The sequence below is a fragment of the Verrucomicrobiia bacterium genome, from assembly GCA_019634635.1.
Lineage (GTDB): Bacteria > Verrucomicrobiota > Verrucomicrobiia > Limisphaerales > UBA9464 > UBA9464.
The window spans coordinates 57,672-108,805 of sequence record JAHCBB010000015.1 but is presented as its reverse complement, the minus strand read 5'-3'; the positions used below and the strand labels follow the sequence as shown (position 1 = coordinate 108,805).

Here is a 51,134-nt window from a genome sequence, read left to right as displayed (position 1 = left end):
CCTTTTTCTTCTCCAGTTGCGAAAGTCGGGTTAGACCCGCAGCTCATCAGACCACCCATCGGTCCCCCAACCCGGTGGGGCGAACCTCCCGCCGAGCCGTGCGCCCATGCAGTCCCCACCACGTCACCCCGCAGTCCCACGTACGGTTCGGCAGGAGCCTCACCCCACCGGGTCAAGGCCTCACCCCACCAGGTGAGATCCGCGGCCCATCAGACCACCCATCGGTCCCCCAGCCCGGTGGGGCTCCGCGGAGCCGTGCGCCTGTGGAGTCCCCACAGGCCCGGCCGGCAGTTGCGCGTGCGCTTCAGGGCGCGTGAGCCCGGGGGGTGCGCCGGTGGGGTGAGGCGCCGCCCAACGGTACATCCGGCGACGCGCGGAGCCACGCCGGAATGGGAGCACGCCCGCCCGGGCTTCCCTCGGTCACCGGGTCGCGGGGACCAGGGTCACCACCACGTTGGTGGGGTTCCCATGGGTCAGCACGGGAAAGGCGGTGTCGGTGATCAGAACAAGTTCGCCGCCGCAGAGAATGCGGGCGGCGACGACGTACCGGTGGGCCGGGTTGATGGCCTTGGACGTGTAGTGCAGCTCGAAGGGAATCGGAGCGGTTTCCCGGGGGCTGATGTATTCGAGCGCCAGGTTGACTGCGGGCGCATCGGCAAGGGTCACGTCATCAAGCCGCAACTCGATGGTGCATCCCGGCGTCACCACCAGGTGATCGTATTGGAGCGTGCCGGTCACTTTCGGACGCGGTGCGGGAGGTTTTGAATGACAGCCCGCAGCGGCGAAGAGGACAACGCTGAGGGCCAGGCCGGAGGCGGCTGCAAGGGTGGGCGTGCGCATCGAGTCAAATCGGATGTGGGAAACGTGTGGGTTCGAAATCCGGACGGACACGTATCGGCCTACGGCGCGAGGACGATTTGAATCCGTTCGTAGATCTGTTTGGACAAAGTTTCATCGCCCAACGTGCTGACCCGGATTTTCAGCTCGGTCTTGGTCGGCGACAATGCCCGCATCTTGACCGAGACCTTCGTCAGGTCGGGGGCTCTCCCGTCAATCAATGAGGCGATCTGCGACGCCTGAAGGTCCAGTTCCGTGATGTCCAATGAATGCAGGGCCGCGCGGCTCGCGCGCAGGACGCGGTCCATCGGGGCGTCCTCGACCGCGCGAAGGCTCCCCCGGGAATAAGTCATCCCGGCGGGCGAATCGGCGGTCGGCGGCGTCGTGCATCCCGGGACCAACGCCAGGCCGGTCAATGCCGCCAGCAGCAGCGGTGCGACACCCCGGCCCCGGTGGATCAGGGGACGGAGTCTGGACTGCCGGGTTGGATTGGCGACTGCCAGCGGCCGTTTCATGACAGCCCCGTCTTATCGTGTCCCACTGGCCGCGCCAAGCATCCATGCAGCCGCCGGGCTCGACACCCACGGTCCTCCGTCACGGCGTTCGTGCCGGCGAACCTCTTGTGGGCGCCGGGAGCCATGGGGCACCCAGGGCGTCTCCGATGGCGGCCATCCGGCGGGAATGGATGGCTTCGCTCAGCACGGGGGTGGCCCCTTCGACGGGTAGCGGCTCGGTCAATTCCACCCAGGAGCGGCAGCCGCCGTATGCCGGCAGAAGCGTCAGGTCATGGCGACGGGGAAGTCGGAATATGCGAAGCGCGATCATGCTAATTGAAGCCTCACCGCCCCAATCGAACCGGCTGGCAATGACCTCCGGGGTCCAGACATGCTGACCGGACAGCGCCAGGGCCTCGTCCAGCGATCGCAATTGCCGCCAACCGGTCACCACGGCGAAAAACTCGATGAGAACCCGGTCCGGCGGCGGGACCGCGGCGGAACCCGCCGGTGGCGGCAGGAGGTCCCGGGCTTCGGGGACGACCTGCCCGGCCTCTTGGTGGAACCGCGTGGGAAAGAGGAGGAACTCGCGATGATCCACAACAAAGCCGTCCGGCCCCTCGGCGATGCCGCCCTTGCGGAGAATGAGCGACTGGCGGCCGCGTCCAAGTGCCTCGACGACGACCGCCCACTCTTTGAACGCGATCCGCACCACCCCAGCGTGCAGGGGATCGGGGCGTCCGGGCAAGCCGCGGGGCGTCGCGGGGCGTTGAGGGTGGCCCGGGATCGGGGTTCGCCCCGGAGCGAACCAGATCCCGACGCGCCGAACGGTCCTGTCAAACGGTCCTTGGCACCCCGGTACCGGCATGCGCAGGCTCGCCGCCTGGTGAACCTCCTCAATCCGGTCTCCGACGCATGCGGCCGTGCCCCGGGGTCGGCAGCCTGGAGCGCCGTGGGTCTGGCAGGACGGGACGGAGGGGCTTTGGCGTGAATGCAGCACCGCCGGGCGGGACCTTCAGGGCGCCGGGGACGCCTTGGTGGAGGAGCGGCTGGGAACTCCTGAAGTCTCAGTATTCCGGGTCTTCCGGACGCAGCCGCTTCGCCCGGGCCGCGTCGTGGAATGTGGTGGGGGGCGTGGCCTCGCGCGGGCTGATGCTGGTGGCGTCCCTGCTGGTGGCCCGGACTCTTGGCGACACCATGTTTGGTCAGCTGGGGATGATCCAGAACACCTTCCTCATGGTCGGGGTCTTCGCCAGCCTGGGGTTGGGCATGACCGCCACCCGGTTTCTCGCCCTCTACCGCCAGACGGCACCGGATCGGGCGGGGCGTGTGGCAACGCTGGCGCCGCTCGGCGCCGGATTGCTCGCGACGGCCGGAGCGATTGGCATCGTGGCCTGCGCGCCCTGGCTGGCGCGCGTCTCGCTCAACGAGCCCGCGCTGGGGTTCGCACTGCGCCTGGCGGCACCGATGCTCGTCCTTGGGGCGTTGCAGGATGCCAACCAGGGCATCCTGGCCGGGCTGGAGGCCTTTCGGGTCCTGGCGCGAGTTACCGCGATCACCAGCGTGGCGCAGGCACTGGGCATGGTGGTGGGCGCTTACTCCGGCGGACTTCCCGGCAGCCTGGTGGGCATGATCTGCGGCATGGCGGTCGGTCTGGTCGTATCCTCGCTCGCCGTGCGCGCAGCGCTGGTTCGTGCCGGACTCAAGACGGGCCTCTCCGGATGGCTCGATGAGGTGCCGGCACTGTGGCGGTTTGCGCTTCCGGCCGTGCTGGCGGGGGGCGTCGTCCTGCCCGCGAACTGGCTGGTGGGCGCCCTGTTGATGCATCAGCCCGGAGGCGGTGCCGAGATGGGCCAGTACAACGCAGCCCACCAGGTTCGCATCATGATCCTGTACATTCCGGGAATGGTCGCGACGGCCGGCCTGCCGGTGCTCACCCACCTGTGGAAACACGCGCGCGGTGGAGAGTACTTTCGGATCATCCGGATCAAGCTGGTCCTGGGATTCATCACGGCGTCCCTCGTGGCCGTGCCCGCCATTCTGGCCGCACCATGGATCATGACGGCGTTCGGCGAAGGGTTTCCGGAGGGGGCGCCGGTGTTGCGGGTTCTCGCGTGTGCCGCGGTGATCACGGCGACCCTCAACATGATCGGCCAGTCCCTGGTGAGCGAGGGACGCATGTGGACCGGTCTGTTGCTGAACGTCATCTGGGCGACCGTGCTGATCGGGCTCTCCATCGCCTGGATTCCGACACACGGCGCCCTCGGGCTTGCCTGGGCCAATTTTGCAGCCTTCGCGGTCCACCTCGTGACCGTCAGCCTTTATGTGCTGCGTCAGTCTCGGGACGGGGGACGTGACCGACTGGAGCCATCGGAGGTGACTCCGGTCTGAAGCCGGCCTGCTCCGAATTCTACTCCGGCTCCTCGCACCATCGCGCCTGCAGGCGGTGCGGGATGCCGAGGTGATCGAGCACCCGCGCCACCACGGTGTCCGCGACGGCACCGACCGAGCCGGGGCGGCTGTAAAATGACGGATTGGCCGGCAGCAACACCGCGCCGGCCAGCAGCAGCAGTTCGAAATTCTTCACGTGAACCAGGGAGAGCGGGGTCTCCCGCGGGACCAGCAGCAGCTTCCGCCGTTCCTTGAGCATCACATCCGCACAGCGGAGCAGGGCGTCGGAGCTGACCCCGTGGGCGATGCGCCCGAGCGTCCCCATGCTGCAGGGGATCACCACCATGGCCTCCGGGGGATTGGAACCGCTGGCGAAGGGGAGGTTCATCGAGCGGTGACTGTGGGTGGCGACGCCGTCGGGAAGTCGGAGGCCACCCTCCAGTTCCGCGGCGATCACCTGCGGTGCATACTGGCTGAGCAGCACATGGATTTCGTGCTGCGCCGGGTCGAGGCTGTCGAGCAGGCGCTGGGCGTACAGGGAACCGCTGGCCCCGGTCACGGCGATGAGCAGACGCATGCCCGCAGTATCCCTGAAACCGCCCCACCGGCAACGCGGGGGGGCGGACGCCTCGTTCGGGCGTGGCCTCGGCGCGCGCGAAGCGCCCTGGAGTACGGTGGCCCTCCACCGTTTTGGGAGCGCGCCGACGCGCATCTGGGCGGCGGCACGTGGGGTTGCCGGACGGTGACGTGGGACGTCGCGGTCGCGGAACTGAACGGGTTCGATGAGATGCCAACCGTGACAGGTCGCCGTCCCAAGAACCGGCGAATCGCCAAGTCAATTGGCGCTGGTTGGAACGGTGGCTTCATCGAACCCATCCGTCCCGAACTCCACGCCAGTTTCGGACGCTGCTTCGAGCGCCTCTGTCGTGAGGCTCTGCCGATGATCTACGCGCTGAACGTCATCAGCCCGGATCGAGGAGCGGAATGGGACGTCCCGGCGTGGCGGGGTTCGGGCAAGCCTCACCGCTGCGCCTTCCCAGCCCGGGCCTGGCGAGGAAGGCAAAACCACCGCCTTTCTGCCGGTGAGGGATATTGGCGCGAACTCACGGCTGCGGCCATGGCCCGCGCAGTGCGGCGGCGCGGGCGACAACGGCGCTGGTGAAGGCGTCCACCAGCGGCGCGGTGCGGGCGGGGCGGAGGACGCCGAGCGTCAGCCGGGGAAAGTCCTCCAGCAGCAGGGCGCGCACGCCGAGCGCCGGCGCCGCACCCGGCGCGGCCACCGAGAGGCCGAGGCCGTAGCCGTTGGCGACATACGTCTCGATGAGCGTCAGCGAGGGCACTTCCATGTCGGCGGCCCACGCGATGCCGCGCTCCGCCAGGCGCTGCTGGAAGCGGCGCGGGATCGGTTCCTCCGCCGGCAACGCCAGCAGCGGTTCGGCAATGCGGTCCTGGCTCAGCACTTCCTCGGCCGTCTGCCAGCGGCTGGCGCGCGGCACGAGCAGGACGAGCGGGATGGCGATCAGGGGTTCCGTGTGCAGGCCCTCGGCGGCCGTGGCGTCGCAGAGGGTCACGGCCACGTCGAGTTCGCCGGCGCGGAGGGCGCGCTCAAGCTCGGCGAGGTAGCCCTGCCGGAGGTCCACGCGCAGGCCGGGATGCGTCCGCCGCAGATCGGCGAGAATGGCGGGCAAGTGGTCGCGCAGGACGATCTCGGAGGCGCCGATGCGCAGGGGGCGGGCCACGCGGCCGCGGAGACGGTCGTCCAGCTCCGGCAGCCGGCCGAAGAACGGCTCGACGAAGGCGAACAGCTCGGCCCCGGTCGGGGTGAGCGCGAAGGGCCGGCGCTGGAAGAGCACCGCGCCCACGTCCTCCTCGAGCTGCCGGAGCTGGCTGCTGATGGCGGGCGGCTGGATGCCGTAAGGCATCTGGCGGGCGGCCTCGCTGATGCCGCGGTGTCGCGCGACGTGGTAAAACAGCTCGAGGTGGTGGAGGTTCATGTTCGATCCGGTGAAACGCGCCTTCAGTTTTATCAACTAACACCCCGGCGGCGAGCCTGCCCACGATGCGTGCCACTGGCCCCGGACACCAACTTCCCGGGGCGGCGAAAGGCACCATGACAACCCTACTGATTCTGATCCTCGCCCTGTTTGTGGCTCTTCCCATCGTGGCGCTGCTCCGCGCCGGGGCGGCGAGCCGTGCGGTCAACGAGCTGGCCGCGCGGGTCCGCGACCTGGAGTATCGGCTCGCGCAGTCCGCCCCGGTCGCCGCGTCCGCCCGCGCGCCTTCGGCCGCGGCGGAATGGCTGCTCCGTGGCCATGAGGTGCGGGTGCCGGCCGCGAAGCCAGTCCCGGTTTCGCCGCCGCCGCCGCCGCCGCCGGAGGAGCCGCGTTGGGTGCCGACGGAGGCCTTCGCCGCCATCGCGAAGGACGAGCCGCCACCGGCGTCGGAGGCCGGGGCGGGCCGGACGTGGGAGAGCCTGTTCGGGGCGCGGTTGTTTGCGTGGGTGGGCGGTTTCGCGCTGTTTCTGGCGGCGGCCTACGGGCTGAAATACTCGATGGACCACAACCTCCTGCCGCCGGCGGTGCGGGTGCTGCTGGGGCTGCTCACCGGTGCGGGCCTGGTGGCGGGCGGACTCTTCACGGACCGCCGCGGCTACCGCGTGACGGCGCAGGCGCTGGTCGGGGCGGGCATCGTGGTGGCCTACGCCGCGGGCTACGTGGGCCACGCGCTGTACCGGCTGGCACCGTTCACGTCGGGCGCGACGCTCGGACTGCTGGCCGGCGTGACGGCGGCGGCCATCGGGCTGGCGCTGCGGCTGCAGTCGCCGGGCGTCGCGGCGCTGGGCTCGCTGGCGGGCTTCATCACACCGTTCCTGCTGCCGCAGGGGCTGGAGTCGCCGGTGGCGCGGTTCACGTATATCGGGCTGCTGAACGCGGGCCTGCTCGCCGTGGTGCTGCGGCGCGGGTGGGGCTGGCTGGCGCCGCTCGCCGGCCTCGGCACGGCGGTCACGCTGGGGGCCGGTCTGCACACGCTGGGCGATGCACAGCGCGCGGGCGTGGCGCTGGCGCTGCTGGCCCTGTTCGGCGGGGCGGCCTGGTGGCACGCCCGCCGCGGGGAAACGGCGGATGCATCCACGGCCGGCCTCAAAGCAACCCGGGCGCTGCCGGACCTGGCGGCGGGGACCGGTCTGGTCCTCGGGTTCGCGGTGGTCTGGCTGTTGGGGTGGGGGGTCGGCGCTTCGCTGGCGTTTCGGCCGCAGAACGCCACTGCGGTCGTCGGCCTCCTGCTGCTGGCCGGCGCGTTGCACGGCACGGCGCAGCATGGGCTGGCCCGGCGCGTGGGATTGCCGCCTTGGGTGGCGTTGCTGCCGGCCATCGGCCTCGCCGTGCTGCTGGGCCTCTGGGTGAGCTTTGGACCGCCGGCGCTGCACCCCGCCTGGCTGCCGGCGGCGGTCGTGCTGCTGGCGCTGACCGGCCGCAGCGCCTTCCAGCCCGGCGAGGACACGGTGCCGGCCAGCCCGAACGAGCCGGCACCGCGGCTGGTCGCGCTCGGGGGCACGGTCATCGCCGCGGCCCTGCCATTGCTCCTCGCCCTGCTGAACTCCCAGTTCACCGGACCGGGCTGGGTCTTCTTCGGCCTGGCCCTGCTGGCCGCGTGGCTGCTGGCGGGTGCGAGCCGGCTTGACCTGCCGGTGCTGGCGCCGGCTGCGGTGCTGGTGGCGGGCGTGATTGCGAATGTCTGGGCCTTGTTCGCGACCGATCCGGCCGCGTACACGGAGCTGCTGCCGGGCAGCCGGCTGCTGGTGGAGGAGTTCCGCCGGCCGATGCCGATGCCGTGGTCGGGGCCGGCGATGCTGGCGTGGCTGGTCGGTTTCGCGGTGGTTCTGACGGGGATGCCGCCGCGGCTGCGGCGGGCCGACGACGAACACCCGGCCTGGTGGATCGCCGCCGCCCTGGCGGGGCCGCTGCTGCTGCTTCCGCTGCTGGGCGTGGTGCACCACGTCTGGCCTGCCGTGCCGGCGGCGCTGGTGCCCCTGGCGTTGGCCGTACCGACCGGCCTCGTCGCCTGGTGGGCGGCGCGCCGCCTGGCGCGGGGGAATCCGCACCGCCTCACGGCGCTGGCCTGGCTGTGGGGCGCGGCACTCCTGCTGGTCACGGTGGCGCTGCCGCTGCAACTCGATCACCAGTGGCTGACCATCGGCTTCGCGCTCGAGGGCGCCGCGCTGCTGGCGCTCTTCCGCCGCGTGCCGCACGCGGGGCTGGTGCGAGCCGGGACGGCCGTGCTGATCGGCACCTTTGCCCGGCTGATCCTTAACCCGGATGTGGTCACCTGGGGCCTGCCGGACGGTCTCCCGGTGTTCAACGGCCTGCTGTATCCCTTCGCCGTGGTGATCGCGGCGTTGTACGCGGGCGCCCGGCTCTCCGATGACACGGCGCTGCCGCACGGGCGCAGGCTGCTGCTGGCGATGGGCACGACGGCGCTGTTCGTGTTGGTGAACCTCCAGATCGCGCACTTCTTCACACCACCCGGCCACGCGACGCTGGACCTTTCGTACACCGGCAACCTCCCCCGGGACATGACCTACACGCTTGCGTGGTCGGCGTTTGCGCTCGGCCTGGTGATTGCGGGGTTGTTGCGCGATTGGCGGCCTGCGCGGCTGGCGGGCGCGGCGCTCTTCGGCGCGGCGCTGCTCAAGCTGTTCCTCCATGACCTCGCACGGCTCGACAACCTGTATCGCATCGGCGCGCTGTTCGGCGTGGCGGTGGCCGCGCTGGCCGCCTCAACGCTGTACCAGCGGTTTTTCCGTGGTCGGGGGTGATTTTCTGGCAGGAGCTTGGCGGCTATGTGAATTCGGGGGGCGATGGGTTCAACCCACGTGTGCCAGAACCAAGGATCAAAGGGACAGGTCCATGGACACAAAGAGATCGTTGACGACTTCCCGGCTCCCCAGAATGGCGCCATCGGTCAAGTAGCGCAGGCGAAGCCGGAGGATTTCCGGGGCGGAAACCCGTCCGCGGGCCGCCAGGACCTTCAGGACCGTCTCCCGCTCAAACCCGCGGCGCAGGGGTTGCCCTTCCGCGTCGGTGCCCTCCCGCTCTTCGCCCTGCGTGAACAGCCACTGGCGGTACTCGGCGAGGACAGCCTCCGGGGTGGAGTGAAGGGCTGTGGCCAACCCCTCGCAGCTTCCGCCGTTCCTTGAGCATCACATCCGCACAGCGGAGCAGGGCGTCGGAGCTGACCCCGTGGGCGATGCGCCCGAGCGTCCCCATGCTGCAGGGGATCACCACCATGGCCTCCGGGGGATTGGAACCGCTGGCGAAGGGGAGGTTCATCGAGCGGTGACTGTGGGTGGCGACACCGTCGGGAAGTCGGAGGCCACCCTCCAGTTCCGCGGCGATCACCTGCGGTGCATACTGGCTGAGCAGCACATGGATTTCGTGCTGCGCCGGGTCGAGGCTGTCGAGCAGGCGCTGGGCGTACAGGGAACCGCTGGCCCCGGTCACGGCGATGAGCAGACGCATGCCCGCAGTATCCCTGAAACCGCCCCACCGGCAACGCGGGGGGGGCGGACGCCTCGTTCGGGCGTGGCCTCGGCGCGCGCGAAGCGCCCTGGAGTACGGTGGCCCTCCACCGTTTTGGGAGCGCGCCGGCACGCATCTGGGCGGCGGCACGTGGGGTTGCCGGACGGTGACGTGGGACGTCGCGGTCGCGGAACTGAACGGGTTCGATGAGATGCCAACCGTGACAGGTCGCCGTCCCAAGAACCGGCGAATCGCGATGAATCCGACTCAGGGCTTGACCTGAGCATCGGCACGCGACAAATGAGGGGTGATGGTCCCCACGGCAGGCCTTCCCAGGCAAACAACATCCCCGGACTACGGAAGTCCGACCTCCCGTTGCATGCTTGCGAGAAAAGAAACGCCCGCCGCTGCGAAACCGATCCCGGCGACCCGCCTGAAGCCCTTTTTCGTCCTACCCCCGGAACCCACCCTGTCCCCATGGCCTTCCATCCCACCCCAACGCTGAAACCCATCCCCAATCCCCCAGATCCATCCCCATCCGTTCGTGCGGTGTTTGCCGTCCTGATGATGCTCATGCTTTGCCTGCCGGCACCCCCCGCTCAGGCCGCGGGCGCCCCAGGCACGCTGCGATGGCAGGTTCCCCTCAGGGGCCCCGTGGCCACCCCGGCCATCGGACCCGATGGCACGATCTACGCAGGCGGGGCGGAGGAACTGGTGGCCATCGCCCCGGAGACGGGGGCTGTGAAGTGGAGGGTGCCGGCTTCCCCAACGATCTCCATCGTGCTCGGACCGGATGGGGAGATCTTTCACTTGAACCAGACCGCCGTTTCGAGCATCGGCCCGGCGAGTGGTGACACATTGTGGTCAGTGCCGACTGCAACACCGGAACGAAACTCCAGGATCGCACTGACATCCAATGGTAACCTGTTAATCGTCTATTTGGGTATCCAGAAGAGAGTGTACTCGGATTGCGACTGGGGAGTCTGCTCCAGCGTTCTGCAGTCCCTAGAATTTACAGATATAGACTCAACGAATGGAAGGCAATTATCCGCATTTGAATTGTTTACCGGAACCATTATCACCGCCAACTGGTGGGCCGAGCCAAGCGGGGTCTGGGGCGCATACGAGCTTGTGATTGATGCAAATTGGAGACCTACGATTGGCTATAATTGGTATAACTTTAATGGCAGTTTCTCGTTTTTTGGTTGGCCTGATTCCAATATATATGATGATTCAGTACGATTGCTGGGGGCCGTGTCCGCCTTGGGGAACTACGGCGCTCTTTATGGAGCCAGAGTGGAAGATCCGTGGAATGGTTCCGGTCATTACTTTTTCCAATTAGGACCGCAGTTGATTGAATCAGATGTAGACATGTCAAGGCATCCTGACGGGGAGGTTCCTGTTGTTGGTCAGGGCGTCGTTTACTACGCTGGGAAAGGGTCGATTTACTCAATTGACTCCCACGACTTGCGAAAACATTGGAACTCCTCCCTTGATGCTCAGGGAAAAAAACTTGCGCTTGGGGACGATCACATCTTGTATGTCTCGGGCAATTCCCACCATCTGAATTTTGGTGAATTGGGCAGAATTTCAGCACTTTCCGCAGCAACGGGCTTCAAGCGATGGGAATACCGGCATACAGCTTCCGTGACTTCGGCTCCCATGATTTCTGGAAGCGGAATTCTCCTCGTGGGTGCAGACGATGGTCTATTGGGACTTAACGTGTCTTCACGCGGGCCGGCATCCTCACCCTGGCCGCTGGAACGTCAAAATGTCAGAAACACGGCGAACCAAGGCGATGGAAACTTTCCTCCTTCGTGCAAGGTCACCTCACCAGAACCAATTCATTATCTCGGAGAAGATCTTTACCTGCAGGGGAATCCGTACGGTCCCGCCAGCAAATCGTACCAGTGGTACCTGAATGGCAACGCTCTGGCAGGCCAGACAAACGAAACCCTGTTCGCATCACAGATTGGTCCTTCCTTGAGGGGCGACTATCGTTTCGAAGTTGTAAGTGAATTCGGGCGCGCTTCTGACTCGACCAGAGTTCGGATTGTTGAGAGGAAAACCCCACTCGTTTCCGTCGGAGGGTGGGATGTCTTCGAAGACGGGGAGTTCAGACCGGGCAGCCTGGTGCGGTTTGAATCCGGATTTCCCGGGGGACGGGTCTTTTTCACGCTCGATGGATCAACACCCCGATTGGATTCACCCGAGTTTCTGGAGCCGTTTCCGCTGACATCCAATCTCGTCGTCCGGGCGCTTGGGGTGAGTGCCGATCGGTCGGAAAGCGGAATCTTGGGCCCGCTCGCCATCCGGGCCGGGGACTTTCCGATCCCGGATCTATTCGGGATCGTGACCGAGGTTGATTCGGGCGGCTCTGTTCTCCTGAGGCCTGACCGGCGCGAATTCATCGCGGGGGCGGAAGTCTCCGCAGCCGCGATTCCGAACTCCGGGTGGAGGTTCCTCCACTGGGAAGGTGACTTGGTGGGGACGGAGGAGACGGGCGTGGTCACGATGGATTCCAACAAGCGCGTCCGCGCTGTATTTGAGAAGATTCCAACGCCCCATTCAATCCGGACATCTTCCGTGGGAGCTGGGGGCGTTTACGTCGCACCGCGGGAGCAGGGTTATCAGGATGGGGAAATGGTCATCGCCCGTGCCGTGCCGGCTCCCAGATGGCGTTTCGCGGGATGGGCTGGAGACCTCGGCGGAACCGCTCCGTCGGCAGCACTGCTCATGGACAGTTCAAAAAGCGTGATTGCGACCTTCGAATCGATTCCAGAGCACTCGGTCACGGTGGCCTCCGGGGGAGGAGTGGTCAGTGGAGATGGAGTGTACCTGGAGGGCGAGACGGCCACCCTCACTGCAACCGCCCTGCCAGGGTGGACGTTCCTGGGGTGGAGTGGGGACCACTCCGGATCCGAACCTACCATCGTGATTTCGGTGACCCGGCCAGTGTCGCTCGTCGCCCGGTTTGGCACCCGCGTCATGGTAAACAGCATGGGTTCGGGCGAGGTGGTCCTGGAGCCGCCCGGGGAGTTCCATGCGCACGGCTCGCGCGTGAAGGTGATCCCCAAACCGCAACCGGGAAATTATCTCGGGCTCTGGGACCCGCAGTGGAGCAGCCAGTCGAAATTGGGCTGGGTGCTGACCGTGACCGACCCGAACCCATCCATCACCGGAATCTTCGTACCGTTGGAGTCCGATCGTGATTCCCTTTTGGTGGACACTGTTGGTGGTGGATCGGTCGAGGCCAACCCGCCACGCATGGCCTTTGAAATCACCGAAAGCGTCCAATTGGATGCCCGACCATGGCCGGGATGGACTTTTGCCGGATGGAGCGGCGACGTGGAAGGCGCATCAACACCGGCGACGTTGGCCATGACAGGGCCGCGGCGGGTCACGGCCACGTTCACACTGACGGCCCCGGGTCCCACGCTGGCACCGATTGCGGATCAAACGATTCCGGAGCTGAGTCAACTGGCGATTGTGCTGGAGCCCGGACATCCGGAGGCGCCGGTCGGGGGCTTGGGGCTGATGCTGGTGGAGGCTCCACCCGGGATGTCCGTGGGAGCCGGTCGGGTTCTTCGGTGGACCCCAAGTGAGGCCCAGGGACCTGGCATCTACCAGGTGCGTATCCGGGTGGTGGACCCAGCCGATTTGACCGCGGAAGAGGCCTTTCAGGTAACGGTGACCGAGGTCAACTCACCTCCCGGGATCTCGATCCTCAGATCTGAGGATTGGAGCGGTGACGACATCTATCTGGGGGCAAATCAGACGTTGTCAGCTCAGGCCCATTATTCGGATCCCGACCTGCCGCGGCAGAGCCTCGTCCTTGATGTTGTGGAAGGGCCTCCGGGATTGACGGTGTCGCCCTCGGGGTTGGTCGAGTGGGTCCCGTCCTCGGGCCACCCACGGCTGACCAACGAAGTGGTGATTCGCGTGACAGACGACGGTGAACCACCCCTGTCGGCGACGACAGCGTTCCGGGTGATCCTACTGAATAGCGGCGCCCCGCCGTCCATTGACGGCTGGACGCCGCTGGCGGCGTTCGAGCGCTTCGAGATGGTCCACGGGACCTTCACCTGGGAGGAGGCGCGGGCGGATGCGGCATCGCGCGGGGGGCATCTGGCGACGTTTGCGAGCGCTGCCGAGTGGGCCGCCGGACGGTCGGTCTGGCAAAGCTACGGCCGTGCGACGTGGATTGGCGGCTACCAACGGGAGGACGGGGCCGAGCCGCGGGGCGGCTGGGAGTGGATTACCGGGGAACCGTGGGCCTTTGAAGCGTGGGCGCCTTCCGAACCGAACAATTACCTCGGGTTCGCCGAGAACCACCTGGACATCCTTGCAGCGGGAGGCTGGAACGATGCGCCCGGCACCACCGGCCAGGCCTACCTGTTGGAGCATCCGGACCGGGGACCGGTTTCGCCGTTCGACCGTTTCGAAGTGAATGAGGGTTCGACGCTGGGGGTTGCGATCCGGGTGTCAGATCCGGATCTGCCCCAGCAGACGCTCACCCTGGAGCTGTTGTCAGCTCCGGAAGGCATGGTGCTCACACCGACGCGGGCGTTGATCTGGACGCCCACCGAGGCGCAGGGGCCGTCCACCAACGTGGTGGTGCTGCAGGTGCGGGACGACGGGGAGCCGCCGGGGGCGGCGACGGTGTCCTTTGAGGTGGTGGTGCGCGAGGTGAACCGGGCACCGGCGGTGGCGTCGCGATGGGTGATGGATTTCGGGACGGATCCCGCCGCGATGGCAACGGTTGCCGGGACCAACAACGCCGCGTGGGTGGTCGCCGGAGGCAACCCGGGCGGGTTCCTGGGGCTGACGTACTCGCGGACCAACGAGTACACCGCAGTGGTGCTGCCGCCGGTGCCCGAGGCCGGTGCGGTGATCGCCGGGTTCCGCATGTCCTGCGACCTGCGCACGGGCAATGGCACGCGGGAACAGGTCGCCGACGGGTTCAGCTTCAGCTTCGCGCGGGAGGGGGACCCGGTGCTGGTGGATCCGTGGGACCAGACGGGCTACGCCGGGGAGTGCTGTGCGGAGACGGGCACGCGAACGGGGGTCGCGGTGTCCTTCGACACGTGGGCGGGGAACACCTTCCCGGGAGCCGAAGGGGATCGCACCGACGTGGAGGGACTGATCGTGCGTGTGGACAACGTCACGGTGGCCAAGGTCGCCCTGCCGACCCGCAACGGGGAGCCGGGCGACGCGACGAGTCTGCAAACCGGTCCGCGCGACGCGGCGTACTGGGCGGGCGGTGGCAATCCGCTGTGGCCGGCGGCGTGGGCGACGTTGTCGTGGCAGCCGTTTGTGGTGGAGCTGAGGCCGGAGGGCCGGCTCTCGGTATGGTGGAAGGGCGTGGCGGTGCTGGAGGGGGTGGAGACGGGGTTTGTTCCGGGTCCGGGCCGGTTTGTGCTGGCAGGGCGGACGGCCAACTCGGTGGGCAATGTGCATGTGGACAACCTGCGGTTGAACGTGATCTCCCGGCATGAGGTGGCGGAGGGAGAGACCCTCGAGCTGGTGTTGAACGCGACCGATCCGGATCTGCCGCCGCAGGTGCTGGAGCATGAGGTGCTGGCCGGGCCGGCCGGCCTGACGGTGAGTGCCGGGGGCGTGCTGAGCTGGACGCCCTCGGAGGCGCAGGGGCCGTCCACCAACGTGGTGGAGGTACGGGTGGGCGACGACGGCTTGCCGCCATTGTCGGTGGTCGTCGGATACCAGATTGTGGTGCGGGAGGTGAACCAGCCGCCGGTGATTGCACCGGGGACGTCGGTGGAAGTGGACGAGGGATCGGTGGTCCGCCTGACGTTGGAGGCGAGCGATCCGGATCTGCCGCCGCAGGCGCTGGTGTTCTCGCTGGTGAGCGGACCGGAAGGGATGACGGTGACGCCGGCCGGAGAACTCCATTGGGCAACGAGTGAGGCGGATGGGCCGTCCACGGTCATCGCTCATGTGCGGGTCACGGACGACGGCGAGCCGCCGTTGTCGGCGGCCAACCGTATTGTGATCACCGTGCTCGAGGTGAATGAGCCGCCGGTGATCGCACCGGTGGCGGACCGGGTGGTGGATGAAGGCACCCTGTTGAGCCTGCAACTGGAGGCGAGCGATCCGGATCTGCCAGCGCAGACGTTGCGGTTCCTGCTGTCCAGCGGACCGGCGGGAATGACGGTGAGTCCGACCGGAGAGCTGGCCTGGACACCCGGCGAGGCCGACGGACCGGGGGAATTCGAGGTCGAGGTGGCGGTGCGGGATGGCGGGACCCCTCCGCTGACAGCGTTCCACCGTTTCCGGATCACGGTGCGGGAGGTGAACCAGCCGCCGGTGATTGCACCGGGGACTTCGGTGGAAGTGGATGAGGGATCGGTGGTCCGCCTGACATTGGAGGCAACCGATCCGGATCTGCCGCCGCAGGCGCTGGTGTTCTCGCTGGTGAGCGGACCGGAAGGGATGACGGTGACGCCAGCTGGAGAGCTGCTCTGGGCAACGAGTGAGGCGGATGGGCCGTCCACCGTGACGGCCCTTGTGCGGGTGACGGACAACGGGGAGCCACCACTGTCGGCAACCAATCGCAATGTCATCACCGTGCTCGAGGTGAATGAACCGCCGGTGATCGCGCCGGTGGCGGACCAGGTGGTGGATGAAGGCACCCTGTTGAGCCTGCAACTGGAGGCGAGCGATCCGGATCTGCCAGCGCAGACGTTGCGGTTCTTGCTGTCCAGCGGACCGGCGGGAATGACGGTGAGTCCGACCGGAGAGCTGGCCTGGACGCCCGGCGAGGCCGACGGACCGGGGGAATTCGAGGTCGAGGTGGCGGTGCGGGATGGCGGGACCCCTCCGCTGACAGCGTTCCACCGTTTCCGGATCACGGTGCGGGAGGTCAACGAGCCCCCGGTGCTGGATCCGGTCGCGGACCAGGTGGCGTCCGCGGGGGTGTTGTTTGAACTGCAGTTGACCGGGAGCGACCCGGATCAACCGGAGCAGCCATTGACCTTTGCCCTGGTGTCGGGACCTGCCGGGATGACGGTGGGTGCCGACGGGTTGCTGAGCTGGACGCCCCCGCCCGCGGCGGCGTCCTCGACGAACGAGGTGACCGTGGCGCTGCTGGACGGGGCCTTGAGCGTCCGCGGGGCGTTTCGGATCGTGGTGGTGGAGAACATCCAGCTGCAGATCGAACCACCCCGTGCGGACGGGCGGATGGTCCTGAAGATCCGGGCGCCGCTGTTGAAGCCGATCGTGGTGGAGCAGGCGACCGTGCTGGGGGACTGGACGGAGTTCCAGCGCCTGCTGGGGCTGGGGATGGAGAGTCCGATCGAGCTGTTGCTCAGTCCGGGGGCGGGCTCGGAGCCCAGCTTCTGGCACGTCCGCGGCGAGTAGGGGCGCCGAGAGGCCTGGCGCTTCCCGCGTTCCCCGTTGCTTTTGCACGAACGCAGCGGAACTGAAGTGGGGGGAAGGGACGCGCTTCTGCACGTCCGTGACGTTCTCCGATGCGCGCGCGGAGTGGTTGCGGGGATCGTGGGGAGGCTCTGGCGCCGGGCGCTGCCCGCGTTCCCCGTTGCATTTGCACGAACGCAGCGGAACTGATTTGGGTCGCGGTGAAACACGCCCCTACCAATGTGCCGGGGGCCCAGCGCTACCCGTTGGAGGAGGGGGCCATAGAGTGACAGGTTCATTGCGTGACGTTCTCCGATGCGCGCGTGGAGTGGTTGCGGGGATCGTGGGGAGGCACCAGGGCGGCGGTACTTCCCGCGTTCCCCGTCGCTCGCCCACGGGCACGGCGGATCTGATCAGGGTCGCGGATGGAACGCGCCCCTACCAATGTGCCGGGGGGCCAGCGCTACCCGTTGGAGGAGGCGGCCATAGAGTGACAGGTTCATTGCGTGACGTTCTCCGATGCGCGCGTGGAGTGGTTGCGGGGATCGTGGGGAGGCTCTGGCGTCTGGCGCTGCCCGCGTTCCCCGTTGCTCATGCCCGAACGCAGCGGAATTGAAGTGGGTCGCGGTGAAACACGCCCCTACCAAGTGGAGGGACTCGCTGGTGGATAGAGTGACAGGTTCATTGCATTCACAGTGGCAACTGGCACGGCTGAGGGCGAAAACAGGCAAATCACTCCTGATTCTCGATGAAATCCAGAAGGTCCGCGGCTGGAGTGAAGTCGTGAAGCGCCTTTGGGACGAGGAACGGGCGAAGCGGGTCCGGTGCGGTCCCTGTTGCTGGGGTCCTCGGCGTTGCTCCTGCAACAGGGGCTCACGGAGAGCCTGAGCGGTCGCTTCTTCCTGCACCGCTCGGGTCCGAACGCCGACCTGAGGCTCCGGTCGTCACGCTGGACTTCGATCCCCGCGAGGCGCCGTCACCGGATGCGTGGGACGGGCGCCACCTTGGGGCGCGTTCCTGCCGATTTGAAACCGGGCCGCGAAGGGGTTGCCTTCGTTCGCGGCATCGGGTTGAGTCATCAGCGTCTCCCTGAGGAGAGGAGTTGACCCCATGAAGCCGCGACCTTTGCCCCCACGCCGTCGTCGTGACGGGTTCACCCTGATCGAACTGCTGGTGGTGATCGCCATCATCGCCATCCTGGCCAGCATGCTCCTGCCGGCGATTGCCAGGGCGAAGGAGAAGGCGAAGAGCACCGCATGCATCAACAGTCTCCGGCAGTTGGGTCTGGCGCAGCAGGTGTATGGCGCGGACTCCGGCGGGCGGTTCACCCCGACGTTCGCGGTGCGGGGATCCAACGTGGAGCGTCGGGCCTGGTTCAACTTCCTCCAGCCGTACACGCAGACCACCAACCTCATCCTGTGCCCAAGCCGGACCAAGAAGTTCCGCGAAGTGGTCGCCCTGTACCCGAGCGACCAGCAGGAGCGTGCCGTTTCCAACTACGCGATGAACTTCGGCGTTGGTGGCTGCGACTGGCCCGGGGTCTGGGATGCGGCCCGCTATCCGCAGCAGAAGGACTCGGCCATCCGGAATCCGTCGGGAACGGTCCACATCACCGACGGCGCCAGCCAGCCGATGGCGACCCGGGATCCGCTGCGGTGCGTGACGGTACGGTCCCCCGAAAAGGCCGGCGCCTGGGTGTTGCACGATCCCATGAACAGCAGCCCCTGCGATGGCTGCGTGACCGCGCCCTCGACGCAAGATCCCAACTGGGGCGGCCCCCACCTGCGCCACTCGTCGAGGAGCAACGTCCTGTTTGCCGACGCCCATGTGGAGACCATCCTGGCGTCCAAATGGTACTACGGCGGCTCGCCCTGGCTTCGGGCCGAGCTGGGCGGGCCTTGAGGGTTTCGGGTGCAGGCAGCGGGGCTTCGCTCAGGTTGGCCGCTCCTTGCGGGGGTGACTTCGGGGAAATTCCAAACGGAAATTTGCTTGTGTCACCCGGGGACTTCGTGGTCTCTCGGGGGCGTTCCTTGAAGCGCCGGCTTCGTTGGTTGCCGGCATCGTTTTCAACACAGCCGGAAGTGCGGGAACCCCGTGAGACTCGGGGACGGTAGCGCCACGGTATCGGGTTACGAACCTCCACGCGGGCGGCGGCGCCTGCGGGAAGCCACTGGACAGGGGTCCGGGAAGGCGGAGGCCAGGATTGAGACCCGGAGTCCGGATATTGCGCCGGCTGTGCTCGTCGGTTCCGCGGACCCACCGCGGGACACTTCGCCGCCCAGCGAAGGATGAGGCCAGCCCGGCGCGGCCTGTCTGCCACGCCGGAGCCCCAGAGTGTCTGGACGCCTTCATTCTCGGTTTCGCGGGAGCGGAGGCGTTTTTGCTTTTTGGAGGAGCCCGGCGCTGCGCCCGGCTCCCCCGGCAGACCCTTCGTCCCGCACTGGTCTCTTGACTTCAATCTGCCGCGCACCCGGGAACGGTGCGTGGTGTCTGAGCCATTGAGACCTGTTCATGAATCCCTTGTTTCGCCTCCCGGCCCTCGCGGCCGCGGCCACGTTGCTCACCCTCTCCACGGGGCGCGCCCAATTCGCCTCGTCCGTGATCGAGTATCTCCCCGGGGCCGGTGGGTCGCCCGGATACGACAATCCGGCGTCCGCCCTCGGCGAGCCCAGCCGGGTCACGCCCGGGGATTTTGGAGGTCCCGTGGACCCGTTTGCCCCGGCGTATCTGCCCTCCCAGTTGCTGAGCCTGGGCGCTGGCGGATCGCTGACGATGCGCTTTGATGCGCCGGTGCGGAACGATCCGCTGAATCCCTTCGGTCTCGATTTCCTGATCTTCGGCAACAGCGGCTTCATGGTGACCAATGAGTTCGACGCCGAGTTCAATTACATTGGCGTCCCGGCGACCGACGGCTCCTTGTTTGGCACCGACGGTCTCGCCGAGGTCTCGGTGAGCGTGGATGGATTGGAGTTCTTCACCCTGAATCCGGAGTTGACCCCGGCATTGGACGCCCTGTTTCCCACCGACGGCTCCGGGGATTTTTCGCAACCGGTGGATCCCTCCCTGTCGTATGCCCAGTTTGCCGGGCTGACGCTCGAGGGCCTCCGGGGGCTGTACGCGGGGAGCGGGGGCGGCGCTGGCTTCAACCTCGACTGGGCGCGCGACACCTCGGGGGCGCCGGTGACCTTGGACGAGATTCGGTTTGTCCGCGTCACGGTGACCTCGGGCCGCGTTGAGATTGATGGCTTGAGCGCCGTGGTCGCCGTTCCGGAACCCTCGACCCTCGCGCTGGGCGGGCTTGGATTCGGGGCGTTGTGGATGGGGATGCACCGCCGGCGTCGGCGTTCCGGGAACCCATGAAGGCGTCACCGCCCAATCGGGATCCGGTCCCGGACCCGGCACGCTGCCCCTTGTGCGGCGGGCCAAACCAGTGCCGTCAGACCGACACGGAACCCTGCAAGGGACCGTGCTGGTGCGAATCGGTCTCATTTCCGGAGGCCCTGCTGGCCCGGGTGCCCGTCGCGGCGGAACGTCCGGCCTGCATCTGCCGTTGCTGCGCCACGGGAACGGGCCGAAGTCACGGGGAGCTCGACGCGGAAGGGGACAGCTATGTGGACCCGCTCACCGGCCTGCAGGTCTTCACCGAATCCTGGCTTCGGCGTCGCGGGTACTGCTGCGAATCCGGGTGCCGTCACTGCCCGTGGCGGGCGGCGGGCGTCGGGGCATCCGGCGGGCCGGCCGTGTCAGCTGCGTTGGCATTGCTGACGGCCTGGATTTGCTGCGGTGTCCACTCTGGAAAGGCGTCGGCACTGGTGGAGCCTTTTGACACGGATCCGGCATCGCGGGGTTGGGTCGTCCATGGCGACTCCGGATTGTTCTCCTGGGACACCGCCGGAGAGCGGCTGGCGGTCACCTGGGATTCCAGTGCGCCCCACAGTTTTTTTGCCCGTCCTTTGGGGATGACCCTTGGGGTCCGGGACGCCTTTGCGTTCGGTGCGGACCTGGTGGTCACCGAGGCGGTCGGGGGCGTGCGTCCGCCGCGCACCGGTGCCATGCAGGTCGCCTTTGGGCTGCTGAATCTCGATCGGGCGCTCCAGAGCCCGTATGCCCGTGCGGCGGGGCGGGCGTTTGACTTGGCCGAGTTCAACTGGTTTCCGGAAGGGGAGTTCCCGGGATTCGGTGTGGTGGATCCCACCGTGTCCCCGGCGCTGTTTGATTCCATGGGACGTGTGGCCACCGCCTTCACGTTTCCCGTGGACCTGATTCCCGGCGTTCATTACCGGATTCGCTGCTCCTTTGATCCCGGTACGCGTACCCTCAGCACGCTTTTGACGACGGATTCCGGGGAGGTCCCGGTGCGGGCCGTGGTGCTTCCGGCATCTTTTGGCGATCTCCTGTTGAACGCTGCGGCGGTGATCAATTGGAACGAGGCGGGCAGCCCGTTTGACTCCCTGCTCGCGCATGGGTTTGTGGACAACGTGTACGTCGAACTGCCGGCGCCGCCCCTGGATCGCATCACCTGGGTCGCGCCCGGGGCCGTATCGTTCACGGGAACGGCCGGCTGGTACTTCCGGCTGGAGGCTGCCGTCCGGTTGGGCGCGACGTGGGAGGTCATTGCGGGAATTGAAGGAGTGGACGAACCCCTCGTACTGGCGGACCCCCGGGACGCAGCATTCGACGGGCAATACTATCGCGTCACTGCCTCACGGGAACCCTGAAGCTCGCGTCATGGACACCTCCCGGATCCACCATCGTGCGACGGCCCGAGGCGGCCGCACGGTCGCGGCGTTCACGCTGGTGGAATTGCTGGTGGTGGTTGCGGTGGTGGCCGTGCTGGCCGGACTGCTCTTGCCCGCGGTCGGTCGGGCCCGATCCGCCGCCCACGCCGCGCGGTGCGCGTCAAATCTCCGCCAGTATGCGCTTGCGGCGCGGATGTACTGGGACGACCACGGCGGCCGGGCCTTCAGCGAACGGACGGTGCGAACGAACGGAGGCTGGCGATATTGGTTCGGCTGGCTGGAGGACGGCGCGGAGGGGGAACGCGCCTTTGTGGCGTCCGACGGGGCCCTTTGGCCCTACCTGGCCTCGCGGACCCTCGGGACATGTCCTGGCCTCGTCCGCAGCGCCTCCCGATTCAAGGCGAAGGCCCGGGGTGCCGCCGCGGGGTACGCCTACAATCTGCTGCTCGGCCCGCGGGGTGGCCCAGCGGTCCTCATGACGGCCGTGTCCGGCCCCTCCACGCTTGCGGTCTTCTGCGATGGCGGCCAGGTCAACGACTTCCAGGCGCCTGCGTCCGCCGAGCATCCGATGCTGGAGGAATTCTATTATTTCGACACCAACGCGCTCAGCGCCACGGTTCACTTCCGCCATGGCGGTCGGGCGCAGGTGGCCTTTGCCGACGGGCACGTGGCCTCCCGGCCACCGGCGCAAGGATCGCAGGATCACCGGCTGCCCGGAGAGCTTCTTGGCCGTCTGGACGCGGCCCTTGTGGTCCCGGCGCCGTGACAGGCCCATCCGTTGACCGGTCACGGCGCCTAATGCGACCTCAGGCGAGGTCGAACCGGTCGAGGTTCATCACCTTGTTCCACGCGGCGACAAAGGCGTGCACGAACGGCTCCCCGGCGTCGCGACATGCGTAAACTTCGGCCAGGGCCCGGAGTTGGGAGTTGGAGCCAAAGACGAGGTCCACCCGGGTCCCGGTCCACCGGGGTTCACCCGTTTTACGGGCGCGGCCCTCGAACAGCGCGGCATCTGCGGAGACCGGATTCCACTCGGTGCCCATGTCAAGGAGGTTGACGAAGTAGTCGTTGGTCAGTGCTCCCGGACGCTTGGTGAACACCCCGTGCTGGGACCCCCGGTAGTTGACACCGAGGACCCTGAGACCGCCGACCAAAACCGTCATCTCGGGCGCCGTCAGTGTCAGCAATTGCGCCTTGTCTATCAGCAGTGCCTCGGCGGGGACACTGTACCTGCCCTTGAGGTAATTGCGGAAGCCGTCCGCGATCGGTTCCAGCACGGCGAAGGACTCCACATCGGTTTGCTCCTGCGAGGCATCCATGCGGCCCGGAGTGAAGGGCACCGCGACTTCGTGGCCGGCATCCTTTGCCGCCCGTTCGATGCCGGCACATCCGGCCAATACGATGAGGTCCGCAAGCGAAACCTTCCTGCCACCGGATTGCGCACCATTGAACGCGCTCTGGATGCCTTCCAGGGTTGAGAGCACCCTGGACAGCTGGGACGGCTGGTTGACGTCCCAGAATCGCTGCGGGGCCAGGCGGATGCGCGCGCCGTTCGCACCGCCCCGCTTGTCGGAGCCCCGGAACGTGGATGCCGAGGCCCACGCCGTCGAAACCAGATCCGCGACGGAAAGTCCGGAAGCCAGAATTTTGCCCTTCAGAAGGGCGATGTCGTGCGCCTCGATCAACGGGTGATTGACCGCGGGGATGGGGTCCTGCCAGAGCAGTTCCTCCTTGGGGACCTCGGGGCCGAGGTACCGGGCCAAAGGGCCCATGTCCCGATGGGTCAGCTTGAACCACGCCCGCGCAAACGCATCGGCGAATTGATCCGGATGGTTCAGGAAGCGCCGGGCGATCTTTTCGTAGGCCGGGTCGAATCGAAGCGACAGGTCCGTGGTGAGCATGGACGGCGGGATGCGCCTGGACGGGTCGTGCGCGTGCGGCACCGTGGTCGCGCCGGCACCGTTCTTCGGCGTCCATTGATGCGCACCGGCCGGGCTTTTCGTGAGTTCCCATTCGTAGCCGAACAGGTTTTCGAGGTAGTTCTGGCTCCACTTCGTGGGCGTGGTCGTCCAGGTGACTTCCAGACCACTGGTGATGGCGTCAGCACCCTTGCCGGTGCCAAAGCTGTTCTTCCAGCCCAGGCCCTGTTCCTCAAGGCCGGCCGCCTCCGGCTCGGGACCCACATGGGATGCCGGACCGGCGCCATGGGTCTTTCCGAACGTGTGGCCACCGGCAATCAGCGCGACAGTCTCCTCGTCGTTCATTGCCATGCGGGCAAAGGTCTCGCGGATGTCGCGCGCTGCGGCGATCGGATCCGGATTGCCGTTCGGGCCCTCAGGATTGACATAAATCAGGCCCATCTGGACGGCTGCGAGTGGGTTCTCAAGATCCCGGTCGCCGGAGTAACGCTTGTCGCCCAGCCAGGTCGCCTCGGGGCCCCAATAGACGTCCTGATCCGGCTCCCAGACATCTTCACGACCTCCACCGAACCCGAAGGTCTTGAAGCCCATCGTTTCCAGGGCCACGTTGCCTGCGAGGATCATCAAGTCGGCCCAGGAGAGTTTTCGGCCGTACTTCTGCTTGACCGGCCAGAGCAGGCGGCGCGCCTTGTCCAGGCTGACGTTGTCCGGCCAGCTGTTGAGCGGCGCGAACCGCTGCTGGCCCCGTCCGCCCCCGCCCCGGCCGTCGCCGATGCGATAGGTGCCGGCGCTGTGCCAGGCCATCCGGATGAACAGGGGGCCGTAGTGACCGAAATCGGCCGGCCACCAGTCCTGCGAATCCGTCATCAGCACCGCGAGATCCTGTTTCACCGCGGCCAGATCCAGGGACTTGAACTCCCTGGCGTAGTTGAACTCCCCGCTCATCGGATTCGACTTGGAGGAGTGCTGGTGCAGGAGCTCCAGCTTCAACTGGTTCGGCCACCAGTCGCGGTTGGAGGTGCCGCCGCCGGCGGCGTGTTGGAACGGGCACTTGCTGGCTTCACTCATGATCGCAGGATGGAATTACAGAACGGGATTCCGGTCGAGGACAATGAGCCGCAACCGGCCGTGGGAAGGTCGGCCCTCCCTGGTTCCTCCGGGGACCCACCCTGTGCCCCCATGACCCGGAGCGCGCCGCCGGCATTGCGGGGACCCCCGGTGACGGGGCTGCCAACCGGGCGGTGGCAGGCCGGATGCGCTCCAACGGGGCGGGATCGTCAGTTCGCCGGTTCGCGTCCGCCAGCCCACAGGGCGGCCTGCTGGAGCAACTGGCGGTAGGCGGGATGGCTGTGTGCCTGGCCGTCGTGCCCCAGCGTGATGCAGGCAATGCGGCCCTCACGATGCTGGCTCAGCCAGACGACCGGGAATTCGCGTCCGTCGTGCGGCGAACGGCCGGTGGCGAGCACAAGCGGCGGCACACCCTCGGGATTGCGTACGTGGTGGTACAGTTCGTCGTGAATCTGGAAGGAGCCGGGCAGACCGGCCGTGAGCGGTGATTTGGGGTCGGTATGGACCGTCACCTCGAACTCCCCGAAACGGTCGTGGCTCCGGGAGCCTCCGCCCACCAGATCCCGATTGTACTCGGGCCAGTCGGACCAGCTGTACCACAACGCCGCATGGACGAGCAGCAGGCCGCGTCCTGAGGCGGCTTGCCGGAACACCGCCTCCCGGGAGGCCGCGCCAAGGATGGGCTGGTTGTTGCTGAGGTAGAGGACATCCAAGTACGGGGCGGCCGCTGCGATGTCGTCCGGATCCTCCGTGTAGGCGACGACCGCCCCCGGCAGCTCCCGGAGGGTCGCGGCGTCGGCCAGATGGAAGAACCTCTGGAAGTCATGACTGCTGCCGCCGCCCACGATGAGGATGCGCAGGGCATCCGCCGGGGCCGCTGCGAGGGTCGCGACCGCCGGGGAATGTGTTGCTGGCGCGGCGGCCTGTGGCGTCTCCCGTGGACCGTTGTCCGCCGTGATCGCGAAGATCGTGGGCGCCACCCCATTGTCGAAGCTCTCCAATGTCAGGGACTCGATCACGTTGGTGCCCTGCACCTCCCGGGTGTGCCATCGGACCTGACCCCGCCGGGTCCAGTCCGGCAGCCCCCGGGACTTCGGCACATCCACCCGGGCGATGTAGTCCGCAAACTCCTGGCCGTTTCGGAAAACCCATTCCTCCCGGCCGCCCCCCTGGAAATTGAGGGTGACCTTCAGCACCGGCAACTGGGCGTCGCCCACGGCGGGGTATCCCCAGCCGGCGACACCGCCGAGGAAGTGCAGGCGCGAGGCGGGCACGCCCACCTTGACCTCGACCTTTTGTGGCAGGTTTTTCCGCGACCAGGAGTTCGGGGCCCCGCCGCGGAGGACCACCACGTTGGCGACCGCCTTCTGCGGGCTGACCACGTCGAACGGCACGTCGTCCGCGCGCTTCAGCCCGTGGCTGCGGAACACCACGGTTTCGTCCGTGGCCTCGGGGTTGTTGTAGAGCCCGCGCCCGGTGTTGGCCGTGAAGGCGGGGGACAGGTCGAGCATGCGATATCGGTTCTCGTCGGCGCAAAGGTACGCCAGGAGGTCGCGCAGGCCTTCCGGCCCGAGTTGTTCGAAGCCCTCCGGCATCAGGGAGCGTCCGGTGCTGGCCCGCGACTGGATGTCGGCCTTCCGCAGGGTGTAGTCGCCGGTCGCGTTGCGCAGCACCACCTCCTGGGCGTTCTCCCGCTCGATGATGCCGTCGTAACTCTGGTCGTCGGCGGTCAGGATGAGCGTCGAGACAAAGTTCGGCTCCACCAGGCGGTTGGGGTCCACGATGTGGATCAACAGGTCCGCAGGGCCGTGCGCACCCATGCCGGTGAGGCTGGGGGCGAGGTTGCGCCCCTCGTCCTTGAAAACGTGGCATCCGGCGCAGTTTTCGGTGTAGAGCCGCGCGCCGTTCGCGACGTCGCCGGGCAGGAGCACTCCAGGAGTCAACCGCGCCAGGAGGGCCTCCTTCTCGCGGGCCTCCGGACCCTTCAGTTCGTCTATGATCGTGTTCGCCCGGGCGGCCACGGCGGCGTCGGGATGGGTCCGCAGCCGGTGCTGACGGACCGGTCCCAGCTGAAGGAGGTCCACCTGTCGCGCCGCCACCGCGTCCAGGAACGCGCCGGCGGTGTCCCCGCGCTTGACGATCTGGCCGAACGCCGGCTCCACCGCCTCGGGTGGCAATCGGGGAAAGGCGGCCACGAGCGCGCCGGCGGTGTCCGGCTGTGAGCCGAGCGCCTCGATCACCCGCAGTTGCAGCGGCACGCTCGAGCGGCTGCCGAGCAGCGCCGCCACCGCCGGCACGATGGACGGATCCAGCGTGCGGACGCCGACCAGGTTGACGGCCACCTGGCCCCGGACGTCATCACCGAGCCGGGTCTCGGCCAGTTGGGATTCGGCACGCGCCACGGCGGGCTTCACGGCATCGGCGAGGCCTCCCGCAGCGTCCCAACGCACCACGAGCGGCAGCACCGAGCCGGCGGTCTGTTCCGAGGCCAGCAGGGTGCGGAGTGCCACCTCCAGATCCGCGGTGGGCGGTGCCGCGATGGCGGACTTGAGGTGGGCTGTGAAGTTGTCGAGGGCCGCCTGACGCAGGGCTCCGGCGGCCGGGGGAGACGCCGCCACCCACTGGACGAACCTGGCGGCGGACGCCCCGTCGGCCTGTTGGGCGGCGATCCGGGCGATGTGGGGCACATAGCGGGCCACCGCCCCGGGATTCCGGGCCTCCATCGCGGCCTGCAGGAACAGCAGCGGATCGGCGGCCACCGCACCCACGGCCGCGGATTCCAGCCACGGATCCTGAAAAGACGGCCAGGCCGCGACGATCGCATCCGCGGTTTCCCTGGAGGGCGGGAGACTGCCCAGCGCGATCAGGGCGTTGATCCGTGCCCGGCCATCCGGGTCCTGGATGAGGATGCGGAGCGCCTGCAGGACCTCCGAAGCCACCTCGGGCCGTTCCGCCGCGATCCGGGCCGCATTCTTGCGGACGGCCCCCTGGGTATCCCTCAGGGCTGCGAGCAGCAGGGCATCGGACAGCGCGCCCAGATTATTGAGCGTGTAGAGCGCCTGGATGCGGCCATAGCGGCTGGGGCTGGACTGCATCATGTCAATCAGCGCCGGGGTGGTGTTTGACGGCTGGGTCTCGTTCAGCAGCCGGTTGGCGGTCATGCGCACCCAGCCATTGGGATGCGCCAGCATGGGCACGAGCCCGGCGGGGTCGCGGGCATCGAGCTGGAACGGAGGCAGCGGGGCGGCATCGCGATGCTGGATGCGCCACAGGCGGGTGAAATGATGGTCGCGGTCGGGGCGGGTCGCCGCATTGCGGGCGCCGTGCGCGGGACCGCGGGTGTCGTTGTGCACGGCGATCTGGTTGTAGAAGTCCACGACATACAGGGCGCCATCGGGACCCACGCGGGCGTGAATCGGGCGGAACCAGTAATCCGTGCTGGCGAGGAAGTGGGTCTGTTTCCGGCCCTCTTCGCGGCGTCCCTGGTAGGTGGATCCCCTGGGCTCCAGGAACTCGTGGTGCAGGAGTTGGCGGGTCGCTTCGCCCATGAAAAACGAATAGCGGTCCTCCGGTGCCCACTTGGCCGGCCACGCGCCGCCGTCGTAGATCACCGAGCCGGCCGCCGCCGTCCAGGCCCCGACCCAGTCAATCTGCACGTACGGCTGCCGCTTCTCCTCAAAGGCGGGGAAGATCTTGTTCTCCTCAATGATGTTCAGGTACGCCTTCAGCCCGCCAATCTGGCCGCGCGCGAGCGCTTTCTCCGGGATCACCACGTGGCAGATTGGTTCGCCGCAGGTGGCGGTGGTGAACACGATTTCGCCGTCCGGAGCCACCTCGCAGCCCCAGGTGTTGCAGCCCCCGGCGGCGATCTGCTCGAGCATGGAGCCGTCCGGACGGAACCGGTAGATGCCCGCAGCGATGTCCCCGAAATCCCGGGTGCCATCGCCGGATTTCACCCGGCCGCGCGTGTAGCCCACCGCGCCGTAGATCCACCCATCGGGACCCCATCGGAAATTGTTGATCACCGCATGGGTGTCGAAGGTGCCCCAACCCGTGTAGAGGGTCTCCATCTTGTCCGCGGTGCCGTCGCCATTGGTGTCCCGGATCCAGAGGATGTCCGGCGCCTGGGCCACGATCACGCCGTCCCGGTAGAATACCAGCGATGTGGGCAGTTCCAGTCCGTCGGCGAAGACGGTCTTGTGATCCATGACCCCGTCGCCGGTGGTGTCGGTCAGGATCGAAATCCGGTCGCGCGGCTTGCGCGGCTCCTTGCCGCCCACCGGGAAGCGCTCGGGATTCCGTGCGCGATCCCAGTAGGCCTTGAAGTCGTTTTTGTTGACGTCGCGTCCGCCGGGGTACTCGGGCGTCTCGACCACCCACAGACGGCCCTGGGGATCCCAGTCCAGCGACATGATCTTCTCGGCGACGGTCTCATCCGCGGCCAGGGTGATGTTGAACTCCGGGTGCAGTTGCAGGGTCTTGACCGCCTCGGCGGCGGGGCGGGGTCCGCCCTCGGGATACCGCAGCGAGGCCAGTTCCTCCGGGGTGCAGAACTCGTCCACGCGGTCCCGCCGGCCGGCCCAGGCAAGTCCCCGCAGGAGGATCGCGCGGTAGTGCGGGGTGTTGAACACCTCGTATTGGTGTCCCGGGAGGCTGACAAAGGCCCGGTACGGGGCGCGACCCCCCGGCCAGGTCTTCTCGTACGTCCAGATCTGCGGCCAGATGTTGAAGACGTCCACGAAGCTGACGGCGAGCACATTCACGTCAGGGGACATGTCGAGCTGGTTGTACACCTCGTCGTTCCAGTCGAAGTTCGAGACGCCCCGGGTGATCGGATTTTCAGGATCCACGAAGTAGAGTCCGACCTCGCCCTCATGCCAGGTCGTCTTCGGATCGCCGTCCCAGCGCCACGACCCGCCCTGGACCTGTTTGGCCCACTCGTGCTGGTCGCCCGCCACGACCCCGTCGTGCAGGACCACCAGGCCGCCGCCACGCTGAAGGAACTGCTCGAACCGTGCCCGCTCCCCACCGGTGATCTTCATGCCGTCCGCGGCGTAAATGACGACCACGTCCGCACGGTCCAGTTGCTCGACGGTCGGGAACTCCATCGAGCCCTCGACCGAAATCCCGCGCTCGCCCAGAAGGCGGGTCCAGTCCCCGAGAAACCTCGGGTGGTCGTGCTGGCCCGGGCCGTGGGTTTTGGCCCCGGCGCGGATGAAGACCTTGAGGGGTTCCGCCGCGCGGAGCAGCGGCATCGCAAGCAGCGAGATCGCCACCGCGCCGAGAATCTGCAGGAGTCTGTTCATACCTTGAAGGTGATTGGAGGATTCTACGGGGACCCGGGGTCCCGTCCATGAGTTTGCGGATGCGGGCGTGAAATCCGCCGGGGGCTCGTTCCGAGTGGCATCCCTTCCGGCTTACGCCGGACGCTGGCGCGTGCCGCACTGTTCGGCCATGCCGCGCGGACACGACCGGATGCGTGCGATGCACCTGACGGGAACCGGGTCGGTGGCCCGCGACTGCGCCGCCTTACAAACCTGTAATGCTCCGGAAAGGCCCCGTTCATCGGGCGGACGTCACTCTCCCCGCAACGAATGCCGGCGGGTTGTCGGCAACACACCCAACTCAAAAATGACATTTATGACTGCTGCAAAAAATCCGTATCGGAAGTTGATACTGGTGATCCTGGCGGGGGGGCTCGTCGGCATGGCCACCGCCGTCTGGGCCGGACCCAGGGGCGCCCGGTCGGGAGCCTCCGAGCCGCCCACGCTGAACCTGGTTGTGGACAACACCCCGGTGCCTCACGACGGCCATTCGCGCGGCACGTACGCGCCGGTCGTCAAGCAGGTGGTGCCCAGCGTGGTCCGAGTGAACGTCAAGCAGAAGGCGCGCTTCGCGTCCTCCCCGGTGCCGGCAATTCCTCCGGAATTGCGGCGGTTCTTCGGTCCCGGATTCCCCGGCGCTCCGGGGGACGGCGAGGAGATGCCACGGATGCCCAGATCCCAGGGGGTGGGCTCCGGTGTCATCGTCACGGCGGACGGCTACATCCTCACCAACAACCACGTCATCGAGGGTGCGGAGGAGGTGAAGGTGAACCTGCAGGACGGCCGGGAGTTTGTCGCCCGGGTGGTTGGCGGGGATCCCAAGACCGACGTGGCGGTGTTGAAAGTGGACGGGGGGGATCTGCCGGCACTGGTCCTGGGGGACAGTGATGCGCTCGAGGTGGGGGATGTGGTGCTGGCGATCGGCAACCCATTCGGCATCGGTCAAACGGTCACGTCGGGAATCGTCAGTGCGACCGGCCGGGCGACGATGGGGCTGGATTACGAGGACTTCATCCAGACGGATGCCGCGATCAACCCCGGGAACTCCGGCGGTGCGCTTGTGGATGCCTCCGGCCGCCTTGTCGGCATCAACACGGCCATTCTGAGCCGCTCTGGGGGCAACCAGGGCATCGGCTTTGCGATTCCCGTGAGCCTGGCCCGGGACATCATGGAGTCCCTGGTCAAGGACGGGCGGGTCACGCGCGGCTACTTCGGCGTGATGATCCAGGACGTGAATCCGGCCCTGGCTCGAAAGTTCGGCCTCGATGATGCGAAGGGTGCGTTGGTGGGTGAGGTCACCCCGGACAGCCCGGCGGCGAAAGCGGGGCTGAAGAGCGGGGATGTCGTGACGTCCCTGGGAGGCCGGGACGTCCGGGACAGCCGGCAGCTCAAGCTGGCGGTGTCGCGGATCCGGCCCGGTGAGACGGCCCAGGTCCAGGTGCTTCGCGATGGCAAGATGAAGACCATGAAAGTGCGCGTGGGCGAGCTCCCCGGCGAAGCGTCCGTGGCTAAAGCGAGCCCGGCCGCGGACGAAGGGACGCTCAACGGCGTGGGGGTGACGGACCTCGATGCCCGGACGCGTCGTCAGTACAACATCCCCGCCGGAGTTGGCGGCGCGGTGATCACTGAGGTGGCACCGGATTCCGCGGCGGCCGAGGCGGGGCTCCAGCCCGGGGATGTCGTGCTCGAGATCAATCGCACCGAAGTGAAGGACGCGGGGGATGCCGTGCGCCTCACCGAGGATCCGGAGGACCGCACGACGCTGCTCAAGGTGTGGAGCCGCGGCGGCACCCGGTATGTCGTGGTGGATGAATCCAATCCGGCTGCGGACCCGAAATCCTGATGCGGGTGTATCAGGAGTTGTGTGGCCGCCCGGGGGGTGACTCCCGGGCGGCCTTTTGCCCAAACGCGGGCTCGTCCGCCGCCGGCGTCCATGACAGCCTTCCGGCCGTGCGCCTGCTCGTGCTGGAAGACGATCCCAAGATCGCGTCCTTCGTGGTGAAGGGGCTTCAGCAAAACGGTTTCGCGGTGGATCACGCCACGGACGGTGAACAGGCGCAGTTTCTGGCCGAGACGACCAATTACGACGCCGCGGTTGTGGACATCATGGTGCCGAAACTGGACGGGTTGAGCGTGGTGCAGCGGCTTCGGGCGCGTGGCGGGCGGGTGCCGGTGGTGTTCCTGAGCGCCAGGGCGAGCGTCGAGGACCGGATCCGGGGGCTGCAGGCCGGGGGGGACGATTACCTGACCAAGCCGTTTGCGTTCTCCGAATTGCTGGCGCGGGTCCAGGCCCTGATCCGCCGGGCGAGCCGTACCGTGGAACCGACCCGGCTGACCGTTGGGGACCTGTCCCTCGACCTGATGAACCGGGAGCTGACCCGCGACGGGCAGCGCATCGAGCTGCAGCCCCGCGAGTTTTCACTGCTGGAATACCTGATGCGGCATCCGGGACGCACCGTGACCAAGACCATGATTCTGGAGCACGTCTGGGACTACAGCTTCGATCCCCAGACCAACGTGGTGGACGTGCTGGTGCACCGGTTGCGGTCCAAGGTGGATCCGGACCGCCGCCGGCTGCACACGCTGCGGGGAGTGGGCTATGTCCTTCGGCCGCCTGCTTGACCCCCTGCGGCGTTCGCTGGCGGTCCGGCTGAGCCTCTGGTTTGCCCTGGTGTTCGGGGTGTGCGTGGCCGGTCTGTTTTTCGGATCGTACCGCGTGCTGGCCGGGGATCTCGAGCGCCGCTCCTACGAGGAACTGCGGTTGCGTTTCGACCGCTATGCGCGGCTGTTCAACATCTGGGGGCTCGACGCACTGCGCGCCGCGGTCGGCCGGGATTCCAGCCAGCCGGGCGTGACGTCGTTTTTTGTCCGACTGAGCCGGGACGGTCAGCAGGTGCAGTTTGCCCGGGTGCCTCCGGAATGGGTCGAGATCCAGTCCCGCGTGGTGCCCAGCGTCCGGGGCCAGGGGCCGACCGAGGAACGGGTGCGGGTGGTCCGCGTGCCCAGGGACGCCACACGCGACTTCCAGATCGTGCAGGGCGAACTGCCCGGAGGGGTGGTGCTGGAGGTGGGCTGGACGACCGACAACCGGTCCATTCTCCTGAGATCGCTGCGGCTCACCGTTCTCGGCATCGGCGGCGCATCCGTGCTGCTGGGTTTTGTGGGCGGCTCGATCTTCGCCTGGCGCGCGACGCGTCCCGTTCGCGAGGTGACCGAGACCACGCGCCGGATCATCCGGGGCGGCAGCCTGAGCTCCCGGGTGCCGGTGCCGTCCGGGGACAGCGAGCTCGCCGAACTGGCGCGCGGATTCAACACGCTGCTCGAACAGAACGAGAAGCTGATCCGGGCCATGCGCGAGTCGCTCGACAACGTGGCCCATGACCTGCGCACGCCCCTGACCCGCCTGCGGGGAACCGCGGAGCTGGCACTGCAGGCCCCCGGAGCCTCCGGGCCCGAGCGCGAAGCGCTGGCCGATTGCGTAGAGGAGTCTGAGCGGGTGCTGCGCATCCTCAACACGCTGATGGACGTCGCCGAAGCCGAGACGGGAATGATGAAGCTCCACCTGGAGTCCGTGGATCTTGGCCGGCTCCTGCGCGAGGTGGTGGAGTTGTATGCGTTCGTGGCCGAGGACCGGTCCATCCGCGTGACGGTTGAGGGGCTCGGACACTGCGAGGCTTCGGTGGATCCCAGCCGGTTCCGCCAGGTTTTTGCCAACCTGCTCGACAACGCCCTGAAATACACGCCACCAGGCGGGGCGGTCGTCCTGTCCCTGGACGAGGCGGAAGGCGCCGCCGTCGTCCGGTTTCGCGACACCGGCATGGGCATCCCGCCGGCCGAGCAGCCGAAGATCTGGAACCGCCTGTACCGTGGGGATCGGAGCCGCTCCCAACGGGGACTGGGCCTGGGCCTGAGCCTGGTGCGCGCCATTGTCGAGGCGCATGGCGGCACGGTCCGGGTGGACAGCACGGAGGGGGAGGGCAGCGAGTTCACCGTGCGCCTGCCACGGCCCGCTCGGAACGGATCCGCCTCTTGAATTTGGGGGGTCGCAGGGTCCGCGACGAAAAGCAGACCCCAACGACCCGGGCCACCCCGGATGTCTCACCGACGTTCGTCCCGCGACGCCGCGCAAGTCCGCCGGGCCACACGGCCGACGCGGTGACGAGCCGGGCATGTGGGGGCCATGCCTTCCGGAGGGAAACCCGGGGCCGGCGCGCCAGACGGGCCTGCGGCCAGCCCCAGCGGAAAGGCGGCGGCAAATCAGGGCGGGCCAGGCCGGGCAGGGAAGCGACAGGGGCCCATCAATCCGGTGAGACCTGCCACCCCGGTCCCGGATCGTAAGCCGTCATCCGCGACGCCTTTCGCGCGGTGTTCGATCCGAGGTCGCGCTGATAGACGCGCCCCTGCTGGTTCACCAGGAAGGACATGACCCCGGACTCGCCGTAATCGGCGGGCCAAGCCACCAGGGCGAAGCCGCCGATCATGTTGCCGTTGATCACGTAGTTGTACTTGCCGCCGGGCGCGTGCCTCCCCTGGCGGGTGAGGAGCTTGAAGTAGTAGCCGTGGAAGGGTTCCCGGGCGTCGCCCGCCTCCGGGTCGTCGAGTGCATACCCTTCCGTCTGCGCGCGTGCGACCAGAGGTCCCAGCGGACTCAGCTCACCGTCGAGATCCGGTGGCCAGAACAAACCGTCCTTCGTCCCGGGCGAACTGCCGAGGCGTTGGGCATACTCAAGCACCCGGTCCCCGTCGCGGTCGCGGCTGGCGTACTCCCGTTGGGCCTCCACATAGACACGCATGACATTCAAAACGGCGAGTTCGTTGCGGCCGATGCGGCGGTTCAGGAGTTCCTCCTGCCCGGCCTCAAGATCGAAGCGCCACCGCCCGTGCTGCTGCACAAGCGGAACCGGGAAGGGCCAGGCATGGGTTCCGACCTCGAGGACCCTGCGGGTCGCTGTCTCCTCGAGCAGCCGGTGGTGGGCCGCAAACGCCTCGGCAAAGTTGCCCAACTCGTTGGTCGCCTGCACGCGGTCGGTCGCCACCAATTCGTCGGTGGCCATGCCAAAGAGCGCGCGAAGCCCCGTCCAGTCATGATTCCGCGCCGCGTCCGCCAAGGCAGCGACCGCTGCGTCGGGCGTGGGGAAGGTTCGCGGAACCTCGTCCGCGGCCGCCGCGGCCGTCCGGGTCACCAACAGCACGACCCAGACTCCGATGGCAATGAGATGCTTCATGTCTCCAAGCACTGCGTCTTGTCGTGATCAAAGGGTTCACCGCCGGCCGCCACCACCGCCCCGGAAGCCGCCGCCACCACCGCCACGGAAACCGCCACCACCACCCCGGCTGACCGCGCCACGGTTGCTGTAATCATGGGCGTTGAAACCGCTGTCCAGACCACCAAACGCCGTGCTCCGCGGCGCGGGCGCCGGCGCCGGGCGACTGAACGAGGGCCCCGGCGCGGGCCGGGCCGGGGCCGGGTTTGGACGCGGCGCCGCTGGGCCGCCGGGCGCGGGTCTTGGACTGGCCATTCCGGTCGCCGGGCGGGCGCTGCCGGCACCCGTCGCCGGTGACGGCCTCGCGCCCGCCGTCGGTTGGGTCACGCCCCGAGCGGCCCGGGACTGCCAGCCGCGCGCCTCCAGGGTCCCCGCCGAGGGAGCGACGGTCCCGCTGGCGCGCAGGCGGGTCTGGTCCGGTTGCCATTTCTGCCGGGTGGGTCGCGCCGCGGAAGTACCGGCCCGGTCGCCGGTCCGCGAGTTCGGGCGTTCGCCCCGGTCAATATTGATGTCCTGATCAACGTTGATGTCCACATCGCCGTGGTAACCGCCCCCCCCCACACGACCATGCCCCCGCCGCCCACGTAGATGCCGCCGCCGTGCCAGTCGCAGTTGTTGGCGATGATGGCCCCCACGGCCAGTCCCACCCCGAAGGTCACCAGCGGTGCATAGGGGTCATAGACATACGTCGGGGGCGGGTAATACACGGTGGGCGGATACGTCGGCACATGGATCACCTGCGGATTCGCCGGCTGCACCTGGACGACCTGGTTGGTCACTGTGACCACCTGGGTGACGTTGGTCTGGAGCACCACCACGTTGGTCACCGTGACCACCTGCTGCTCCGTGGTGCGCAGGGTGCCCGCCGTTTGCGCCCTGGCGCGCAAGGATTGGATCGTGTCCATCAGCTCCTTCGGCTGATCGAGAAACCACTGCCCAAGAGCCACGGTCCACGCCAACTCCGCGTCCATCTTGGCGACCACCTCGGGAAACCTCGCCACCGCCTTGACGTTCTCGTCCCACGGCTGCTGGTCCACCCTCGGGATGTTGTTGGTGTCCCTCACAAATCGCGCCGCCTGCACGATCTCGACGGGGTAAACCGACGCTGGAAGGATGATGGCGATGAGCGGGTCCGGGTGGAGCGCGATGGGCTGGACCAGCTTCTCGAGCTCCGCAGGACTCCGTTTGCCCGGCTCCGACGGGGGGGGAGCGGGCACCGGGGCTGCGGTGGTCGCCGGTGCCGGTTGCCCGGCAGGGGGAAGCCCACCCGCGGTGGATTGCGGTGAGCCGGGTCCAACCTGGGCCGCGGCTCCGCAGCTCAACATCCAGCCCACGATCAGTGCCGCTTCGAACCGCCAACCAAGATGCCTCTTCGCTTGCATGCGATGATCTGCTGACCCGTCATCCTGGCGGTGTGGTCGCGATTCCCACGTTCACGACGTTCCAACGACCATCAGGTTGCCAGCACACCGCACGGCCGCTGAGGCCGCAACGGCCCTCCACCGTCACCATGACCAAATCAAAGCGCCGATGGCGTCCAACGTCAATGTGCGCTTCGACCGCTCAGCCGTTCTCATTCCGGGGGGATTGGCAGGATCTGTGGGGGGCGTTTTTTGAACCTGTCACCTTGATTGTCACCTTGATCCGGACTGGGTGCCACGGACCGTTGAATGCGATTGCCCCTCGGCCACCAAGGCGTGGAGGTGTGGGGAAGGCGGGGCGACCGCAAGGCAGCCCCAAGGCGAAGCGCAGGAATGGGTGCAGGGGTGCATCTCCATTTCCTGGATGAGGCGGAAAAGTCTCCCGGTCCAGGGACTCCCGTTTCAAGAGGGCCACGACCTAAACCGGGTGGGGACGGTCCGCGGAGCCGTACGCGGGCGGGGTCTCCATAGGCCTGGTTGGCGGTTGCGCACACGCCGGCGGCTCGCCCCACCGAAATTCTGAAATCCGCCCTTGGTGCAGCCACTTCACCGATAAAGTGACAATAAAGTGACAGGTTCAAAGATTCAGAAGTGGGCCAGTTTGTGGAGGATTTCGGCGAGCTTCTACCTTCACCCTGCACAGGTCGCCGAGAAGCCGCTCATCGCCCACGTCGCGGGAGATGCAGAGGGGTACGAGCCCGCCTGCCCCTCCTCCGCCTCCGTCTTCAGTCGTGCCATCCGCCTGGCAAGATTTGCATCCACACGGCACCCGCCTCCCAAAGATTTAACCTGTCACTTTATCATTCTGCCGCGTCCGCCCGCCAGCCGCCGGACGGTTACCGATCAGCCACATTCGACATTGTTCAGGGTCGGGACTGTTCATAGCCTCCGGCGTGACCTTGCCTGATTCCTGTCCTCCGGGTGTCGAAGGAGGGCGCGAATTTCGCACCACGCTTTGGAGCGTTGTGCTCGCGGCGCGGGACGGCTGCCCGTCTCAGGCGGCCGATGCGTTGGAGCACCTGTGCCGGAACTACTGGTTTCCGCTCTACACCTTTCTGCGGCGCAGCGGTCACCCACCGTCTGAAGCCCAGGATTTGACCCAAGGATTCCTCGCCAGCCTAATTGAGCAGCGCGATTTGGCCGCCGTGAATCCGCGCCGGGGCAAATTCCGCTCGTTCCTGCTGGGCACATTCAAGCACTACCTCTCCGACGAACGGAAGAAGGCCCATGCTCAGAAGCGTGGCGGCGATCAGCCGGTGATTTCCATTGATGAATGGACGGCTGAGTCCCGCTACCGGATTGAGCCGGTGGACGACCGGACACCGGAGACGCACTTCGAGCGACAATGGGGCCTGCAGGTGTTGGACCGGGTGATGGACCGCCTGCGGGCACGGCAGGTGGAGCGCGGGCGGACTGAGGTGTTTGTCGCATTACAGCCCTGCCTGGACGGTTCAAGCCAGGCCCCCTACGCGGAGATCGGCCGACGGCTCGGTCTCAGTGAGGGGGCGGTCAAGGTGGCGGTCCACCGGCTGCGGCAGGAGTTCGGGGAACTGTTGCGGGACGAGATTGCACCAACGGTGGCCGATGAAACGGAGATCGACGCCGAAATCCGCGAATTGATTCGGGTGACGTCATGAGGGGCAAAGCCGTAACCTGTGATGCCAAACTTCCCCCTGAACCTCCAGCCTGGAAGCGTGAGGCGAGGCATCCTTGCCAAGCCGCCGAGCGGGAGCGGGCGTCCCTTCTGGCCTGCGGTTCAGCGAGGACGCTTCGCCCCACCTTTCCCAAGGGTTCGATCTCGTGAAGGTATGGGTCAAACTGAGCTTCGACCGGCGGCGTCCAGGCATGAACTCAGACTTCGCGTTCATGGATTTGTAACCGGAGGACCGGCCAACGACTGAAATGCCCATTTTTGACTTGTGTCCGGAATGCGGAGCGAAGATCGCCCAAGGGACGCCTGCGGGCATGTGCCCGCGCTGCCTGTTCCGCCTCGGTCTTGCCCGGAAGCAGTCCCGACCGGCTTCACCCAGAGTCTTGGAGCCGTCCTCCGGCATGGCAGACCCAACGGAAGACAGATCGCCTCGTCGGCTGGGAGCATACGAACTGCTGGAAGAAATCGCCCGCGGCGGCATGGGCGTGGTCTATCGCGCGCGGCAGGTGAGCCTGGACCGGATCGTGGCGGTCAAGGTGGTTTTGGCGGGCCGGTTTGCCGGCCGTGAGCAAACGCTCCGGTTCCGGGCCGAGGCCGAGGCGGCGGCTCGGCTCCAGCATCCCAACATCGTGGCCATCCATGAGACCGGCGAGCAGGAGGGGCAGCCCTACTTTTCGATGGACTACGTGCCGGGGGGCAACCTGGCCGCATTGGTCCGGGAGAAACCGTTGCCCGCGAAGGCGGCGGCCCGGCTGGTGCGGACGCTGGCCGAAGCCGTCCACTACGCGCACGAGCAGGGGATCCTGCACCGCGATCTCAAGCCGTCGAACATCCTGCTGGACGACGCCGGCCAGCCCCGCATCACCGACTTCGGCCTCGCCCGGCGCGTGGAGAAGGATTCGTTCCTGACGGTCACCGGCCAGGTGCTGGGCTCGCCGAACTTCATGCCGCCGGAGCAGGCGGGGGCAAAGCTCAAATCGGGACGTCACAGCGACGTGTATGCGCTCGGGGGCATCCTCTTCCATCTGCTCACTGGCCGGCCGCCGTTCCTGGCTGAGACGGTGCCAGAGACCCTGCAGCAGGTGCTGCAGCACGAGCCCGTTTCCCCGCGCCTGTTGAATCCGAGCGTGCCGGAGGATTTGGCAACGCTGTGCCTCAAGTGCCTGGAGAAGGAACCGGGCAGGCGCTACGCGACGGCAACGGAACTGGCGAAAGAACTGGCACGATTTCTCCAGGGTGAGCCGGTGCAGGCCCGGCCCGTGGGGCGCGCGGTGCGGGTCTGGCGGTGGGGCCGCCGAAGGCCGGCACTGGCTTCGCTCGCCGTGCTCCTTGGGCTGGCGGTGGTGCTGGGGGTGTCCGGCATCCTCTGGCAGTGGCAGCGGGCCGAGCGGGAACGCCGGGTCGCCCAGGCCAGTGAACAAACCGCTCTGGAGCGGACCTACGCGGCTGAAATGCTCCAGGCGCAGCGGGCAGTGGACGAAGGCAATCTCAGGCTGGCGGAGTCGCTGCTGGACAAGCATCACCCCGGGCCGGGAAAGCCGGATCTGCGCGGCTGGGAATGGCGTTACCTGTGGCAGCAGACGCGCAGCGAGGAACTGCGGCTGCTGCAGCAATTCCCCGAAGCCGCCTACGGTGTGACCTTGTCCCCGGATGGCCACCAACTGGCGGTGGCCGTGGAACGGCGCGATGGTGGAGTGTGGGTATGCAACCTTCATTCGGGCGAACTCACGAGGGTGACCGACGGCAACGCCACCGGCTCGGTTCAATTCTCGCCCGACGGAACCAGGCTGGCCTTCGGCGCCACCGAGGGGCAGGTCGTGGTTTTGAACTGGCCCGCCCGCAAGGAACTGGCCCGGTTTCCGGTCGCGCAGAGTGTGCGCTCCGGGTTTGGCCTGGCCTTTTCCCCGGATGGAAAACTTCTGGCCACCGGTGACGAGGAGGGGCGCGTCCGTCTCTGGGAGTTGGAATCCCGGCGCGAGCTTTGGAATCGGTCTGGCCCACCCTGGGGCGTCACTTCGCTCGCGTTCACTCCCGACGGGCACACGCTGGCTTCCGGATTTCAGGCCAGCGACATCCAGGTGCGGGAGGTGGCTTCCGGACGTCTGTTGAAACATCTGACCAACCACACCGGTGCGGTGCAATCCCTCGCCTTTTCCCCGGACGGCCGGACGTTGGTGTCCGGCTCCTGGGACCGCTCCATGAACGTGTGGGAACTACCTTCCGGACGGCTGCTCACGCACCTGACCGCGCATACCGCCTGGGTGGGCGCGGTCGTGTTTTCCCGGGACGGCAGTCTCCTCGCTTCGGGCAGCGCTGATTACTCCATTAAGCTTTGGAATCCGGTGACGTGGCAGGAGATCCATACATTAAAGGGCAACCGCGACGAAGTTTTTGGCCTCACTTTTTCCCCCGACGGACGGCGGCTTTACAGTGCGTCCAAGGATGGAAGTTTGCGCGAGTGGAGCGCGGTTCCGTGGGAATCCCGGCGCGATTCGCTGGTCTGGCCGCATCAGCGGTTTGTATTGGCCGATCGGTTCCTGGCCGTCTGGCAGACCAACCGTTACGAAGTCTGGGATGCCATGCAGTTGCGTCCAGTGGACGAGCATTCTCTCAACACCACACCCGGGGATCCGATTCGGAGCCTCGGCGTGTCACCCCTGGGGGACTGGGTGGCGCTGGCCACTGAGGCCGGGGAACTGCTTCTGAGAACTGTCCCAGGCACCAGTTCCGAAGTTCGTCTGAAATCCAACTCTTCCGGTTATCAAAGGCTTGGCTTTTCGCCCAGCGGCCGGCGCCTGGCAGCGGTCACCGGTGATGGCGACCTGGAGGTTTGGGATGTCGCCAACCGTGTCCGGTTGCACCGGCTCCGTCCCGGTAATGGCCATCCGAGGCACCATCGCTTTGCCCCGGACGAACGCTCGTTGGCAGTGGCCGTGGGCGAAGGACCGTGGGGGGACGGCACCGTGGAGGTCTGGAGTCTTCCCGACGAGAGAAGGGTGGCAGCGTGGAGGGCCGGCAAGGGGGATGTGATGGAGCTTGTGTTTCTGTCTGGCGGCCGGACCCTTGTGACGGCGACCGGCGACGCCCAGTTGCAGGCGTGGGAGTATCCGCCGACTCGGAAGGATCCCCGTCCCCTGGCGGCCAAGCGGACGATGAACAGCTTCAACGCGGTCGCCCTTTCCCCCGATGGCCGGCGGCTGGCTGCGGGCACCTACAACGGGTTCATCCACCTCTGGGACGCGGATTCCTTCCTGGAGGTGGCGACGTTCCGCACGGAGGACGGCGATATCCGGGCTGTCAGTTTTTCTCCTGACGGCAACACGCTCACTTCCGTTGGCCGCCGCCTCCGCCTGTGGCCTGCGCCGTCGTGGAACGACGTGGCGGCTGAAACCTCCGGCCTCCTCTTGGAATAGGCTGTAACCTTTCGTTGGATTCATCCCTGTAACGGGTGATGGATCACCATTGGCGCAGTGCCCGGCATTCAGGTTTGGCCTATCAGCCAGAACCAAGGGATGCCATTCTTGGGCCACCAAGAGGATCCGTCATCTCGGAAGACACCGAATCATAACACTCACCGCAATGTCGAACTACGCCGACATCAACTGCACCATCAAGTTCATCAACCTCGCGACCGGCAAGATCCTGCCAGACGGTGCGACTGTAATCGCCAAAACGGTTGGCCTCCGGTACTCCGTATCCAACGATGGCACATCGGATGCGTCCGGCATGTTTCTCACTTGTAGTCTCAAAAAAGACGGCAAGAAGCTGGCGAATCCATTTTTTGAGTATCCGTTCAGCTTGTCCGCCGGCTCTACCAGAGCCTTCAATCGAACGTTGGAGGCCCCTCCGGTGCCCTCGAGTCAAATCTTTAGCGAGGTTGAGTATCGAGCCGGAATGCTTGTCGGGTTCATCAAGACGGAAGACGGAATCACCGGAGAAGTGGCTCCAACCAGGACAATTCGGCTGTATCGAATCCGTCAAAAATGAACTCGCTGCTCTTGAGTCGGCAAACGTCACGACCACGGGCGTATGATTCTCGGGAGTCGTATTCTTCGGGCAAGGGACTAAGGCTGGCGGCTCTGTCGTGGCTGTGGCCGTGCCTGTGCCTGGCCCAGCCCGTCATCATCACCGAGCCGCGCACGCAGTTCGCCTGGGAGGGCCGCGGGGTCACCCTCAGCGTCCACGTCCAGGGCGCCGCCCCGCTGACCTACCAATGGCAGTTCAACGGCCTGGATATCGCCAATGCAACCAACCGGGTGCTCCCGCGGCCGGCTGTGCAGGTCACCAGCAGCGGCGACTACCGGGTGATCGTGGCGAATGCCGCCGGCGCCGTCACCAGCCGGGTGGCACGCCTCACTGCGCGCGCCTGGCCGGCGCCGACCGGGCCACAGGTTCCACAGCTCGCCAGCCTGGATACGTTCGTGCGGTCAACACTTCTCAGCAAGGGCGTCCCGGGAGCCTCCCTGGCCGTCGTCAAAGATGGCCGCCTGGTCTTTGCCCGCGGGTATGGCTACGCCGATGCCGAGGGCGGCGAGCCATTCCAGCCAGACTCGCTGTGCCGCGTCGCGAGCATGTCGAAGACGATCACAGCCGCCGCGACGATGAAACTGATCGGAGATGGGGGCCTCGAACTCGACACGGCGGTGTTTGGTCATTTGAACCTTGAGCCGCCCACTTATCCGGGCGCCATCTTCGATCCGCGTTGGACGAACGTGACGGTCCGCCATCTGCTCAGTCACCGTGGCGGCTGGGATGAGGACAACGGGCCGAATCCACTGGGCGGCAGCGGATTCATTCCGAATAGCTGGCCCACTTACATCCGGCGGGATCTTGATCTGGAGACGACGCCAACGCCGCTCGACCTGGTGCGTTGGATGATGGGAAAGCCGCTCCAGTTCAGTCCTGGTACCACGTTCAGCTACGCGGATTTCGGCTATGATGTGGCCGGCGTACTCATTGCACGGATGACCGGCCAGGCATATGAGGCGGTCGCGCGAAAGCTGCTCGCCGAGGCAGGCATCACCCGGATGAGGGTCGGCACCAACACCCGCTCGGAGCGTGCGCCGGGCGAGGCGGTCTACTACCTGCATCCCAGCCTGCCGGCGTCGTACCTTGAGGCGTTTGAACCGCTGCCTTGGAACGATGATCTGCCGTACGCGTTGCCGGTCACGCTGTATTCCAGTTGGATCGCTTCAGCGATTGACTTCACCCGCTTCGTCGCGGCGGTTGACGGCCAGTCGTCGTACCCGGACATCCTGGACACGAACAGCGTGGCGGCCATGCTGAATGGTCGGCTGGGCTGGGAGGCGGGAAGCAATCCGGGAGCGGGGCAGTGGTTTCACGGAGGCGGCGATACCGGAAACCACTCGGTCGCCATGCGACGGAGCAATGGGGCTATCATCGTTTATCTGCAAAACTCGAACTGGCCCGGCAACAACGGCGTCATTGATGCCCTCCCCGGTATCGTGGACGGCATCCGCCAATGGCCGACGCATGACTTGTTCCCGACGACGCTTTCTCGCGAAGCCTGGCGGGCAAGGCAGTTCTCCATCGCCGAACTGTCCGATCCCGATGTCAGTGCGGACACCGCCGATCCTGACGGCGATGGTCTGGCCAACCTGCTGGAGTATGCTCAAGGCACGGATCCACGCGTCGCTTCGCCCGCCGCGCCTCTGACCATCTCCCGGCAGGACAGACGGGGTGGGGGATTTTTCGCTGTGGGCTACCGTCGGCTGGCGCTTGCGCACGAGGTGGAGTACTCCCTCGAGACGTCCACCGATTTGGTAGGTTGGGCGCGGGTGGACAATGATGAAGGAGAATCCACCTTGGACGCGGACGGTACGGTGTCCGCGACGGTTATGGTGTGGCCGCCGGACCACTCCAGCGGCCAATTCTTCCGGCTGCGAATCGTGCCCAGGCCGCTTCCGTGAACTCTGCCCCGCGCGTCTCCGTTTGGTTCCGGCGCCCAGTCCCCGTGCCCGCCAGGACGGACCGGGAACCACGGCCGGCATGAAGTCAGATAAAGTGACAGGTTCAAAGATTCACAATGATTAATCCCATAATTTCAGAGGTCGACGACATGGTTCGAGCAATTGCTCATGAAAAAATGCATTGCATTGACGATCCGCCGTTTGCGCTTGAGCCGTATCACACAGATGTCATAGAAGGAGACGCAATAAAACTCGCTCAAGAATATCGGGAGGATCCCTATGGACTCAGATGCCGTGGATGTAATCGAAACAAACCAATCGGGCCGGAAGCCGAAAACAGGAGGTGGCCTTCAAAGTGGCATTAAAATCGCCATATTTGTTATGTTTTCCGCATCAGTCCTCTGTTCCCTGTTAGCAATTCTCTCTATTAGCAGTGTACTCATTGAACAGTCACGACTTTTTGCTTTATCAGATCTTTGGAGTGCAAACGCACCTTTGAACCATCGAAGAGTCGAAGCGTTGATACTAATTGACGCAATACGTCTCCGACTACTTTATATTGTTGTATGTATTAGTATAATGTGTATTAGTTTAGCGATAAAATGGGGGAGAAAGTGGCTTGTTTACTTATTTGTCTTGAGTAGTCTTTTACTTGTGCTCGTTTTTTTTGCGTTGCTATTCCAGCACTAAAATAAAATCTGTCCCAGAAGCAGGAATTGCCCTGCGGGCATTGACGGGAAAGACGTGAGGGGGTTAAAGTGACAGGTTCAATGATGTCAGCGGACAGTCAAAACCAGCCAGGATAAAGTGACAGGTTCAAAGATTCAGAATTGGGCCAGTTTGAGGAGGACTTCGGCGAGCAGTCGCTCACCGCCCACGTCGCGGGAGATGCAGAGGGGTACAAGCCTGCCTGCCCCTCCTCCTCCTCCGTCTTCAGTCGTGCCATCCGCCTGGCAAGATTTGCATCCACACGGCACCCGCCTCCCAAAGATTTAACCTGTCATTTTATTCTCCGGCGACGAGGCGAGGATGAACTTCCCGTTGGACGAAAAGGCCGGACTCTCGCCCGGCCCGTCGCCGAGGAGCTGCTCGGTGGCCGGACTGATGTGGGGACGCCAGCGTCAAGCGAAGCAACGGTGGCGCGATCGGCCAGCAGGGCGGCCGGGCGGAGGATGCGGGCGATGTTCGTGGTGGCTGAAGTGGTGGTCCTCACCCGCTTGCGGGGATGATGCCGGAGCAAGGGTTCAGATGAGAATGCCGGAACAGAGGTCTCGCTGGGAGAATGCACGCGCAGATGGGCAAGTCAGGGCGGGGGCGCCCAGACCGCGCCGCCGAGGACCTGCCGCCAAGGGTTGCCCAATTGGTCTTCGAAATTGGATCCCCAGGCCCAGAGCGTGCCATCGGACCGCAGGGCCACGGAGTGATGCCCGCCGGCGGCGATCTCCATCCAGTCTTCGCCCGCCCCCACTTCCCCAAGCGTTACACGAAAGCGGGTCGTCGTGCCACCCAGTTGTCCCATATCATTGCCGCCCCACGACCAAAGTTTGCCGTCGCTACTTAGCGCGACGGTGTGACGTCCTCCGACCGCGATCCTGCGCCAGCGCCGGCCGGGCTGGATAGCCACCGGCGAAGGCTTGGGCGTCATGGTCCCGTCTCCCAGCTGGCCCTCGGAATTGCCCCCCCACGTCCAGAGCGTGCCGTCGTCCTGCAGGGCCACGGAATGCTCGCCGCCCGCCTCCATCACATGCCACCGAGCCTCCGGCGCGACCGCGACCGGCGAAGGACGGTCGATTCCATGCGTGCCATCGCCCAGTTGCCCGGCCCAGTTGCCGCCCCAGGCCCACAGGGTGCCGTCCTCACGGAGGCCCAGAGTGTGGATCCCGCTGGCCGCGACCGTGCGCCAACGCCAGTCCGGTGCCACCGGCACTGGGGCCGGACGGTTGGTGGTGGTCCCGTCTCCCAGCTGGCCGGAGGAATTGCCCCCCCACGCCCAGAGCGTGCCGTCCTCCCGCAGCGCCACGGTGTGGCTGGCTCCGGTCGCTGCGGTTCGCCAGGCCGCGCCACTTTGGACCGCCGCGGGCAGGCTGTGGGCGGTGAGGCCGCCATCGCCCAGTTGCCCGGCCCAGTTGCCGCCCCAGGCCCACAGAGTGCCGTCCTCCCGTAGGGCCACGGTGTGGCCCCCGCCCGCCGCGATCGTACGCCAACGCCAGTCCGGTGCCACGGCCACCGGGGCCGGACGGTTGGTGGTGGTCCCGTCTCCCAGTTGGCCGGAGGAATTGCCCCCCCACGCCCAAAGCGTGCCGTCATCCCGCAACGCCACGGTGTGCTCCACACCAGCCCGGATGGCCAACCAGCGATGATCCAACAGGGCCGCCACTTGGGAAGGCCGGATGATCGAGGGCCAATACACCTCGCCGTCCCCAAGCTGGCCGCTCCGGCCGCCTCCCCAGCTCCATAACGTTCCATCGGCACGCAGCGCGATGGTGTGCGTCTCGCCGCCTTCGGCCGCCAGCCAGCGATGGCTTGACGGGATGCGCTGCGGGGACAGCCGGCGAATCCGCGTCCCATCGCCCAACTGCCCCTCCTCGTTCAGTCCCCAGGCCCACAGTGAACCATCCGCCTGCACAGCGAGGCTGTATCCAGTGCCGGCGGCCACGGCAAGCCAGCGACGATCGGTCTGTATTGCCTGCGGAATTGGCCGGCTTTTCGCCCTGGTACCGTCGCCGAGCTCTCCGCTGAAGTTGTGGCCCCAGGTCCAGATGGTCCCGTCGGCATGCAAGGCCACGGTATGCCAGTCACCCGCCGCGATGGCCTGCCAACGCTCATCGGGCAGTACCGCCACGGGATTGGTCCGATTTGTCATCGTCCCGTCGCCCAGTTGGCCGACAGAATTGTCGCCCCAAGCCCACAAGGTTCCGTCGGCCCGCAGGGCCAGGGAGTGGTGCAGCCCCGCTGCCACGGCCTGCCAGCGCTCGGCGGGCAGTACCGCGGCCGGTTCGGCCCGATCGGCCCGCATCCCGTCGCCCAGTTGGCCGTGCCGATTGCTGCCCCAGGTCCACAGCGTCCCGTCGGCGCGCACCGCGACCGTGTGGAAGTGGCCCGCCGCCAGCCGCCCCGCCACCCGGCCCGACGGCGGCGGGTTGGCGGTCAGGGGATCGGTGCCGGCCCGGTACTCGGCCAAATTGTTCTGTGTGTCATGGTCGGGGTCGGCCGCCACGTCGGCCGGGTCCAGGGGATTGAGCAAGGGGCGGTGGCCCAGCTCGTACACGTCGTCCATCCCGTCGCCGTCGCTGTCCTTCAGCGTGATGAGCGGCACCTGCTCCACGCGGTAGAAGCGCGCACCGGCGGCCGGCAACGGGTCCGGGTCCACAAGCTCGATTTCGGCCGGCACGCCGGGGCCGGGCAGAGGCCCGAGGGCGGCCGGGGTGCCCACGTTGGTCACCGCCTCGCCGCGGAGAAGGATCAGATAGGTGTCCGGGTCCGCAGGCACGGACACCGCGGGCCGGCCGTCTGCTCCAAGGCGGAAGCCGGTGATGACCGGCCCGGGCTGGGCGACGAAGGAGTGCGCGGCGAGCAGCAGCGGGACGGCCGTGCCGGCACGGCGCAGGAGGGGGGCGGGTTTCATGGGCGGCGATGTCCTCACCTCCCTACAGGGACAATGCCGCGGCCGGGTTTCAGGAGCAGTCCCGGGACCCCGGCGTCGGCCGCCGCTCACTCAGTATTGGGATTCGTGTCCGGGTCCACGGTCCAGACGAGGCCGTTCTGGGGATACATCGCCATGCCATTGGTGATGATCTCCGGGCCGCGGCGGGCCTCGAGGTGGCCGTCCAGGAAGGCGAGGTTGCCCCGGCCGCGATGCCGGGCGGCGAAGCGGCTGGCGTAGGCGCTGGGTTGGCCGAGCTGCTGGTCCTGCGTCTGATCCGGCGCGGCGGGCGCGTCGTCGGGAAGCCGGTTCTCCAGGAATGCCACCGTGCCTGCGGGACGCAGGACTTGCGTGATCCGGACGGTCGTGTGCGGCCACATGATGAGCTTGGAGTTCATGGCTAGGGAGAAGAACACCGCCGGATCCTCCAGTCGCCGTCGAGGGAACGGCGCCTGTGGGCAGTGATGGATCCGGGCGCGATGGTAAAAGCCAGGTCGCACGGACGACGGCCCGAACTCGGCGGTGCGCGGCACGCCCATATGCACGGCCAGCGCGTTGTACCAGACGTCGCGCGCGAAGGGATGGGTGACCTCGCCCCAGGTGTTCAACGAAACCCCGTTGGGCTCGAAGCTCTCGCGGGCGATCCGGCCGTCGTTGTCATCGGCGTACAGGGTCTGGGCCACCGTCCACTGCCGGAGGCGGCCGGCGCACTCCGTTTCCCGCGCCAGAGCTTTCGCCCGGCCCAGCACCGGCAGCAGCAGCGATGCGAGGACGCCGAGGACGGCGATGACGACCAGCAGTTCGACCAGCGTAAAGCCGGCCGCTGTGATCGCACGCCGCCGCTGACGACGCGGCCAATTCATGGCGTCTCGGGCAGGAGCGTGACGCGGTACCACTGTGCCGCCGCCGTGACCGGCGTGTCGGTATACCCCGCCGTGCCCGCGACGGCCGTGACGCGCGCGCGGACGGCCCACGCGGCGGGCGGCAGGGCGTCGCTGCGCTGCACCTCGTAGGTGCGGCCGGGCAGCGCGGTCCACGTCAGTTCGAGGCCGGCCGCGGCGCGGGCGACGGCGAGCTCCGGCCGGGCCGGGCGATGGTCATTGCTCAGCCAGCCGGGCGAACCGACGTCGTCCGACGCGGCCGCGCGGAAGGCGCCGTGCTCGCCTGCCACGCTGTGGTTGTAGCTCAATGCAGCATCGGGATCGTGCGGATCGTACCAGCGGCTCACGCCACAGGGGCAGGGGTTGGGGAATTCCAGGCAAACTCTCAACTCGAACTTCAGGATGAAATCGTGGTCTTCGCGCGCCGCGGAATTCCAGAGCGTGATGAGCTCCGTGAAGTCATTGCTGAAGCCGTTTCCGAAGTACGAGATGATCGGCAGGTCCGGTGGCAGATTCGACTCGCCCCACCAGCGGCGGAAGGCTTCGGCATCGAGGTCCGAGACCAGGACCGCGGACTGACCGGGCTGGAGCCACACGTCGTTGGTGATGGCGAAGGCGCCGTCCAGCACGCCTGGATAGTCGTCAAAACGCCAGCCGCGAAGATTGACCGGCCGGGTGTCCCGGTTGGTCAGCTCCCACCAATCTTTGCGGGCCACCGGGGCGAAGCCAGCGGCTTGGCAGAGCATGGCCTCGGTCACGACCAACCGGGGCGGGGGCAGCACGGAAAGGGAGGCGGTGGCGTTGGTCGAGCAGAGCGGGTTGCGTACCTCCACGGTGTAGCGGCCGGCGTGGGCCTCCGAGACGCCCGGCAGTTCCAGCACGGCGTTGGTCGCGTCGGGGATGGTTTCGCCCTCGTGCCGCCACAGGATTTCCGGGAGCGGGTAGCCGCGCACCTCGACGCAGAACACGGCCGTCTGGCCCGGCGTGACCTCGAGGTCGGCGGGCGGTCGCACGATGGCGGCGCAGCGCGGCGTCTGGTTGACGCTGAGCCGGGCCGGGGCGGTGACAAGGCTCTCCAGGCCGTTCTCGATCCGCACCGTGTATGTGCCGGCCACGGCAGGCGTGGCGTTCGAGAGGACCAGCAGGGACGCCGTGGCGCCGGGCAGGTCCTCCCCCTCGAAGAGCCACTGGTACCGCGGCCGGGGCAGGCCGTGGGCCGCCACGCTCAAGACGGCGGTGGCGCCCGCATCCGTTTCCACGTCGGCCGGGTCTTGGACCACCCGGAGGGGCACCGCCGCGCCGGCCGTGCCCGGGGAGCCGACGTCACCGCCGGCCGCCGCGCGGAAGGCGACCTGCTCGCCTTCGAGGCTCAGCGCACCAAAGACGCCGGTGGCGGCATGGCTCGTAAAGGTCGTCCCACGATCAGCGACGCCGAGCGGGACGTGGTCCAGTTGGTTGGTCGCGGTGGCCGTGGCGTGCCAGAGGCGCAGCTCGTCCTTGATGGCATTGAGTCCGAAACCCCAGGGGGCCGCGATGACGCGCCGGTCCGCCAGCCGTACGTCCCCCCACCACGCCCGAAATTCCGCCTCCCCGGGCATGTTCCTGCTGGCGCGCACGAAGACCAGCGTTTCTCCTGGGTGCAGAACGGGGGCCTCGCCAACTTGCCTGGCCAGATCGGAAAGCCGATGCGCGGCGCCAAACCCGGCGTCATCCGCGAACCACAGCGCCTCCAGGTCCACCGCGTCGGGGCCGTAGTTCGTCAGCTCGAAGAAATCCTCCCCCGCCGCGGAGGACGGTGCGGTCATAACTTCCGTGATCGCCACGGGCGGGCCGGCGGGAGCGGGCTGAGTTTGCAGGGTGGCGAGGAAGAGGCCGGCGATGTGGTGGAGTGGCGGCTTCATGGCATCTCGCGGGACCGGAGCCGGTCCGAGTAACCGGGTGGGCTGGGCTTGGACGGGTAGGACTGCTCGATACGATCCAGCCAGTTCTGAAGGGTCGAATGGCTGGCCTCGGTCACCGGCTCGTAGCCGGCAGCCTTTTCGGGCAGGGCCTGCAGCCATGCGCCTTTCAAGCCGGAGAGAGCCTGGATGATCGCGCGCGCCACGTCCGGCGGCAGTCCGGGGGATCCCACCAGCAGCGTGCGGCTGCTCTCGAAGCGTTCACCCACGGCGACTAGGCCGCGGTGCTGGTTCGCGCGGAAGGCCCACTCCATGCACACCCCCGCGTCGTAGTCGCCGGCCAGCACGCCCGCGATGGCCTGCGCGTGGCTGTGCAGCGGGCCGTGCCGCCGCACGGCCTCCTCGGGACCCAGCGCCAGCACGTCCTCGGCAAATTCATGCGTGCTGTCGAGGAAGTCGTACCCCGCGAGGTGGGCGGCGGTCAGGCCGGCCCGGGCGAGGTGGATCTGCGCGTGGAAGCTGGCTGTGGAATTCGTCTCGCCGAAGGCCACGCGCCGGTCGCGCACGTCGGCCAGCGTGCGGATGCCGGTGTCCGGCCGGGTGAAGATCACGGCGTACTTCGAGCGCGCCGTGCCGCGGACGAGCGGCTGCAGGGCCGGTGTGCCGCGCCGGGCCCGCAGGTACGGCAGCGCGGCCAGCCGAGCGAAGTCCACCTGGCCGGTGCAGACGCCGGCCACGAGGTCGGGATAGAACTTGTAGAAGCGCACGTCCAGCCGCA

Annotated in this window: 29 protein-coding genes, 2 pseudogenes and 1 riboswitch (1 of these 32 only partly in view); of the genes and pseudogenes, 16 read left to right on the top strand and 15 right to left on the bottom strand. The window is 67.0% G+C overall.

Features of this window, described 5'->3' with window-relative positions; all coding sequences use genetic code 11:
* Window positions 1-420 precede the first annotated feature (420 nt).
* The 3 genes from KF791_12085 to KF791_12075 form a co-directional block, all read right to left on the bottom strand.
* Window positions 421-840, bottom strand: a complete 420-nt coding sequence (locus KF791_12085) for a YbaY family lipoprotein (GenBank protein MBX3733320.1) — start codon at window positions 838-840, stop codon at window positions 421-423.
* Between the two features lie 59 nt (window positions 841-899).
* Entirely contained in the window at window positions 900-1,352 is a 453-nt protein-coding gene (locus tag KF791_12080) for a DUF3568 family protein (protein ID MBX3733319.1), read from the bottom strand.
* Window positions 1,353-1,431: 79 nt separating this feature from the next.
* Complete coding sequence (locus KF791_12075) at window positions 1,432-2,043, bottom strand: DUF1802 family protein (GenBank protein MBX3733318.1); 612 nt, start codon at window positions 2,041-2,043, stop codon at window positions 1,432-1,434.
* 275 nt (window positions 2,044-2,318) lie between these two features.
* On the opposite strand from KF791_12075, the gene KF791_12070 reads away from it, so the two are divergent.
* Window positions 2,319-3,722, top strand: a complete 1,404-nt coding sequence (locus tag KF791_12070; protein MBX3733317.1) for an oligosaccharide flippase family protein — start codon at window positions 2,319-2,321, stop codon at window positions 3,720-3,722.
* A 19-nt stretch (window positions 3,723-3,741) separates the two neighbouring features.
* On the opposite strand, the gene KF791_12065 is transcribed toward KF791_12070, so the two are convergent.
* Together KF791_12065 and KF791_12060 are read right to left on the bottom strand one after the other, a co-directional pair.
* Entirely contained in the window at window positions 3,742-4,299 is a 558-nt protein-coding gene (locus KF791_12065) for a UbiX family flavin prenyltransferase (GenBank protein MBX3733316.1), read from the bottom strand.
* A gap of 526 nt (window positions 4,300-4,825) precedes the next feature.
* Entirely contained in the window at window positions 4,826-5,752 is a 927-nt protein-coding gene (locus tag KF791_12060) for a LysR family transcriptional regulator (protein ID MBX3733315.1), read from the bottom strand.
* A gap of 80 nt (window positions 5,753-5,832) precedes the next feature.
* On the opposite strand from KF791_12060, the gene KF791_12055 reads away from it, so the two are divergent.
* Window positions 5,833-8,538, top strand: coding sequence for a DUF2339 domain-containing protein (locus tag KF791_12055; GenBank protein MBX3733314.1), 2,706 nt, complete (start codon window positions 5,833-5,835; stop codon window positions 8,536-8,538).
* Between the two features lie 229 nt (window positions 8,539-8,767).
* On the opposite strand, the gene KF791_12050 is transcribed toward KF791_12055, so the two are convergent.
* The gene (locus KF791_12050) at window positions 8,768-9,241 is read right to left on the bottom strand and encodes a hypothetical protein (protein MBX3733313.1); all 474 of its coding nucleotides are present in this window, start codon (window positions 9,239-9,241) and stop codon (window positions 8,768-8,770) included.
* Between the two features lie 477 nt (window positions 9,242-9,718).
* Between KF791_12050 and KF791_12045 the strand changes: the two genes are divergently transcribed.
* The 7 genes and pseudogenes from KF791_12045 (at window position 9,719) to KF791_12015 (ending at window position 22,123) form a co-directional block, all read left to right on the top strand.
* Complete coding sequence (locus tag KF791_12045; protein MBX3733312.1) at window positions 9,719-16,621, top strand: PQQ-binding-like beta-propeller repeat protein; 6,903 nt, start codon at window positions 9,719-9,721, stop codon at window positions 16,619-16,621.
* 516 nt (window positions 16,622-17,137) lie between these two features.
* Window positions 17,138-17,724: pseudogene (locus KF791_12040) on the top strand (AAA family ATPase).
* A 4-nt stretch (window positions 17,725-17,728) separates the two neighbouring features.
* A complete protein-coding gene (locus tag KF791_12035; GenBank protein ID MBX3733311.1) occupies window positions 17,729-18,520 on the top strand; it encodes a prepilin-type N-terminal cleavage/methylation domain-containing protein in 792 nt (263 codons plus the stop codon).
* A gap of 136 nt (window positions 18,521-18,656) precedes the next feature.
* A riboswitch (cobalamin riboswitch) is annotated at window positions 18,657-18,867 on the top strand.
* A gap of 262 nt (window positions 18,868-19,129) precedes the next feature.
* Window positions 19,130-19,978: a PEP-CTERM sorting domain-containing protein gene (locus KF791_12030; protein ID MBX3733310.1), complete on the top strand. Its 849-nt coding sequence runs from the start codon at window positions 19,130-19,132 to the stop codon at window positions 19,976-19,978.
* Window positions 19,975-20,166 (top strand): annotated as a pseudogene (locus KF791_12025) (cysteine-rich CWC family protein). The gene KF791_12030 and the pseudogene KF791_12025 overlap by 4 nt, the downstream one beginning before the upstream one ends.
* On the top strand, window positions 20,161-21,336 hold the full coding sequence (locus KF791_12020; GenBank protein ID MBX3733309.1) for a hypothetical protein: 1,176 nt from the start codon (window positions 20,161-20,163) through the stop codon (window positions 21,334-21,336). The pseudogene KF791_12025 and the gene KF791_12020 overlap by 6 nt, the downstream one beginning before the upstream one ends.
* A gap of 10 nt (window positions 21,337-21,346) precedes the next feature.
* Window positions 21,347-22,123, top strand: coding sequence for a prepilin-type N-terminal cleavage/methylation domain-containing protein (locus tag KF791_12015; protein ID MBX3733308.1), 777 nt, complete (start codon window positions 21,347-21,349; stop codon window positions 22,121-22,123).
* A 40-nt stretch (window positions 22,124-22,163) separates the two neighbouring features.
* Here the strand turns inward: KF791_12015 and katG are convergent, their stop codons facing one another.
* Both katG and KF791_12005 read right to left on the bottom strand, forming a co-directional pair.
* Entirely contained in the window at window positions 22,164-24,344 is a 2,181-nt protein-coding gene (katG, locus tag KF791_12010; protein MBX3733307.1) for a catalase/peroxidase HPI, read from the bottom strand.
* 209 nt (window positions 24,345-24,553) lie between these two features.
* Entirely contained in the window at window positions 24,554-29,650 is a 5,097-nt protein-coding gene (locus KF791_12005; GenBank protein MBX3733306.1) for a ThuA domain-containing protein, read from the bottom strand.
* 334 nt (window positions 29,651-29,984) lie between these two features.
* On the opposite strand from KF791_12005, the gene KF791_12000 reads away from it, so the two are divergent.
* From KF791_12000 to KF791_11990, 3 genes are all read left to right on the top strand, one after another.
* On the top strand, window positions 29,985-31,511 hold the full coding sequence (locus tag KF791_12000) for a DegQ family serine endoprotease (GenBank protein ID MBX3733305.1): 1,527 nt from the start codon (window positions 29,985-29,987) through the stop codon (window positions 31,509-31,511).
* 107 nt (window positions 31,512-31,618) lie between these two features.
* Window positions 31,619-32,290: a response regulator transcription factor gene (locus tag KF791_11995; protein ID MBX3733304.1), complete on the top strand. Its 672-nt coding sequence runs from the start codon at window positions 31,619-31,621 to the stop codon at window positions 32,288-32,290.
* Window positions 32,268-33,701, top strand: a complete 1,434-nt coding sequence (locus KF791_11990) for a HAMP domain-containing protein (protein ID MBX3733303.1) — start codon at window positions 32,268-32,270, stop codon at window positions 33,699-33,701. Before KF791_11995 ends, KF791_11990 begins: the two co-directional genes overlap by 23 nt.
* A gap of 265 nt (window positions 33,702-33,966) precedes the next feature.
* Here KF791_11990 and KF791_11985 read toward each other — a convergent pair whose 3' ends face one another.
* From KF791_11985 to KF791_11975, 3 genes are all read right to left on the bottom strand, one after another.
* Window positions 33,967-34,893, bottom strand: a complete 927-nt coding sequence (locus KF791_11985; GenBank protein ID MBX3733302.1) for a DUF2950 domain-containing protein — start codon at window positions 34,891-34,893, stop codon at window positions 33,967-33,969.
* The gene (locus KF791_11980) at window positions 34,890-35,030 is read right to left on the bottom strand and encodes a hypothetical protein (protein MBX3733301.1); all 141 of its coding nucleotides are present in this window, start codon (window positions 35,028-35,030) and stop codon (window positions 34,890-34,892) included. The genes KF791_11985 and KF791_11980 overlap by 4 nt, the downstream gene beginning before the upstream one ends.
* 225 nt (window positions 35,031-35,255) lie before the next feature.
* The gene (locus KF791_11975; GenBank protein MBX3733300.1) at window positions 35,256-36,149 is read right to left on the bottom strand and encodes a DUF3300 domain-containing protein; all 894 of its coding nucleotides are present in this window, start codon (window positions 36,147-36,149) and stop codon (window positions 35,256-35,258) included.
* 1,103 nt (window positions 36,150-37,252) lie between these two features.
* Here KF791_11975 and KF791_11970 point away from each other — a divergent pair.
* From KF791_11970 to KF791_11955, 4 genes are all read left to right on the top strand, one after another.
* Window positions 37,253-37,990 carry a sigma-70 family RNA polymerase sigma factor gene (locus KF791_11970; protein ID MBX3733299.1) on the top strand — a complete coding sequence of 246 codons (738 nt, stop codon included), beginning with the start codon at window positions 37,253-37,255 and terminating at the stop codon, window positions 37,988-37,990.
* Between the two features lie 415 nt (window positions 37,991-38,405).
* Window positions 38,406-41,417 (top strand): serine/threonine protein kinase, encoded by a 3,012-nt coding sequence (locus KF791_11965; protein MBX3733298.1) that lies wholly within the window; start codon window positions 38,406-38,408, stop codon window positions 41,415-41,417.
* A gap of 166 nt (window positions 41,418-41,583) precedes the next feature.
* Window positions 41,584-41,991, top strand: coding sequence for a hypothetical protein (locus KF791_11960; protein MBX3733297.1), 408 nt, complete (start codon window positions 41,584-41,586; stop codon window positions 41,989-41,991).
* Entirely contained in the window at window positions 41,988-43,934 is a 1,947-nt protein-coding gene (locus KF791_11955; protein ID MBX3733296.1) for a serine hydrolase, read from the top strand. The genes KF791_11960 and KF791_11955 overlap by 4 nt, the downstream gene beginning before the upstream one ends.
* A gap of 1,303 nt (window positions 43,935-45,237) precedes the next feature.
* On the opposite strand, the gene KF791_11950 is transcribed toward KF791_11955, so the two are convergent.
* The 4 genes from KF791_11950 to KF791_11935 form a co-directional block, all read right to left on the bottom strand.
* Entirely contained in the window at window positions 45,238-47,559 is a 2,322-nt protein-coding gene (locus KF791_11950; GenBank protein MBX3733295.1) for an RCC1 repeat-containing protein, read from the bottom strand.
* A gap of 86 nt (window positions 47,560-47,645) precedes the next feature.
* Window positions 47,646-48,440 carry a type II secretion system protein gene (locus KF791_11945; GenBank protein MBX3733294.1) on the bottom strand — a complete coding sequence of 265 codons (795 nt, stop codon included), beginning with the start codon at window positions 48,438-48,440 and terminating at the stop codon, window positions 47,646-47,648.
* The gene (locus KF791_11940) at window positions 48,437-50,359 is read right to left on the bottom strand and encodes a lamin tail domain-containing protein (protein MBX3733293.1); all 1,923 of its coding nucleotides are present in this window, start codon (window positions 50,357-50,359) and stop codon (window positions 48,437-48,439) included. Before KF791_11940 ends, KF791_11945 begins: the two co-directional genes overlap by 4 nt.
* Window positions 50,356-51,134, bottom strand: the final stretch of a protein-coding gene (locus KF791_11935) for a protein kinase (protein ID MBX3733292.1). Its footprint extends 1,450 nt past the window's final position; 779 of the gene's 2,229 nt are visible here — the last part of the coding sequence; its start codon lies off the right edge, out of view; it ends in the stop codon at window positions 50,356-50,358. The genes KF791_11940 and KF791_11935 overlap by 4 nt, the downstream gene beginning before the upstream one ends.

Excerpts from the sequence above, each read along its gene's own strand:
- KF791_12085 (MBX3733320.1), bottom strand. The coding sequence starts at position 840 with ATGCGCACGCCCACCCTTGCAGCCGCCTCCGGCCTGGCCCTCAGCGTT.
- KF791_12080 (MBX3733319.1), bottom strand. The coding sequence starts at position 1,352 with ATGAAACGGCCGCTGGCAGTCGCCAATCCAACCCGGCAGTCCAGACTC.
- KF791_12065 (MBX3733316.1), bottom strand. The coding sequence starts at position 4,299 with ATGCGTCTGCTCATCGCCGTGACCGGGGCCAGCGGTTCCCTGTACGCC.
- KF791_12055 (MBX3733314.1), top strand. The coding sequence starts at position 5,833 with ATGACAACCCTACTGATTCTGATCCTCGCCCTGTTTGTGGCTCTTCCC.
- KF791_12050 (MBX3733313.1), bottom strand. The coding sequence starts at position 9,241 with ATGCGTCTGCTCATCGCCGTGACCGGGGCCAGCGGTTCCCTGTACGCC.
- KF791_12045 (MBX3733312.1), top strand. The coding sequence starts at position 9,719 with ATGGCCTTCCATCCCACCCCAACGCTGAAACCCATCCCCAATCCCCCA.
- KF791_12035 (MBX3733311.1), top strand. The coding sequence starts at position 17,729 with ATGAAGCCGCGACCTTTGCCCCCACGCCGTCGTCGTGACGGGTTCACC.
- KF791_12030 (MBX3733310.1), top strand. The coding sequence starts at position 19,130 with ATGAATCCCTTGTTTCGCCTCCCGGCCCTCGCGGCCGCGGCCACGTTG.
- KF791_12015 (MBX3733308.1), top strand. The coding sequence starts at position 21,347 with ATGGACACCTCCCGGATCCACCATCGTGCGACGGCCCGAGGCGGCCGC.
- katG (MBX3733307.1), bottom strand. The coding sequence starts at position 24,344 with ATGAGTGAAGCCAGCAAGTGCCCGTTCCAACACGCCGCCGGCGGCGGC.
- KF791_12005 (MBX3733306.1), bottom strand. The coding sequence starts at position 29,650 with ATGAACAGACTCCTGCAGATTCTCGGCGCGGTGGCGATCTCGCTGCTT.
- KF791_12000 (MBX3733305.1), top strand. The coding sequence starts at position 29,985 with ATGACTGCTGCAAAAAATCCGTATCGGAAGTTGATACTGGTGATCCTG.
- KF791_11990 (MBX3733303.1), top strand. The coding sequence starts at position 32,268 with ATGTCCTTCGGCCGCCTGCTTGACCCCCTGCGGCGTTCGCTGGCGGTC.
- KF791_11985 (MBX3733302.1), bottom strand. The coding sequence starts at position 34,893 with ATGAAGCATCTCATTGCCATCGGAGTCTGGGTCGTGCTGTTGGTGACC.
- KF791_11980 (MBX3733301.1), bottom strand. The coding sequence starts at position 35,030 with ATGATTACAGCAACCGTGGCGCGGTCAGCCGGGGTGGTGGTGGCGGTT.
- KF791_11965 (MBX3733298.1), top strand. The coding sequence starts at position 38,406 with ATGGCAGACCCAACGGAAGACAGATCGCCTCGTCGGCTGGGAGCATAC.
- KF791_11960 (MBX3733297.1), top strand. The coding sequence starts at position 41,584 with ATGTCGAACTACGCCGACATCAACTGCACCATCAAGTTCATCAACCTC.
- KF791_11955 (MBX3733296.1), top strand. The coding sequence starts at position 41,988 with ATGAACTCGCTGCTCTTGAGTCGGCAAACGTCACGACCACGGGCGTAT.
- KF791_11950 (MBX3733295.1), bottom strand. The coding sequence starts at position 47,559 with ATGAAACCCGCCCCCCTCCTGCGCCGTGCCGGCACGGCCGTCCCGCTG.
- KF791_11945 (MBX3733294.1), bottom strand. The coding sequence starts at position 48,440 with ATGAATTGGCCGCGTCGTCAGCGGCGGCGTGCGATCACAGCGGCCGGC.
- KF791_11940 (MBX3733293.1), bottom strand. The coding sequence starts at position 50,359 with ATGAAGCCGCCACTCCACCACATCGCCGGCCTCTTCCTCGCCACCCTG.